Source organism: Allobosea sp. CS1GBMeth4 (assembly GCF_900185715.1).
Lineage (GTDB): Bacteria > Pseudomonadota > Alphaproteobacteria > Rhizobiales > Beijerinckiaceae > Allobosea.
The window spans coordinates 110,627-165,669 of record NZ_FYAS01000007.1 but is presented as its reverse complement, the minus strand read 5'-3'; the positions used below and the strand labels follow the sequence as shown (position 1 = coordinate 165,669).

Below are 55,043 nucleotides of genomic sequence, written 5' to 3'. Positions count from 1 at the left end.
GACGATCTCCTCGCCCAGCAGCGCGATCAGGAAGACGCCGCTGTCGCGGCCGAGCTGGGCCGCGAGCGCATCGAGCGAGTGCCAGGCATTGGTGATCTGCGCGACCCGCTGCCAGCCATAGATGCCGTCATAGGTGTCGTGCCAGGTCTCGACCAGGAGCGAGCGGACGGCCGGCAGATCGGCGGCGACGGCATCGCGGATGATCAGACCGCCGGGTGTCATCGCACGGCTCGGTCACAGGGCGATCGGCGCCCCAGCCTCCACGTCATCCCGGACAAGCGGCGAAGCCGCGCCGCTCCGGGATCCATCGTAGAGCTCCGTTCCCTACGATGGATCCCGGCGCTCCGCTGCGCTGCGGCCGGGATGACGGAGTGGTTCAGCGTTAAATCCCCAGTTTGGCTTTCAGGATCTCGTTCAGCGCCTGCGGATTGGCCTTGCCGCCCGAGGCCTTCATCGCCTGGCCGACGAACCATCCCAGCATGGTCGGCTTGGCCTTGACCTGCTCGACCTTGTCCGGGTTGGCGGCGATGATCTCGTCGACGGCCTTCTCGATCGCGCCGGTGTCGGTGACCTGCTTCATGCCGCGGGCCTCGACGATCGCGCGCGGATCGCCACCTTCGGTCCAGAGTATCTCGAACAGGTCCTTGGCGATCTTGCCGGAGATCACGCCCTCGCCGATCAGGTCGACCAGGCCGCCGAGCTGGGCCGCCGAGACCGGCGAGCTGGAGACCTCCCTGCCTTCCTTGTTGAGACGGCCGAACAATTCGTTGATCACCCAGTTGGCCGCGGCCTTGCCGTCGCGGCCCTTCGCCACGGCCTCGAAATAGTCGGCCTGGTCGCGTTCGGCGACGAGCACCGAGGCGTCATAGGGCGAAAGCCCGTACTCGGCGATGAAGCGCGCCTTCTTGGCGTCCGGCAGCTCGGGCAGGTGCATCTTGAGATCGGCGACGAAGGCATCGTCGAATTCGAGCGGAAGCAGGTCCGGATCGGGGAAATAGCGGTAGTCGTGCGCCTCCTCCTTCGAGCGCAGGGAGCGCGTCTCGCCCTTGGCGGGGTCGTAGAGCCGGGTCTCCTGGTCGATCACGCCGCCGTCCTCGAGGATGCCGATCTGGCGGCGGGCCTCGACCTCGATCGCCTGGCCGATGAAGCGGATCGAGTTGACGTTCTTGATCTCGCAGCGCGTGCCGAAGGGCTCGCCCGGCTTGCGGACGGAGACGTTGACGTCGGCGCGCAGATTGCCCTTCTCCATGTCGCCATCGCAGGAGCCGATATAGCGCAGGATGGTGCGCAGCTTGGAGACATAGGCCTTGGCCTCTTCGGCCGAGCGCAGGTCGGGCTTGGAGACGATCTCCATCAGCGCCACGCCCGAGCGGTTGAGGTCGACGAAGCTCATGGTCGGATGCTGATCGTGCATCGACTTGCCGGCATCCTGCTCGAGATGCAGCCGCTCGATGCCGACGCTGATCTGCTCGGTCGGCGACAGGTCGACCGCGATCTCGCCCTCGCCGACGACGGGATGCTTGTACTGGCTGATCTGGTAGCCCTGGGGCAGGTCGGGGTAGAAATAATTCTTGCGGTCGAAGACCGAGCGCTTGTTGATCTTCGCGTTGAGGCCGAGCCCGGTGCGGACCGCCTGGCGCACGCACTCCTCGTTGATCACCGGCAGCATGCCCGGCATCGCCGCGTCGACCAGGCTGACATGGGCATTCGGCTCGCCGCCGAACGCCGTCGAGGACCCCGAGAACAGCTTGGCGTTGGAGGTGACCTGGGCGTGGATCTCGAGGCCGATCACGACCTCCCAGTCGCCGGTCGCGCCCTTGATCAGTTTCTTCGGATCGGCGGGGCGGACATGCGCATTCATCGGGTGGCTTCCATCAGGTGTTGCTGCTGACGCGGTCGCGCGCGTCCCTCAGGTAGAACTTCGGCCCGCCGCCAGCAAGCATCTGTTGCCCCGGTTCGGAGCCGCCGCGCGGCTGTTGCGGCCGATCGCCGATGAAAATTGCCGCAAAATGTCGAGTGAAGAAACTTGACAATCGTCAGCGGGATGGGGTTGTTGCGCATTCGGCCGGAAACCGTGAAGGTTGCGCCGCGCCCGCATTTTCGGAGTTTCACATGATCCGCCGCTCCAGCCGGGCCTTCATCGCTCTGGCGGCCCTGCTCCCGGTCCTGTCCGCCGAGGCGCTCGCGCAGGGCGCACCGCCGGCCCCGCCCGTCACCGTCGCGACGCCGCTGGCGAAGCGCGTCACCAATTGGGACGAATTCACCGGCCGCTTCGAGGCGAGCGAGCAGGTCGACGTGCGCGCCCGCGTCTCGGGCTTCGTCGAATCTGTGCATTTCCGCGACGGCGACCTCGTCAAATCCGGTGACCTGCTGTTCACCGTCGACCAGCGCCCCTACAAGCTCGCTGTCGACGCGGCGCGGGCCGAGGTGGCGCGCGCCAAGGCGCAGGTCGAGCTCGCCCAGAACGAGGTCGAGCGCGCCGAGGGGCTGACGCAGAACCGCACCATCACCGCCCGCGACATCGACCAGCGCCGCGCCAACCTCAACAGCGCGATCGCCAGCCAGCAGGCGGCCGAGGCCAATCTCAAGACGGCCGAACTCAACCTGGAATGGACTCAGGTGCGCGCGCCGCTCGCCGGCCGGGTCTCGAACCGGCGCGTCGATCCCGGCAACCTGATCTCCGGCGGCCAGTCGGGCGCGACTCTGCTGACGACGATCGTCGCGGTCGATCCGATCAGGTTCGTCTTCGACGCCTCGGAGGCCGACTATCTGCGCTATACGCAGTCGCAGGATCTGCGGAAGCCAGGGACCCCGGTGCGCGTGCGGCTTTCGAGCGAAACCAAATGGGACCGCGAAGGCAAGATCGACTTCGTCGACAATGCGCTGAACGCCCGGACCGCGACGATCCGCACCCGCGCCGTCTTCCCCAATCCCGACGGGCTGCTCACTCCGGGAACCTTCGGGCGGCTGCGACTCTTCGCCGGCGAGGCCGACGCCCTGCTGGTGCCGGATTCGGTCATCGTCTCCGATCAGGCCAACAAGATCGTGCTGACGGTCGGGCCGGAGAACAAGGTGGTGCCGAAGCCGGTGCAGCTCGGCCAGATCACCGACGGCCTGCGCGTGATCACCAAGGGGCTCACGCCGAGCGACAAGGTGATCGTGACCGGCATCGCCAATCCGATGGTGCGGCCCGGCGTGGCGGTGACGCCGCAGCCGACCGAGATCAAGGCGGCCGCCGCCAAGTGACCGCCTGACGGCGGCGTCGAGGGCGGACGGTCTCTCCGTCCGCCCTGCCCAAGCCTTCGTGTTCGCCGCGATTCCGGACGGAGACCCAAGTCTCCATCGTCGTGGAATTGCCTACGGCCAGGACCATCGCATGTTCCGCTTCGCCCATTTCTTCATCGACCGGCCGATCTTCGCGACCGTCCTCTCGGTGCTGCTGACGATCGCCGGCGCCATCACGCTGCGCACCCTGCCGATCGCCGAATATCCCGAGATCGCGCCGCCGACCGTCACGATCTCGGCGAGCTATCCCGGCGCCTCGGCCGAGGTCGTCGCCTCGACAGTGGCGGCGCCGATCGAGCAGGAGGTCAACGGCGTCGACGACATGCTCTACATCTCGTCGCAGTCGACCGGCGACGGGCGCGTCACGATCAACGTCGTCTTCAAGGCCGGCACCGATGTCGACCAGGCCCAGGTGCTCGTACAGAACCGGGTCTCGGCGGCCGAGCCGCGCCTGCCGCAGGAGGTGCGCGCGCTCGGCCTGCAGGTGCGCAAGGCCTCGCCGGACTTCCTGATGGTCATCCACATGCTCTCGCCGGACGGCTCGCGCGACCAGCAATACGTCTCGAACTACACGACTCTCAACGTCAAGGACGTGCTGACCCGCGTCGAGGGCGTCGGCAACGTCCAGGTCTTCGGCGCACGCGACTATTCGATGCGTGTCTGGCTCGACCCGGCCAAGGTGGCGGCGCGCAACCTGACCGCCGGCGACGTCGTCGCCGCGATCCGGGCCGCCAACATCCAGGTCGCGGCGGGCGCGATCAACCAGCCGCCGGCAGCCTCGGACGGCGCCTTCCAGCTTTCGGTCAACACGCTCGGGCGTCTGACCAGCGTCGACGAGTTCTACAACATCGTCGTCCGCTCGGACGCCGATGGCGGCACGATCCGCGTGCGCGACATCGCGCGCGTCGAGCTCGGCGCGCAGGATTATCTGTCGAACTCCTATCTCGACAACAAGGAAGCCGTCGCCATCGGCGTCTTCCAGCGTCCCGGCACCAATGCGCTCGCCGCCTCGGACGCGCTCATCAAGACGATGCAGGAGCTGTCGAAGAGCTTCCCGGCCGGCGTCGAGCACACCATCGTCTACAACCCGACGGAGTTCATCAGGGAATCCGTCTCGGCCGTGGTCACGACGCTGCTCGAGGCGATCGCGCTCGTGGTGATCGTGGTGATCCTGTTCCTTCAGACCTGGCGCGCCGCGATCATCCCGATCATCGCGATTCCGGTCTCGCTGGTCGGCACCTTCCTGATCATGAGCGCGGTCGGGATCTCCTTCAACACGATCTCGCTGCTGGCGCTCGTGCTGGCGATCGGCATCGTCGTCGACGACGCGATCGTCGTGGTCGAGAACGTCGAGCGCTATCTGGCGCAGGGCATGAGCGCCGTGGACGCCGCGCACAAGACCATGGACGAGGTCGGCGGCGCGCTGCTGGCGATCGCCCTCGTGCTCTGCGCCGTGTTCATCCCGACCGCCTTCATCACCGGCCTGCAGGGGACGTTCTACCAGCAGTTCGCGGTGACGATCGCAGCCTCGACGGCGATCTCGTGCTTCGTCTCGCTGACGCTGTCCCCGGCCCTGTCGGCGATCCTGCTGAAGCCGCACAGCCATGCCGAGCCGACCGGCTTCCTGGCGACGCTCACGGCGCCGCTGCGCTGGTTCTTCAAGTATTTCAACAAGGCTTTCGACTGGCTCTCGCGCGGCTATGGCGCGGTGACCTCGCGCCTGATCCGCATCGGCGTGGTGATGCTGCTGGTCTATGCCGGCCTGATCGCGGTCGCCGGCCAACGGCTCGCGGCAATTCCGACCGGTCTCGTGCCGCAGCTCGACCGCGGCTATTTCATCGCCGTCTTCCAGTTGCCGCCCGGCTCCTCCCTGCCACGGACGGACGCGGTCCTCCGCAAGGCGACCGAGGTCCTGCTGTCGCGCCCGGGCGTGGCGCACGCCGTCGCCTTCGCCGGCCTCGACGGCGCGACTTTCACGCTCGCGCCGAATGCCGGCGTCGCTTTCGTCACGCTCACCGACTTCAAGGAGCGGGCCAAGCAGGGTCTGACCACCCAGGGCATCCTCAACGACCTGCGCACCCAGCTGTTCGGGATCGGCGAGGCCTTCGCGCTGATCATCGAACCTCCGGCGGTTCCCGGCATCGGCACCGGCGGCGGCCTCAAGGGCTACGTCCAGGATCGCGGCGGCAAGGGCCTGCAGGCGCTCGAAGGCGCGACCTGGGCGGTGGCCGGAACGGCGGGCCAGTCCCCCGGCATCCAGCAGCCCTTCACCCTGTTCTCGACCAGGACGCCGCAGATCTACGCCGACATCGACCGCACCAAGGCCGAGATGCTCGGCGTCCCCGTGACGCGCGTGTTCGAGACGCTGTCGATCTACATGGGTTCCGCCTATGTCAACGACTTCAACATTCTCGGCCGCACCTTCCGGGTCACGGCACAGGCCGACAATCCGAACCGGCTCGACATCCGCGACGTCGCCGATCTGAAGACGCGCAACGCCGACGGCGAGATGGTGCCGATCGGCTCGGTCGCGACCTTCTCCGACACCACGGGCGCCTATCGCGTGCCGCGCTATAACCTCTACCCGGCCGCCGAGGTGCAGCTGTCGATGGCGCGCGGCTATTCGACCGGCCAGGGCATCGCGGCAGTGGAGCAGATCGCGCAGAAGGTTCTGCCGGCCGGCTTCGGCTTCGAATGGACCGAGATCGCGCTGCAGGAGAAGCTCGCGGGCAACACCGCGATCATCGCCTTCGGCCTCGCCGTCGTCTTCGTCTTCCTGCTGCTGGCCGCTCTCTACGAGAGCTGGACGCTGCCGCTCGCAGTCATCCTGATCGTGCCGATGTGCATCCTCGCTGCGATGGTCGGCGTCGGCTACAAGGATTTCGACCGCAACGTGCTGGTCGATATCGGCCTCGTCGTGCTCGTCGGCCTCGCGGCGAAGAACGCGATCCTGATCGTGGAGTTCGCCAAGCAGGCGGAGGACGAGGGCATGAGCCGGCGCGACGCCGCGATCGCCGCCGCGCGGACCCGGCTGCGGCCGATCCTGATGACCTCGCTCGCGTTCATCCTCGGCGTGCTGCCGCTGACCACCTCGATCGGCGCCGGCGCGGAGATGCGTCAGGTGCTCGGCGTCGCGGTGTTCTCCGGCATGATCGGCGTCACTGCCTTCGGCCTGCTGTTCACCCCGGTGTTCTATGTTGTGGTGCGCTGGCTCGCCGGGCTCGGCAGCCAGAAGAAGCCGGCGGAACCGAAACACGCAGCGCCCCAGGCGCACTGACGGCGCCACAGCCCCGCCACTGCCGTGGCGGGGCTTCTTTCAGGCGCGGCCTGCCGGCGCGGCTCAGTTCTGCCGGATCTTCGCGCCCTTGATCACGACATCCGAACTCGCGGTCGCGCTGATCTTGCCGCTCGCCCGGATCGTCACGTCCTTGCCCTTGAGATCGACGGAGCCGTCCTTCTTCAGGGCGAGCTCCGCCGAGCCGGCGTCGAGGAGGACGCCGTCGGCGGCCTTCGCCACCAGCGCCTTGCCGGCGGCGATGGCGAAATCCCTGCTGCTGTCGAGATCGATGCTGACCGACGCCGCGACCTCGAAGGCGCGGGTCGCCAGGGAGATCTCGCGATTGGCGTTCAATCCGAGCGCCGTGCCGGCGCTGAGGCCGATGCTGGTGCCGGCGCTCGCCCGCATGCCGGCGCCGACATTGACGACATAGGCCGATCCGACCGCCGTGCGGAAATTGCTGCCGACCGTCAGCACCAGTTCGGCCCCGACATTGATCGTGCAGCTGCCGCCGGCGGTGATCGACAGCCCGGCCGGCGCGGTGATGGCGAGGGCGCCGCCGCGCCCGACATTGACCGCCTGCAGCAAGGCGGCGAGCTGCGCCTCGAGCACGGCGATCCGCCGGCTCAGCGCGTCGACCTCCGGCGTCGCCATGACTGTGCCCCTTCTTTTGTGGCTGGCCGACACAATCTAACACCGACCGTGACGCGTCACGGTGCCGCTATCCCTTTGCGTCGCGACACCGAGTCCGCTGCGTCACATCCAGAGAGCATCGCATCGACAAGGCTTCCCGAGTGACCGCACGCCCTGCCCTGCTCTGGTTTCGCGACGATCTGCGCCTTGCCGACAATCCGGCCCTGCAAGCGGCGCTCGACCACGGCCCGCTCATCTGCCTCTACATCCTCGACAGCTCGGCCGAGCGCAGGCCGATCGGCGCCGCCGCGCGCTGGTGGCTGTCGCGCTCGCTGACGGCGCTGTCCGAGGCGATCGCGGCGAAGGGCGGCGAGTTGCTGATCCTGCGCGGCGGTCCGGCCGAACTGTTGCCGGCTCTCGTCGAACTCGCCGGCTGCCGTCATGTCCTATGGAACAGGCGCTATGACGGCGCGGCGATCGCCCTCGACAAGTCGCTCAAGGCGACGCTCGCTGCGGCGGGCGCCAGCGTCGAAAGCTTCAACGCCGGCCTGCTCAACGAGCCCTGGCAGGTGACCACGAAGGCCGGCGGGCCCTTCAGGATGTTCACGCCCTATTGGCGGGCCGCACGCGATTGCGGCGAGCCGGCGGCTCCGCTCCCCGCGCCTGCAGCACTGACCAGGGCGGCGCTGCCGCCTGCGCTGCGCGAGCAGGCCCTCACTGTCGCGGATCTCGCGCTCGAACCGACCGCGCCGGACTGGGCCGGCGGCTTGCGCGCAACCTGGTCGCCGGGCGAGGACGGCGCGCGCAAGCGTCTCGCCGGCTTCCTCGACGGCGCGCTCGACGGCTATCGCGACGGACGCGACCGGCCCGACCGGCCCTCGACGTCGCGGCTGTCGCCGCATCTGCGCTTCGGGGAGATCGGCCCGCGCCAGATCTGGCATGCGCTCCAGGCGGCGCTGGCGGCGGGGCGGACGCCGGGCTCGGCCGGCGACGTCGAGAAGTTCCTCGCCGAGCTCGGCTGGCGCGAATTCTCTTATCACCTGCTGTTCCACAACCCCGACCTCGCCGAGGACAATCTCGACCGGCGCTTCGACGCGATGCCGTGGCTGAACGACGCGGCCGCGCTGGCCGCCTGGCGGGCGGGGCGGACCGGCTATCCGATCGTCGATGCCGGCATGCGCGAGCTCTGGCAGACCGGCTGGATGCACAATCGGGTCCGGATGATCACGGCCTCCTTTCTGATCAAGCATCTGCTGAGCGACTGGCGCGCCGGAGAAGCCTGGTTCTGGGATACGCTGGTCGATGCGGACCCGGCGAGCAATCCGGCGAGCTGGCAATGGATCGCCGGCTGCGGCGCCGATGCGGCACCCTATTTCCGGGTCTTCAACCCGGTGATCCAGGGCGAGAAATTCGATCCCGACGGCGCCTATGTCCGGCGCTTCGTGCCGGAACTGACGGGGCTCGACGCCAGAGTCGTCCATCGTCCCTGGGAGGCGCCGGCCGACGCCCTGGCGCGAGCGGGAATCGTCCTCGGCCGGGATTATCCGAGGCCGATCGTCGCGCTCGATGCCGGGCGTCGGCGCGCGCTCGACGCCTTCTCGACACTCAGGCCGGAATGACGACGCCCTCCATGACCTCCGCCTCAGCCCCTCGCGCGCCATTCGTCAGCCGCGCGGCGCTCGCCGCCGACCTCGCCAGCCTCGGCATCGATCCGGGCGACGCGGTGATGGTCCACGCCGCGGTCAGCAAGGTCGGCCGCCTCCTCGACGGCCCCGACACGGTCGTCGCGGCGCTCCGCGATGCCGTCGGCTCGAACGGTACCGTCCTCGCCTATGCGGATTGGGAGGCGCGCTACGAAGAGCTGATGGACGCGGACGGACGCGTGCCGCCGCTATGGCGCGACCATGTCCCGCCCTTCGATCCACAGCGTTCGCGGGCGATCCGCGACAATGGCGTGCTGCCGGAATCCCTGCGGACGACGCCCGGGGCGCGGCGCAGCGGCAATCCCGGCGCCTCGGTGGTCGCGCTCGGCGCGAAGGCCGACTGGTTCACCGCCGATCATCCGCTCGACTACGGCTATGGCGAAGGCTCGCCCTTCGCGAAGCTGGTCGAGACCGGCGGCAAGGTGCTGCTGCTCGGCGCGCCGCTCGACACGCTGACCCTGCTGCACCATGCCGAGCATCTGGCCCGCATTCCCGGCAAGCGCATCAGGCGGATCGAGGTGCCGCTGGCGACGCCGGCGGGAGCGCTCTGGTGCCCGATCGAAGAGTTCGACACCGGCGATCCGATCGTCGCGGGACTCGCCGAGGATTATTTCGCGACGGTCGTGAGCGACTTCCTCGCGGCTGGCCAAGGCCGTCAGGGCCTGGTCGGCGCCGCCCGCTCCGTGCTGGTCGAGGCCGCGGCGATCACGGACTTCGGCGTAAGCTGGCTCGAGCGCCGCTTCGGCGCGCCCGGCGCGTGATCCGCACGCGGCCGTCGCGGGCGCCGGGTCGCTACGCCGCCTCCTCGCGGCGCCCGCCGCGATGGCCTCCGGCCATCCGGCGAACCGCCCAGAAATAGACCGGGTAAGGCAGGAGCCGCATCGCCTTCACCAGCCAGGCGAGGCGGCGCGGAAAGGTGATCTCGAAGCGGTCTCTGGCGAATCCGTCGACGATGCGCGAGGCGGCCTCGTCCAGCGGCAGCAGGAACGGCATCGGGAAGCGGTTGGCCTGCGTCATCGGCGTGTCGACGAAGCCGGGATTGACCAGCTGCAGGCGGATGCCGAGCCGGTCGCAATCGAATTTCAGCGCTTCGCAGAGATGGATCGCGGCCGCCTTCGACGCGCCATAGGCCGCGGCCCCGGGCAGGCCGCGAGAGCCGGCCAGCGAGGCGTTGACCGCGATCCGCCCCTCGCCGCGCGCCGCCATACGCTCGGCGACGGCGGCAGCGCCGCAGACGATACCCATCAGGTTGACCGCGAAGGCCTGCTCGAAAGCCGCGACATCGATCAGGCCCGGCCCGCTCCGGGGCGCGAGGCCGGCATTGAGGAAGGCGAGCGCGATCGGCCCGTGCACGCTCTCGATGACGTCGACGATGGCGGCCATCGCCGCGGCATCGGAGACGTCCCCGGCATGCGCGACGATCCGCCCCGGCAGCCCGGCAGCTCCCAGCGCCAGCGCCTCCAGCCGATCGAGCCGACGAGCGGTGGCGGCGACCGTCCAGCCCCGGCGCGCCAGCTCCAGCGCCACGGCCGCGCCGATGCCGGAGCTCGCGCCGGTCACCCAGGCGACGCCTTCTGGCCGTTTGCGCGGCATGGTCATGTCTCGGGCGATCCTCCGGCCGGCGCCTCGGCAGTCTGCACCGGACCCTAGACAGGCCGGCGCCGCGGCGGAAGCCCCGCCGGCCGCGTCCCTGCCGCGCCCTCCACCGGCTTTTCCGGCCCGCGCCGGCCTGCGATAAGCACAGGGGCCTGACCCGATCGGCTTGCATCGCAGGCGGATCGGAACGGCCTTGTCTGAAAGTGAGAGACGGATCCACCCGGTCGGATTGCGCAATCCGATCGAATCCGGCTCTGGCGAAGGAGATCGCGATGCCGACCGAATTGCTGTTCCGGGCCGACGCCTACCTGACCGAGACGCCCGCGACCGTCGTCGCCGTCAACGAGCGCGGCGGCATCGCGCTGGACAGGACCGTATTCTATGCCACCGGCGGCGGCCAGCCGGGCGATGCCGGCGTGCTGGTCCGGGCCGACGGCACGCAGGTCGCGATCGGCACGGCGATCTACGACCCGGAGGACAAGAGCCGCGTCCTGCACGTCCCGCTCGAAGGGCAGGCTCCGCTCTCCGCCGGCGAAAGCGTCACGGCGAAGCTCGACTGGGAGCGCCGGCTGAAGCGCATGCGCATCCACACGGCCCTGCACCTGCTCAGCGTCGTGCTGCCCTACCCCGTCACCGGCGGCGCGATCGGCGACGGCGACGGTCGCCTCGATTTCGACATTCCGGAAGGCGGGCTCGACAAGGCCGAGCTGACCGAGAAGCTCAACGCGCTGGTGGCAAAGAACGCGGCGATCACCGAGCGCTGGATCACCGACGCGGAGCTCGACGCCAATCCCGGGCTGGTCAAGACCATGTCGGTCAAGCCGCCGCGGGGCTCGGGCCGGGTCCGGCTGGTCTCGATCGAGGGCATCGACCTGCAGCCCTGCGGCGGCACGCATGTGCGCAACACCGCCGAGATCGGCGCGGTCGTGGTCACCGATGTCGAGAAGAAGGGCAAGCAGAACCGGCGCGTGCGCATCGCGCTCTCCTGAGTTTCCTGCCAGAACATCCCGTAACGACTTGACTTCCGAGGAACCGCGCATGACCCGCCCCGACATCTTCGTCTCAACCCAGTGGCTGGCCGAGCGGCTCGACGCGCCGGACATCGTCGTCCTCGACGGCTCGTTCTACCTGCCGGCGCAGGGGCGCGACGCCAACGCCGAATACGCGCAGCAGCGCATTCCCGGCGCGGTGCGCTTCGACATCGACGTGATCAAGGACGAGGGCTCCAATCTGCCGCACATGCTGCCGCGGCCGGATGCCTTCGCCGCCGCGGTCGGCGCCATGGGCATCGGCGACGGCATGCGCATCGTCGTCTATGACGGGCTCGGCCTGTTCTCGGCGCCGCGGGTGCGCTGGACCTTCCAGACCTTCGGCGCGAAGGACGTGGTGATCCTGGAAGGCGGCATGCCGCAATGGCTGGCGGAAGGCCGGCCGGTCGAGGACGGAGCGCCGAAGCCGCGCAAGCCGCGCAGCTTCACCGCGAGGCTCGACCATTCCGCCGTCGCAGACATCGACGACGTGGCGCGGGCGCTGGAGAGCGGCGCGATCCAGGTGGTCGACGCCCGCCCGGCCGACCGCTTCCGCGGCGAGGCGGCAGAGCCCCGCGCCGGCCTGCGCTCCGGCCACATGCCGGGCGCGCTCAACCTGCCCTCCTCCGCATTGGTGGCGGACGGCAAGCTCAAGGCGCCGGAGGCGATCGTCGCCGCCTTCCGCGACGCCGGTGTCGATCTCGACCGCCCGGTGCTGACCACCTGCGGCTCCGGCGTGTCGGCGGTCATCCTGTCGACGGCGCTCGAGTCGATCGGCAAGCCGGCACGCGCGATCTATGACGGCTCCTGGGCCGAATGGGGCGCGAGCGAGCGCCCGGTCGCGACCGGACCGGCGGGGCCCTGATCGCTGACCGACCCGGCCGGTTCGGCGATCGCCCTATCGAGCGCACGGGTCGCGGCGATCCGGCGCCGCCGAACCTCTGCGCCTCGACCGGAACTCCGGCCGCCGGCTTGTTGCAGCGCGGGATGCCGGCGCGAGGCGTGCTGTCGCAAATGGGCTGGCGCCCGGGTCGGCAGAGAATCCCGCATCGGGCAGCAAGCCACCCGCATGCGAAGAATCGGATTCGGCAAACGTTCTCCCCGCGGCGTTTCGCCTCACGCGCCTTTTGGTTCGCGCGATTCCGCGAGATCGGCGCGAAAAACCGCACTTTGCCCAAATTAAGGTCAGCCCTGCTGTCCCTTCCCCCTTGCGGCTCGATCGGGGGCATCCTATGTCCTGTGCACCGCAGCAGCGATGCTGTGGCGCCCTCCTTGGGCGTTTCCTCCCTAGACTTGGGCCTGCGCTCCGGCGTGGGCCTTTTTCTTTGCGGGCCCAGGCGGTGGCAGCCGGCGGTGGGCAATGGGAGTGCGCCGGGGCTGCCCATCGCATGCAACCCAGCCGCGCCCGCAACCGTCGCAGCGATGTTCCGTTGCACCGGATGCGGGCGGCATTTGATCGGCCACGCCCATTGGGCAACCTTACCCAGCCGGCGGCGATCGGACTCGACCTTTGGTCGCCCGCCGCTATATTCATTCGCACATAGCGAAATGCCGCAGCGAGGGCCTCATGCGATCGAACCGCCGCCACCTCCTGGGTTTCACTGCGGTGCTGCTGATCGGCAGCGCCACCTTGGCCGGCCCGGCCCTCGGCCAGGGCAAGGATCTGGTGATCTTCGCCGCGGCGAGCCTGAAGAACGCGCTCGACGAGGCGGCGGGCAATTGGGCGAAGGACAGCGGCAGGCCGGCGCCGAAGATCTCCTATGCGGCGAGCAATGTGCTGGCGAAGCAGCTCGAACAGGGCGCGCCGGCCGATCTTTTCCTCTCGGCCGACCTGGACTGGATGGACTACGCGCAGAGGAAGAACCTGATCAGACCCGACAGCCGGGTCAGCCTGCTCGCCAACCGGATCGTGCTGATCGCGCCCGCCGACGCCAGGACCGCGGTGGCGCTCACCCCCGGCGTCGACCTCGCCGCCGTGCTAGGCTCCGGCCGGCTCGCCATGGCCAATGTCGAGTCGGTGCCGGCCGGCAAATACGGCAAGGCGGCGCTGGAGAAGCTCGGCGGCTGGGACAAGGTCAAGGACAAGCTGGCCCAGGCCGACAATGTCCGCGCCGCGCTGCTGCTGGTCTCGCGCGGCGAAGCGCCGCTCGGCATCGTCTACGCCACCGACGCGGCCGCCGACCCGAAGGTCAAGGTGGTCGCGACCTTCCCGGAGGAGAGCCATCCGCCGATCGTCTATCCCGTCGCCATCACCCGGGAGTCGGGCAATCCGGACGCGCAGGGCTTCCTCTCCTATCTGCGTGGCAGCGGCGCCAAGGGCAGCTTCGAGAAGCAGGGCTTCACGGTGCTGAACAAGCCGGCCTCGTCCTCGTGAGAGATCGCTCGTGAGCGACTGGCTGTCGCCGCAGGAATGGACGGCTGTCCGCCTCAGCCTGGTCGTCGCCACCACCGCCATGCTGGCGAGCCTGCTGCCCGGGCTCGCGGTCGCCTGGCTGCTGGCGCGCGGACGCTTCTGGGGCAAGTCGCTGCTCGACGCGCTCATCCATCTGCCGCTGATCATGCCGCCGGTCGTCACCGGCTACCTCCTGCTGATCGGCTTCGGCCGGCGCGGGCCGATCGGCCAGGTCCTCGACGACTGGTTCGGCATCGTCCTGTCGTTCCGCTGGACGGGCGCCGCGCTCGCCTGCGCGGTGATGGGCTTTCCGCTGCTGGTCCGGGCGATCAGGCTCTCGATCGAGGCGATCGACCGCAAGCTCGAGGATGCGGCGGGAACGCTCGGCGCCGGCCCGTTCTGGGTGTTCCTGACGGTAACGCTGCCGCTCGCCTTGCCCGGCATCCTCGCAGGGATGATCCTCTGCTTCGCCAAGGCGATGGGCGAATTCGGCGCGACCATCACCTTCGTCTCCAACATCCCTGGCGAGACGCAGACCCTGCCTTCGGCGATCTACACCCTCACCCAGGTCCCCGACGGCGATGCCGGCGCGATGCGCCTCACCCTGATCTCGATCGCGATCTCGGTCGCGGCGCTGCTGGCGTCGGAACTGCTGGCGCGGCTGGTCGGGCGCCGGCTACCCGTCGCATGAGCGCCGTCGTCGAGGTCTCCGCGAGGCATCGGCTGGGTGCCTTCGCGCTCGACGCCGCCTTCGCCTCGAACGGGCGCCTGACGGCGCTGTTCGGGCGCTCGGGCTCGGGCAAGACCACGCTCATCAACGTGATATCGGGCCTGATCCGGCCGCAGGCCGGCCGCGTCGTCGTCGACGGGCGGGTGATGGTCGACAGCGCGGCCGGCATCTTCGTGCCGAAACATCGGCGTCGCATCGGCTATGTTTTCCAGGAGGCGCGGCTGTTCCCGCATCTGACGGTGCGGCAGAACCTGCTCTATGGTCGCTGGTTCGCTCCCAGGACGGAGGATCGCGGCAGTAGGCTCGACGACGTGCTCGACCTGCTCGGCATCGGCCATCTGCTGCACAGAGCCCCCGGCACGCTCTCCGGCGGCGAGAAGCAGCGCGTCGCGATCGGCCGTGCCTTGCTGGCGAAGCCGGGCCTGCTCCTGATGGACGAGCCGCTCGCTTCGCTCGACGAGCAGCGCAAGGCCGAGATCCTGCCCCATATCGAGCGCCTGCGCGACGGCTTCGGCATTCCGATCGTCTATGTCTCGCACTCGATCGCCGAGGTGGCACGGCTCGCGACGCATCTCGTCATCCTCGACCAGGGCCGGGTGACGATGAGCGGGCCGACTGCCGAGCTCATGTCCCGCCCCGACATACCGATCCTCTCGAGCGCCCCGGAAGCCGGCGCGATCATCGAGGCCCGCGTCCTGCGTCATGAGCCCGAACACGGGTTGACGATCCTGCAGACGCCGATGGGGCCGCTGCAGATCGCGCGGCGCAGCGTGCCGGAAGGAGCGCAGCTGCGCGTGCGCATCCTCGCCAGGGACGTGATGCTCAGCCTCAGGCCGCTCGACGAGATCAGCGCCCTGAACGTCCTGCCGGGAACCGTCTCCGCGATCGGCGGCCGGCATGGCGACGGCGCCGCGCTCGAGGTGAGGCTCGATTGCAACGGCGCCGGCCTGCTCGCCCGCCTGACGGCGAAATCGGCGGAGCAATTGCGGCTCGCCCCCGGCAGCGCGGTCTATGCCGTGATCAAGAGCGTCTCGATCGATACGCCGTGAGCGCTCAGGCCTTCCTGCCGGGCTCGCGCTCGGGCGCGGTCGGCGAAATCGCGGCGCGCAGTTCCGCGATCTCGGCGGCACCGGCCGCCAGCGCCTTCGCCTCGATCGCGCGGTAATGGGCGACGACCTCGCGGCCGAGCGCGGTGAGATGCGCGCCGCCGCCTTTGGCCCCGCCGGGCTGGGCCTCGACCAGCGGTACCCGGAAAATGCGGTTGAGATCGTCGACCAGCAGCCAGGCGCGACGATAGGACATCTTCATCGCGCGGCCGGCGGCCGAGATCGAGCCGGTCTCGCAGATCGATTCCAGCAGTTGCACCTTGCCGGGGCCGAGACGCCCGCCCGGCGAGAAGTCGAGCCGGAAACTGAAGCGCGTGGCCGGCAGGGGCCGATCGGCCTTTGACAAGGGCAGTCCTCCGTCGCCCCGCAACGCTCAGTAGAGCCGCGTGCGGTAGCCCTCTTCGACATTGGCGTCGGCTTCGGTAGGGTCGATCGCCCTGGTCTGCTCGGCAACGACGCGGCCGAGGCTGGGGAAGCTCCCGCGCTCGACCTGCGACTCCGGCGCCCACAGCTTCGAGCGGATCAGCGCCTTGCCGCAATGGAAATAGGCTTCCTCGACTGAGACGATCAGGCCGAGCTTCGGCGCCTTCTCCTGCATGGCCAGGGGCGCCAGCAGCGTGGCGTCGGTGGTCAGCCGCGCCCGGCCGTTGACGCGCAGCGTCTCGTTGATGCCCGGCACGAAGAAGATCAGGCCGACGCCGGGCGCGCCCAGGACATTGCCGTAGGAATCGACCCGGTTGTTGCCGCGCCGGTCGGGAATCAGCAGCGTCCGGTCGTCGAGCACCTGCACGAAGCCGGGGCCGTCGCCGCGCGGGCTGGCATCTGCCCGGCCCTCGCTGTCGGCGCTCGCCAGGACGAGGAAGGGCGAGAGCGCGATGAAATCGCGGCAGAACCGGTCGAGCCGGTCGAGCACCTTCTTCTCCGCGAGCGGGTGCACCTCGCCGAGAAACGAACGCAGCTGCGCCGCGTCGTCGACCGTCGCGTGCGGCTTTTCGGCAAGCGTCATCACAATCTCCATTCCCGGGCAGCAGCCGGCGCCCCTTGATAGCCGGTGTCATCGCTCCGAGTCATCCGGGCCGAAGCGCAGCGACGAGCCGGATCCATGCCTGAGCACGCCCGGGTTTCAGACAGAACCACACCGTCATTCCGGGTCAGGCGGCAGATCTGAGCCCGGAACCCACGAACACAACGATCGCCTCCAGGAGCGCGGCATTCGACACCCCTCCTGCCCCAGCGACAATGGTCATGGGTTCCGGGCTCGCCGCTTCGCGGCGCCCCGGAATGACGGTGTGGGTTCCTCCAGTTGCCCGGGACGGCCCAGTGCATTTCACGTGATGCGCCGCACGCTGTCGGCGATCTCCTGCGGCTCGAACAGGCGCTTCCAGTCGGGCTTCAGGATCGTCTCCTTGCCGAAGACGATCGCCTTGTTGCAGGCGTCGGAGAAGACGCCCTGGACCTCGCCGAACGTGACGGCCGCCAGGATGTTCATGTGGCCGAGCAGGAAGTCATGCGCGGCCTGGCGCGGCACGCCGCGGGCGATCGCCTCCTCCATCGCCTCGCGCATCGCGTCGAGCAGCGTGGCGCAGACAGTCTCGGAGAGACCGGGCTCGAGGATCGCCATCTGCGCGACGGTGACGCGATGCGAGCGCATCACCGGCGCCCAGATCGCCCGCGCCACCTCCTCGCCGAGGGCGTAATGCGCCTCCGGCCCCTGCATCAGCGCGTTGACGATGTGCTGCTTCGCCGCGATCCCGCCGAAATGATCGGCCCGTGCCGCCGGGTCGGTCTCGTCGTTGAAGATCGGCGGGTGGCAGGGATGGGTGACGAAATAGGTGATGTCGGCGCGCTCGGGCAGATGCCCGGCATGAGGCGCCGCGGCGTCGAGGATGGCGACGATCGTCCCCGCGGCGAGCTTCGGCACGAGTTCGCGCGCGACCGCGCCGACAGCGGTATCCGGCACCGCCAGGATCACGACCGCGGCGCCGGCGATCGCCGCTTCCGGCTCGACGCAGGCCACGCCCAAGGCCTCGCGGACCCGGTCGCGGCCGGCCGGGCTCACCTCGACATGGCGTGTTTCGAAGCGCGAGCGGGCGAGGTTGCGGCCGAGCCGCATGCCCATCTTGCCGCCGGCGCCGAACAGGGCGACCACCGTCATCGTCTTCCTCCCGGGTTCGCGCGCCGGTCAGCGCCGCAGTCCCCGACAAGCTCGCAAGCCCTGCTGCCAGACGTCAACGCCGGATCCCCTCGCCCGCGTCTGCCCGCCCTCCGGCGGACGCATGCCCCGCCCGTCGACCTTGCATGCAAGACCAGGCTGATGATTGACGCTTCCGGACGTTGACGGGATAGTCGGCGCCCCGAACACGCCTGCCGGAACGCCATGCCTCGCCCGACCCCCTCCACCGCTCTCGAAACCCTGCGCGTGCTCGATCTGACGCGCGTGCGGGCCGGGCCGACCTGCGCCCGCATCTTCGCCGATTTCGGCGCCGACGTGATCAAGATCGAAAGCCCGCCGGGGCTCGATCCGAACGAGAACATGAGCGGGCCGCGGCATGGCTACGACATGCAGAATCTGCACCGGAACAAGCGCTCCCTGACGCTCAACCTGAAGAAGGAGCCGGCCAGGGCGATCCTGCGCCGGCTCATCGCCGGCGCCGACCTGCTGGTCGAGAATTTCCGGCCCGATGTGAAGGAGCGGCTCGGCCTCGATTTCGAGACGCTGCACGCCCTCAACCCGCGCCTGATCCTGGTCTCGATCTCGGGCTTCGGCCAGAGCGGGCCCTATCGCCTGCGCGCCGGCTTCGACCAGATCGCCCAGGGCATGGGCGGGATGATGTCGGTCACCGGCCTGCCCGGCCAGGGGCCGGTGCGCGCCGGCATCGCCGTCGCCGATTCCGCCGCCGGGCTCTATGGCGCGATCGGCGCGCTGGTCGCGCTGCAGGAGCGTGCCGTCTCGGGGAAGGGGCAATGGGTGCAGACCTCGCTGCTCGAGGCCCAGATCGGCATGATGGATTTCCAGGTGGCGCGCTATCTGGTCGAGGGCAAGGTGCCGCCGCAGGCGGGCAACGACCACCCCTATGCGACGCCGATGGGCGTCTACGCGACGCGCGACGGCCATATCAATCTCGGCGTCGGCGCCGAGGGGCACTGGCGCTCCTTCTGCGGCGCGATCGGCCGTCCGGAGCTCGCCGGCGATCCGCGCTTCGACAGCATGGAGAAGCGCTTCGCGGCGCGGCCGCAGCTGCGCGTGCTGCTCGAGGAGATCCTGACGACGCAGGACAGCGCCCATTGGCTCGCGGCGTTCGAGGCGGCGTCGGTGCCGGCCGGGCCGATCTACTCGGTCGACGCGGTGTTCGAGGATCCGCAGGTGCAGCACCTCGGCATCGCGCAGCCGGTCCGACATCCCAAGCTCGGCGACATCCGTGTCGTCGGCGAGCCGGTCAGCCTGTCGCGCACGCCTGCCGGCATCGCGACGCCGACGCCCGACGCCGGCGATCACAACGACGAAATCCTCGCCGAACTCGGCTATGACGAGACGGCCATTGCCGGCCTCCGGGCCGAAGGCGCGATCTGAAAGGTTTTGGGATGACGGACGAGATCCTCTACGACGTCGCCGACGGGGTCGGCACGGTGACGCTCAACCGGCCGCAGGCGCGCAACGCCCTGACCTTCGCCATGTACGAGGGATTGGCCGAGATCCTCGGCAATCCCGAGAAACACGGCGCGCCGAAGGTGATCGTCGTCACCGGCGCCGGCGACAAGGCCTTCGCCGCCGGCACCGACATCGCCCAGTTCCGCGCCTTCAGGAGCGCCGAGGACGCCCTCGCCTACGAGAACCGGATCGAGCGGGTGATCACCGCGATCGAGAGCTGCACGGTCCCGACCATCGCGGCGATCGCCGGAGCGGTCACCGGCGGCGGCGCGGCGATCGCCTGCGCCTGCGACCTTCGCATCGCCACCCGATCGGCCCGCTTCGGCTTCCCGGTGGCGCGCACGCTCGGCAATTGCCTGTCGATGGCGAACTACGCCCGGCTCGCCAGCCTGCTCGGCCCGGCCCGCGTCAAGGACATCATCTTCACCGCGAGGCTGGTCGAGGCCGAGGAAGGCCACCGCGTCGGCCTCTACAACGAGCTCGTCGCCGACCATCCCGCGCTGATGACACGGGTGAAGGAGCTGGCGGAAACGATCCGCGGCCACGCCCCGCTGACCATGCGCGCCACCAAGGAGGCGCTGCGCCGGCTGACCCAGGCGGCGAGCGCCGATGTCGACGGCGACGACCTCGTCGCCCTCTGCTACACCAGCGCCGATTTCCGCGAGGGCATGGAGGCCTTCCTCGGCAAGCGCACGCCGAACTGGCAGGGCAAATGAGCGAGACCATCGGCTTCATCGGACTCGGGCTGATGGGCGCTGGCTTCTGCAAGCGCCTGATCGCGACCGGCCGCAGCGTCGTCGGCTACGATCTCGACCCGGCCCGGCGGGCCGAGGCCGAAGCGCTCGGCGTCGCCCTCGCCGCCTCCCCGGCCGAGGTCGCCGAGCGGGCCAATCCCGTCTGCATCGCCGTAACCACCACCAAGGCGGTGCAGGCGGTGATAACAGGCGAAGCTGGCATCCTCTCCGCGAAGCCACGGCCCGGCGCCATCGTCATCGACTTCTCGACGACCGAGATTGGCGTGACCAAGGCGCTCGCCGCGGCGCTGGCGGAAGCCGGCATCGGCTTCATCGATGCGCCTGTCTCCGGCGGCCCGCCCGCGGCTGAGGCCGGCAAGCTCGCGATCATGGCCGGCGGCGCGCCGGAGACGATCGCGCAGGTGCGGCCGCTGGCCGAAAGCCTCGGCCTGTTCACGCATATGGGCGTGGTCGGCGCCGGCCAGGCGACCAAGCTGGTCAACCAGGCGCTGTGCCTGACCAACTACGTCGTCGTGGCGGAATCGCTGCGGCTGGCCGAGGCCTATGGCGTCGATGCCGACAAGATCCCGGCTGCGCTGGCGCCCGGCCTCGGCAATTCGGCGGTGCTGCAGGCGATGATGCCGCGCATGGTCGCGCGCGACTTCGCCCCGAAGGGCTATGCGAGGCAAGTGCTGAAGGACTTGGAGATGCTGATGGAGGCCGGGCGCGAGCACCACCTCGCCATGCCGATGGTGGCGCAGGCGACGACGCTCTACCGGATGCTGGTGGCGCAGGGCCACAGCGAGCTCGATGCGATCGCGGTGCTCGAGGTGCTGCCGGAGGTAGAGAGCGGAGCGCATTGAGAATTCAAAGCTTTCCATCCAAGTCGCGCGTCATTCCGGACAAGCCGCGCAGCGACGCAGCTCCGGAATCCATCGAAGGGCGTCGCGCTCTGCGATGGATTGCGGCGCTCCGCTTGCTACGGCCGGAATGACGAAGATGGTGTAGGTGCTTCGGTACGTGCCGCAGCCTCTCCCCGCTCCTTCAGCGCCGCGACGAGCCCTGACAGACCATTGCGGACATGCTCGCGCAGGCGCTGGCTCGCCAGCGCGGCATCGCCGGCGGCCAGGGCCGCCAGGATCTGCTCGTGCTCCTGGATCGCCATCTTCCAGCGCTTGGGCCAGAGATTGGACGAATAGCGCGCACGGTCGACCCTGAGGGCCAGCAGCTCCCAGACCCAGAGCAGGACCGGATTGCCGGCAAGCTCGACGATGCGGCGGTGGAAGGCCTTGTTGGCCTCGAAATAACCCGGCAGCTCGTCGCGGGTGTGGTGCAGCATCATCTTGTAGTGCAGCATGCCGATCTCGGCGACGGCCTCGTCGCTGGCGCGCGCCGCGGCGAGCTCGCCGGCCAGGCCCTCGATCGTCGAGACGACGTCGATCAACGCCTCGATCTCTCCGACATCGAGCTCCGACACCACCGATGAATGGTTCGGCATCGCCCGCAGCAGGCCGTCCTGCGTCAGCGTCTTGATCGCCTCCCGCACCGGCGTGCGCGAGACGCCGAGCTGCAGGCAGAGCTCGCGCTCGTTCAGCTTGGCACCAGGCGCCAGCGCCCCGGTGACGATCAGGTTGCGCAATCGCGCCACCGTGCTGCCGTGCAAGGCACCCTTGCGCCGGCCCGGCTCGGGTTGCGGCAGCTGGGCGAGAAGCGCTGCGAGTGGTGTGGTGTCGGCCGGGCTGTCCATGACGCCATGTATACCGCGCGGCCGGCTCGCTGTCGAAAAATTCTTGCATACAAGAATATGGACACCTAGAACGGAACGGCCGGGTCGCCGGCACCTTCCTCCGCAATCCGGACTGCGCCATGCACATCGTCGACCTTTCCATGCCGATCGCGCCGCATTTCCGCTGGCCGGTCGAGCTTTCGATCAAGGGCGACATCGCGGCGGGCGACCAGTTCCGCGTCTCGAAGATCGCCGGGCCGTGCCATGGCTTCTCGCATGTCGACGCCGCCGCGCATTTCGTCGCCGGCGCGCCGACGATCGAGGCGACGCCGCTCGACCGGGTCGTCGGCCCCTGCCGCGTGCTCGACCTGAGCGGGCGGCCGGCGAACGAGCCGATCGGCCCGGAGCATCTCGCCGCCGCCGATCCAGGCGGGGCCGAGGGCGAAATCCTGCTGCTGGCCGCGCAGTGGAGCGACAGGCGCGACTACAACGACAAGACCTTCTGGACCGAGGCCCCCTGGCTGACGCTGGAAGCGGCTCGGTGGCTGGCGGACCGCAAGCCGAGCGCCGTCGCCTTCGACTTCCCGCAGGACTATCCGATCCGGCTCCTGCTCGAAGGCAAGGAGGTGCCCAAGCCCGAGCATGTGACGCATCACGTCCTGCTCAGCCATGGCGTCACGCTGATCGAATACGTCGTGAACACGAGCAGGCTCACGGCGCCGCGCAACCTGTTCTCGGCGGCGCCGCTGCTAATCCCGAACGCCGACGGCGCTCCCGCCCGCATCTATGCCATCGAGGGCCTGGCCGTCTGAGCCCGGCAGACCGAAGCGGATGTCGACCGGAATGAACTCATTACGAGCGCAGCGAAGCAGCCCAGGAGCCGTAGGCCTCTCCCCTCACTGGAGGCTCCGTCGGCCGGAGCCTCCCCCAATGACGCAGACCGTCGTGACGAAAAGCCTCAAGCGAAAGACCTGCCTGCCGTGAACATCGAGAACCTGTTCGCCCTGAAATCGGGCCCCTCCGATCGCGTGATCTCCGCCGCCCTGGTCGGCGCCGGCGAATTCGGCGCGAGCTTCATCGGCCAGGCCCGGCGCGCCCCGCATATCGAGCCGCGGGTCGTCTGCGACCTCGACATCGGCCGCGCCCGCAAGGCGGCGCTCGCCGGCGGGCTGGCCGAGGGCGAGATCATGGCCTGCCGCAGCGCTGCCGAGGCGAAGGCCGCGCTCGCGCGCGGGCTCGTCGCGCTGGTCGGCGATGCCGCCCATCTCGACGGGCTTGCCGTCGATGTCGTGGTCGAGGCGACCGGCGACCCGGAAGGCGCGGCGACGACCGCGCTCGCCGCGATCGAGGCCGGCCGCCATCTCGTGATGGTGACCAAGGAGGCCGAATGCATCATCGGCCCGGTCCTGGCGCATCGCGCCCGGCAGAACGGCGTCGTGCATACCCCGGTCGACGGCGACCAGCCGAGCCTGCTGATCGGGCTGATCGGCTGGGCCCGCATGCTCGGCCTGCCGATCGTCGCCGCCGGCAAGTCGAGCGAATCCGATTTCGTCTGGGATCCCGAAGCCGGCACGGTCACGGCCTGGGAGAAGGCCGCGCCCGCCGCCGATTTCGCCGCGGCCTTCGGCAGGCTCGGGAGCGATCCGCTCGCGCTCCTCGACGCGCGGGCCAGACTGCCCTTCCCGCGCGCCACCGTGCCCGATCTCTGCGAGATGGGCATCGTCGCCAACCATACCGGGCTGATGCCGGATATCGCGGCGATGCATGCACCGATCGCCCGCACGACGGAGTTGCCGAGCCTGTTCCGGCCGGCCGCGGAGGGCGGCCTGCTCTCCGGCACGGGGCGGGTCGACATGTTCAACTGCCTGCGGCGCCCGGACGAGCTCTCCTTCGCCGGCGGCGTGTTCGTCATCGCCGAGACGCCCGACCTCACGACCGGCAAGCTCCTGGCCGGCAAGGGCATCCCCTGTTCGCCGGACGGCCGCTACGTCCTGCTGCACAATCCCGTCCACCTGCTCGGTGCGGAGGCGCCGATGTCGGCGCTGTCGGCCGCCCTGCTCGGCCAGTCGACCGGTGGCGCCGAGGTCCTGCCGCGCGTCGATCTGACGGCACGGGCGAGCCGCGACCTCGCGCCGGGCGAGACGCTGACCATGGGCTATCGCCATGTCATCGCGGGGCTGGAGCCGCAACTGACCCCTGCCCGACCGCTCGGGTCGAACGAGCCCGTCCCCTACTATCTCACCGCCGGCCGGCCGGTGGTGCGCAAGGTGGCGCGCGGCGCCGTCATCAGCTGCGCCGACATCGCGCTCGACGAGGAGACGACGCTGGTTCGCCTGCGCCGGGAGCAGGACGTGCTGTTCAACCCCGGCGCGCTTTGACTTTGCGGCAACATTCTGTATGCAGCATACAATAATGGGATAACCAAGGCGGACGTCCGCCGGGGAACGATCGGGAGGCAGGGATGGCGGGCGCGAGCACCGGACCGGCCGGGCACGGCCACAGGCAGACCCGCCTTCCGCCGCGGCGGAGCTAGGCCATGGCCGCCAGGCACGACCAGCGCGCCCGCTTCCTCGCCTCCGGGGCCGACGACGACCTGCCGATCATCGACGCCCACCACCATTTCTTCGACCTCGCACGCAATTATCACCCCTGGCTGAGCGACCGGCCGGTCGCTTTCCGCTATGGCGACTACAGCGCGATCAGGCGCGACTTCATGCCGGCCGATTACCGCCGGGCCAGCGCAGGGCATCTCGTCGTCGGCAGCGTGCTGATGGAAGGCGAATGGGATCCGCGCGACCCGATCGGAGAGATGCGCTGGGCCAGCGCCGTCGCGCGAGAGCACGGGCTGCCCAATGCGGCGATCGGCCAGATCTGGCTCGATCGCGCCGATGTCGGCGAGGTCGTCGCGGCTTATCGCGAACTGCCCCTGGTGCGCAGCGTCCGGCACAAGCCCAAAGCCGTTGCGCGCGAGGACCACCATGCGAATTTCGCCGCGCCCGGCTCGATGCGTGACCGCACCTGGCGCGAGGGCTACGCCCGGCTCGCCCCGGCCGGCCTCAGCTTCGATCTGCAGACGCCGTGGTGGCATCTCGACGAGGCGGCCGAGCTCGCCCGCGATTTCCCGGCGACCACGATCATCCTCAACCATGCCGGCCTGCCGGCCGACCGCAGCACCGAGGGGCTCGCCGCCTGGCGCGCGGCACTCGACCGGCTGGCGCGCGAGCCCAACGTCGTCGCCAAGATCTCCGGCATCGGCGTACCGGGCCGGGCCTGGACACTGGAGCTGCAGGCGCCCGTGATCGAGGGCGTGATCTCGGCCTTCGGCGTCGAGCGCTGCGCCTTCGCCAGCAATTTCCCGGTCGACAGCCTGTGCGCCACGTTCGCCACGATCTTCGACGTCTTCAAGGCCGCGACGCGCCGGCGGCCGGCGCACGAGCGGCTCGCCCTGTTCCATGACAACGCCGCGCGCTGGTACGGGCTCGCGCCCGCCCCGGCCGGGAACGGAGCAGCCCGATGAAGCTGCGCGCCCTGCTCCTGCGTCTGGCCGAGGACCTGCTGATCGCCGGCTTCGTCACCATGATCGCGATGGTCTTCGGCAATGTCGTGCTGCGCTACGGCTTCAATTCGGGCATCACCTCCTCGGAGGAATTGTCGCGGCTGATCTTTGTCTGGCTGACCTTCGGCGGGGCCTTCCTGGTGGCCAAGGACGGCCAGCATCTCGGCATGACCACGATCGTCACCATGCTCGGCCGCAACGGCCGCTGGTGGTGCCGGCTCGCGGTCGAGGCGCTGTCGCTGCTCTGCATGGCAATGCTGGTCACCGGCTGCTGGCAGCAGGCCGCGATCAATCTCGATAACCACCAGCCGGTCACCGGCGTACCGGTCGCTGTGACCTATTTCGCCGGCCTCGCCGGCGGCGTCGGCATCGGCGCACTCAATCTGGCCGCGCTCGCACGGCTGCTGACCGGCCGCATGGCCGAAAGCGAACTCGTCGTCGGGGCGGAATCGGAGGAGCTCGCCGCCTTCGAGAACCAGCAGGCGGCGGAGAAGCGGCGATGACCGTCTTCGTCTTCGTGGGGGCGCTGATCGGCGCCATGGCGCTCGGCATGCCGATCGCGACGGCGCTGCTCGTCTGCGGCATCGCGCTGATGCTGCAGCTCGACATGTTCGACTCGCAGATCCTGGCGCAGAACCTGATCGGCGGCGCCGATTCCTTCCCGCTGATGGCGGTTCCCTTCTTCATGCTCGCCGGCGAGCTGATGAATGCCGGCGGCCTGTCGCGGCGGATCATCGCGCTGGCGGTGACGCTGGTCGGCCATGTCCGCGGCGGACTCGGCTATGTCGCGGTGCTGGCGGCGCTGGTGATGGCGAGCATCTCCGGCTCGGCGGTCGCCGATACCGCGGCCCTCGCCGCCATCCTGCTGCCGATGATGCGCCAGGCCGGCTACGACGTGCCGCGCGCCGCCGGACTGATCTCGGCCGGCGGCATCATCGCGCCGGTGATCCCGCCCTCGATCGGCTTCGTCGTCTTCGGCGTCGCCGCCGGCGTCTCGATCACGCGGCTCTTCCTCGCCGGCGTGGTGCCCGGCATCCTGATGGGCCTCGCGCTGCTGCTCACCTGGTCCGTCGTCGCCCGGGACGAGCCGGCGGCGCGCGTCGAGCGCGCAACCCTGCGCGAGATCGGCCACGCGATCCTCGACGGGCTCTGGGCGCTCGGTCTGCCGGTGCTGATCATCGGCGGCATGAAAGCCGGCGTGTTCACGCCGACGGAAGCGGCTGTGGTCGCCGCGGTCTATGCCGGTGTCGTCGGCTTCTTCATCTATCGCGAATTGAAGCTCGAGCATCTGCGCCCCGCCTTGCTCGCGGCGCTGAAGACCTCGTCGGCGGTGATGTTCCTGGTCGCGGCGGCGATGGTCTCGGCCTGGCTGATCACCATCGCCGACATTCCCGGCCAGGTCTCGGCCCTGCTCGGCCCGCTGATCGAATCCAGGACGCTGCTGATGCTGGCGATGATGCTGCTCGTCGTCGTCGTCGGCACCGCGCTCGACTTCATCCCGACGGTGCTGATCCTGACGCCGGTGCTGATGCCGATCGTGAAACAGGCCGGCATCGACCCGGTCTATTTCGGCGTGATGTTCATCATCAACAACGCGATCGGCCTGCTGACGCCCCCGGTCGGCACCGTGCTCAACGTCGTCTGCGCCGTCGGACGCATCCCGATGGATCGCGTCGTCAGGGGCGTGATGCCCTTCCTGCTGGCGCAGCTCGCCATCCTGCTCCTGCTGATCTTCGTGCCCGAGATCGTCACCGTGCCGGCGCGCTGGCTCTACGGGCGCTGACGGCACCTCGAACAACAACACCACAGGGAGGACAAGCTCATGACCATCACCCGCAGGACCGCCCTCGCCGGCGCGAGCGCCGGCATCGCCTTCTTCGCCATCGGCCGCCCGGCGCTGGCGCAGGCGACCAAGCTGCGCTTCGCCCATCCGCATCCGGAGGCGGACAGCTGGCACAAGGCGGCGCTGCTCTTCGCCGAGCAGGTCAAGGCCAGGAGCCAGGGCCGCTACGAGGTCCAGGTCTTCCCGAACGGCGCGCTCGGATCGGATGCCCAGACGATCAGCGCGGTGCGCGGCGGCTCGCTCGACATCTGCCTGACCGGCAACCCGTTCTTCACCGGGCTCGCCCCCAAGCTCAACGTGCTCGACCTGCCCTTCCTGATCCAGAGCCGCAAGCATGCCGCCGCCGTGATGGACGGCCCGATCGGCGACGGGCTGCGCAAGGAGCTGGAAGGATCGAACCTCAAGGCGCTCGCCACCTGGGAGATCGGCTGGCGCAACCTGACCAATAATCGCCGCCCGGTCGCCAACGCTGCCGACATCAAGGGCCTCAAGATCCGGACCACGCCGAACCCGGCCCATATCAAGGCCTTCCAGCTGCTGGGCGCCGTGCCGACGCCGATGGCCTTCACCGAGCTCTTCACCGCGCTGGAGACCGGCACGGTCGACGGCCAGGAGAATCCGGTCACGCTGATCCTCAACGCCAAGTTCAACGAGGTTCAGAAGCATCTCTCGCTGACCCGCCATGCCTTCACCACCGGCCCGGTCGTGATGAACAAGGGCAAGTTCGATGCGATGCCGGCCGAGATCCAGCAGATGCTGCAGGGCATCGCGATCGAATGCGCCGGCATCCAGCGCAAGATGAACGAGGACACCGAAGGCTCGAGCCTCGATGCCCTGAAGAAGGCCGGCATGCAGGCGGTCGAGAACCCCGATCGGGAGTCCTTCGCCAGGATCGTCACCGCCGAGGTCGAGAAGGACTTCGTCGGAAAATACGGCAGCGAGGTGCTGGACGCGATCAAGAAGGCCGCGGTCTGAGGCGGCCGGAGTGCGGCACAGGGCGTCCGCGTCGGGCTGCGACTACGGCGCCAGATCAAACGCCTCCCCTTCCCCCTCGTGGGGAAGGGTATGGGGACGGGGGGCGAACGACTGGGTGCTTGGCTGCTTGTTGGGAGCGGATTTGCCTGGTCGCCGGAGGCCGAGTTTCGACTTTGCGCCCCCACCCCGGCCCCTCCCGGGGGTTTCCCACGCCCATTCGGGGACGATCCTTCCGGCCGTCATCAGATCTTTGAAACGCCGTTTCATTGACCCGGCAGCGGCGATTGCGAAAGCTTCTGAAGATCGAACTGCAGCGATGCGGACCGGCCGCTCGATTTGCCGGAGCAGTTTGCACCGGGTCAACGAAGACGGCGGCACACGATGCTATCGTGGGCGCCAATCGGAGGCGCATGATGATCTACATGCTCTATTTCGCCAGGCGGCAATTGCTGCGGCTCTCCGCCTTCCTGCACTGGACGCGCAGCTGCCCTCCGCCATCCGGCCGGTCCTAGCCTCGCAAAATCCGCTCCGGCAGCGCATATCCAGCCCGCGACAGGACCGGAGGCGACGATGTTCCAGGCGGCGACGATCTCGGCCGGCGACAAGCCGGGCTTCTACAGGGAGCTCGTCCAGCAGCTCGAAGGCCTGCTGCATGGCGAGCGCGATGCGATCGCCAACGCCGCCAACCTGTCCGCGCTCCTGTACGAGGCGATGCCCGCCCTCAACTGGACGGGGTTCTATCTGATGCGCGGCGGCGAGCTGGTGCTCGGCCCCTTCCAGGGCAAGCCGGCCTGCGTACGCATCCCCGTCGGGCGCGGCGTCTGCGGCACGGCCGCCGCCCGGCGCGAAACGGTGCTGGTCGAGGATGTCCATGCCTTTCCCGGCCATATCGCCTGCGACGCCGCCTCCCGTTCGGAGCTGGTCGTCCCGCTGATCCGCGACGGCGAGGTCATCGGCGTGATCGACCTCGACAGCCCGGAACCCGGCCGCTTCGACAGCGAGGACCGCGTCGGCATCGAGGCGGTGGCCAGGCTCTACCTCGAAGCCAGCGACCGCTTCTGACCGGCTTCAGCCGGCGACGACGAGTTCGCAGCGTGCGTCGCGGATCATCTGCTCGGTCACAGCCGGCGGCTGGCGGTCGGTCACCAAAGTCGAGATCTCGCTGAGATGGGCGAGGCGCGCCATGGCGACGCGGCTGAACTTGGTGTGGTCGGCGAGCAGAACCGAGCGGCGGGCATTGCGCAGCATGGTGCGCCCAACGACCGCCTCGTCGTCGCGGTATTCGAGCAGGTTCCCGGCCGCATCGATGCCGCCGATGCTGGTCATGTGCAGGTCGCAGCGATAATTCTCGATGAAGGCGGCGGCGTGCATGCCGCCGCAGGCCCGGTTCGGCCCGAGCCAGTGCCCTCCCGTGATCAGGATCGAGATCTCCGGGCACTTGTCGAGGATCGCCGCCGCGGCGGTGCTGTTGGTGACGACGCGCAGCCCGCGCGGACGACGCTCGGCGATCGCCGTGGCAAGCGCCTCCATGGTCGTGCCCGGCGTGATGAACAGCGAGGTGCCGGGGGTCACGAGCTCGGCGGCGGCGCTGGCGATCTTTGCCTTCTCGGCGGTGTGCTCGACGATGCGCAGGCCGTAATCGGTGTTCGCGGTCGAGAGATTGGCGCTGGCGCCGCCGTGATGGCGCCGCAGCAGGCCGCGATCGGCGAGGTCCTGCAGATCGCGCCGCACGGTCTGCGGCGTGACGTTGAAAGCGGCCACCATCTCCTCGATCGCGACATAGCCGCGCTTGCCCAGGATATCGAGGATGTCGGCGTGACGTTTGCTCAGCGGTTCCATATGGCGCAGCCCTACAACCGAGACCACGCTATACGCAATGCGCGATTGCGAAAATAGTCTTGCGAAAGGGAAAACGCACGGCATCATCGTCGCGCCGCGCAACCGGATCCTGCCGGCAGGACGGAAACGCGATCCGGCGGGACGAAACATGCTCAGGACGCGGCCAGGGGGCCGGCGGATACGCCGCCATGCCCGCCTCACCCGGACCATCCACCGTCGCGGCCCAGGGAGCCGGAGATGAGGGGCCGCCGGATTCTCTGCGTCGGCAACCTCGTCCAGGACGAGGTCTTCGAGGTCGAGGCGCTGCCTTCGGCCGGCATCAAGACCGGGGTGCTCTCCTATGCCGAGCGATTCGGCGGGCCGGCGGCGACGGCGGCGGTGGCGATCTGCCGCCTCGGCGGCGCGGCGGCCTATTGGGGCCGGGTCGGCGCCGACGCCGCCGGAGAGACCGGCCTGCGGCTGCTGCGCGGGCATGGCGTCGACTGCGACGGCGTCGCCACCCTGCCGGAAGGGCGCACGCTGCGGGCGATCGTCCTCGTCGACCGGCGGGGCGAGCGCAGCATCGTCTCGAACCGGCGCAGCCTGTCGCCCGATGCGGGCGTGCTGCCGCCGGCCGGGCTTGCCGGGGCCGGCGTGGTGCTGGCGGACACGCGCTGGCCGGCCGGAGCCGGGGCTGTGCTCGAGCGCGCCAGCGCCGCCGGCATCGCGAGCGTGCTCGACGTCGACGGCGGGACGCCCGAGGATAACCGCCGTTTGATCGCCAAGGCCGACCACGTCGTGTTCTCGGCAGAGGGCCTGCGCGACTTTGCCGGCGACGGCCCGGCCGAGACCCTGCTGCGGCGCTGTGCCGACGCCCCGGACAAGATCTTCGCCGTGACGCGCGGCACCGCCGGCAGCCTGTGGCTGATCGGCGGCGAACTCGTCGGCATCCCTGCCTTCAAGGTCGCCGTGAAGGACACGACGGGCTGCGGCGACGTCTTCCACGGCGCCTATGCGCTCGCGCTCTGCGAAGGCCGGAGCCCTGTGGAGGCGGCGCGCTTCGCGGCCGCAGCGGCGGCGCTCAAGGCCGAACGGGGAGACGGCTGGGACGGCATGCCCGACCGGGCCGCCGTTCAGGCCCTGCTGACAAGCGGCGCGATGCATCCGAGCTGCGCCTGACTCGATTGCGCGATGCAACATGGATTATGCTGCGATGCGCGAAAACGATAATATTGCTTGCGAAAACGAAAACGGCATGCATTGATTGCGAATGTGACGAGGCGGGCCTGCGCCCGCCTTCCCGGAAGCCCGAAAGACCCTGCGGCGCTCCGGTCTCGAAGCCGTTTTCGAAGGTTATGAGCCATGGCATGCGCCTCCCTCGCCGAGCTGATCGACGACCTCAGGACGATCGGCGTCGATCTCGCCGGCCCGTCGCCGGACTTCACCGGGAGCAGGCGCCCTTCCGACGAGATGATCGACCGCTGGGCCGAGACGGCGGCGCTCGCCGAGCCGGAGGCGCGCGCGGTGGCGATCTGGGCGATCAGGGAGGCCGCCCATGCGGCCGGCATCGTGCCGGCCTCGATCCAGGAGCTCTACCTCGCCTGCGCCGCCGGCAAATGGTCGGGCAAGACCGTACCGGCGATGAACCTGCGCGGCTGGACCTACCATACCTGCCGCTGCGTCTTCCGCGCCGGCAAGGAGCTCGATTCCAAGCTCTTCATCTTCGAGCAGGCAGTGGGCGAGGCGCTCTATGCCCAGCAGCCGCCGCTCGAATATGCCGCCGGAGTGCTCGCCGCGGCGCTGCGGGAGGGCCATGTCGGCCCGGTCTTCCTGCAGGCGGACCACGACCAGATCAACGCCAAGGCCTATCTCGCCGATCCGAAGGCTGAGATCCGCAAGCTCGAGGCGATCATGCGCGAGCAGGTCGCGGCCGGGCTCTACAGCATCGACATCGACGCCTCGACGGTGGTCGACCTGTCGCTGCCGACGGTGCAGGACCAGCAGCGGCTCAACGCCGAGCTCACCGCGCATTTCACGCAGTTCGTGCGCGGCATCGAGCCCGAAGGGGTCTCGATCTCGCTCGGCGCCGAGATCGGCGAAGTCGGCCACGAGAACACCACGCCCGAAGAGCTGCGCGCCTTCATGACGGTCTATCTGGCCGAGATGGCCAGGCGCGGCCCGGAGCTGCCGATCGTCAGCAAGATCTCGATCAACTCCGGCACCTATCACGGCGGCAAGGTGCTGCCGGACGGCACGCTGGCGCCGGTCAATGTCGACTACGATCTCCTGAAGACGATCTCGACCATCTGCCGCAGGGAGTACAACATGGCCGGCGCGGTCCAGCACGGCGCCTCGACCCTGCCCGGAACGCAGCTCGCCAGGCTGCCGCAGGCGGAGGCGGTCGAAGTTCACCTCGCGCTCGGCTTCAACAACCTGATCTTCGACCACCCGGCACTGCCGCAGGCGCTGAAGGACCAGATCCGGGAATACACCTTCGCCAATCACCTCTCCGAGAAGGGAGCCGGCGAGACCGACGCGCAGTTCTTCTACAATACCCGCAAGAAGTCCTGGAAGGTGATGAAGAAGCCGTTTTGGGAGATGCCGAAGGAGGCCGAGAGCGCGATCATGGCCTCGCTGCAGGAGATGTTCCGCAACATGTTCACCTGGATGAATGTCAGCGGGACGAGCCGGCTGGTCGACGAGAACACCACGCCGGTGAAGGTCGCGCCAGCGCTGCCGGAGGCGCTGCGCAAGGCCCGCGCAGCCTGACGCTGACTGTTCCGGCGCCCGCAACGACGGATGCGCCGCCGACCAAGAAGACGATCAAAAGACGATCAACCCGGGAGGAAACGCATATGGATCAGCATCGCAGGTCTTCCTTGCTGACACTCGCGGCGATGGCGCTCGCCTCGGCGATCAGCCTGCCGACCCTCGCGCTCGCCCAGCAGAAGGAAGTGCGCTGGGGCCAGTGGAAGGGCACCGAGGTCGGCGAGAAGTTCATGGCCGAGCTCAAGGCCGCCTTCGAGAAGGACCATCCCGACATCAAGCTGACGCCGGTCGATTCGCCGTTCACCGGCTTCCACGACCGCGCCATCGTTCTGCACCAGGCCAGGAAGCTGCCGGACGTGCTGCTGGTCCAGGTCGACTGGGTGGCGGAGTTCGCCGATCTCGGCATGATCGAGCCGCTCGACGCGCGCATCGCCAAGGAGCCGAAGGAGTTCTTCGCGAACATCCCCGAGACCTTCCACGCCAAATGGAAGGGCAAGCAGTACTATCTGCCGATCGAGAGCGGCGCGGTCGCGCTGTTCTGGAACACCGACCTGTTCAAGGCCGCCGGCCTCTCCGGCCCGCCGAAGACCTGGGACGAATTCGCCGAGTACTCGCGCAAGCTGACCAATCCGGACAAGCGCCAGTTCGCGGTCACCGGCACGCTCCAGGCCGAGCCGCCGACCAACATGACCTACGACATCTACCCGCTGCTGCTGCAGAACGGCGCGACGATCATGGATCCGGCCACCAACAAGGCGGTCTTCAACAGCCCGGAGGGCGTCGCCGCGATCGAGTGGTACATCGAGCGGATGAACAAGGACAAGATCTCGGTGCCCGGCGTGCTGAGCAATGGCGAGAAGGAGAAGCGCGCCAATTTCGCCTCCGGCAATGTCGCGATGATGTTCGAGGGGCCCTGGGGCGTCGCGATCCAGAAGCAGCTCAACCCGAACCTCAACTACGACATCGCACCGCTGCCCAAGGGCAAGAGCACCGGCACGATGGTGCGCGGCTCGCTCAACACCATCACCAGCCAGGCGCAGGACAAGGACGCGGCCTGGACCTTCATGCGCTGGCTGTCGGGGCCGAAAGGCATCGAGATGTGGGCGAAGGGCACCGGCGGCTTCCCGGCCCGCACCGACGTCTCGAGCCAGGACTGGTTCAAGGAGCGCAAGCTCTTCCAGGCCTTCGTCACCCAGATGGCGCAGCCGAACGCGCAGTCGCCGTTCCTGTCGATGCCCAATGCCGTGCAGATGAACAAGGTGATGACCACCGAGATCCAGAACGCCGTGCAGGGCAAGAAGACCGCCAAGCAGGCGCTGGATGACGCCGCGGCCGAATGGAACAAGGTCCTCGCCGCGGCGAAGTGATCCCTCCCCCTTTCGGGGTTGAACACGCAAGTCGTCCCGGGGCGCCCGAAGGGAGACCCGGGACCCATGCCCGAGCCTTCATCGACGAGGCTCCGGAATGGATCCCGGATCGGCGCGGCTACCGCCGCTCGTCCGGGATGACTCGGATCATTCTGAGAGGCGGTCATGTGCCGCCGCCCCGCAACGATCGGCGAGTCATGCTGCTGACGCTCAAACGCAAATACCGCGAGGAGTTCCTGGCCGCGTCCTTCCTGTGGCCGTCGCTGACGATCCTCGTCGCGCTGCTGATCTACCCGCTGATCGACGTGGTCCGCCTGAGCTTCCACGACAGCAACCTTCAGCGCGAGGTCTGGGTCGGGCTCGGCAACTACATCGCGCTGGCGAACGACCCGCTGTTCTGGCGCGCCTTCTGGCAGACCGTGATCTTCACCTTCTTCAGCGTGGTGCTGCATCTGGTGATCGGGCTCGGCCTGGCGCTGCTGCTCAACATGCATCTCGATCCGGCCTTCCGGACGATCGCCCGCGGCCTCCTGATCGTGCCCTGGCTGCTGGCGCCGACCGTCGCCGGCATGATCTGGGTGCTGATGCTGCAGCCCTTCGGCGTGCTCAACGGCCTGCTCGTCTCGCTCGGCCTGATCGACTCCAACGTCACCATCTCCTGGCTCGGCGATCCCGCGACGGCGCTCGGCTCGGTGACGGCGATGAACGTCTGGCGCGCCTTCCCCTTCTTCATGGTGATGCTGCTCGCCGGCCTGCAGGCGATCCCCAAGCAGCTCTACGAGGCGGCCGAGATCGACGGCGCCTCGCTGTTCCGGCAGTTCTGGCACATCACCCTGCCGCAGTTGCGCGGCGTCATCACCACCATCGTGCTGCTCGACTCGATCTGGACCTTCCGCGCCTTCGACCCGGTCTATGTCATGACCGGCGGCGGGCCGGCGCACGCCTCGGAAGTGCTGGCAACGGCGATCTATTTCGACGGCTTCCAGAAGCTGAAATTCGGCTACGCCTCGGCCGAGGCCGTGGTGATGTTCATCGTGCTGTTCATCGTCAGCGCCATCTATGTCCGCCGAACCATGAGCAACCAGCAATGACCGTTGCCCAGCCCGTCGCAGTGGCGCACCCACGGCCCTATCTCGGCAAGATCGGCATTCGCGGACGCGAGCGCCTGATCAATATCGCGTCCTATCTGCTGCTGCTGATCGCGATCGCGATCGTGTTCTTCCCGCTCGCCTGGATGCTGACGGTCTCGGTCAGGCCGAACATCGAGGTGATGCGGATGCCGCCGGAATGGCTGCCGCAGGTGTTCACGCTGGAGGGCTATCGCAAGATCTTCGCCAGCCCGCGCTATCTCGTCGTCTTCGCCAACACGATGCTGATCTCGCTGCTGGTGACGGCGCTCTCGCTCGTCCTCGGAGCGATGGCCGCCTATGCGCTGGCGCGCTTCAAGTTCGCCGGCCAGCGGGCGGTGCTGATGTTCCTGATCACCACGCAGATGTTCCCGCTGGTGCTGCTCTGCATCCCCTATTTCCGGATCTTCATCACGCTCGGGCTCTACGACACGCGCACCTCGCTGGTGATCGTCTACCTGACCTTCACCCTGCCCTTCTGCATCCTGATGCTGCGCAGCTACTTCATCAACATCCCGCGCGACATCGAGGAGGCGGCTATGGTGGACGGCTGCTCGCGGCTCGGCGCGATCTTCAGGACGCTGGTGCCGATGTCCTATCCCGCCTTCATCGGCGCCGGGCTCTACACCTTCCTGCTCGCCTGGAACGAGTTCCTGTTCGCGGTGGTGCTGATCGAATCCTGGGAAAACCGGGTGCTGACCATGGCGATCTACAGCCTGATGGCCGAGTTCGTCACCGACTGGAACACGATGATGGCGTTCTCGGTGCTGGCGAGCCTGCCGCTGGTGATGGCCTTCATCTTCCTGCAGAAGTTCATGGTCCAGGGCATGACGGCCGGCGCGCTGACGTCCTGACGTTCGCCGCAGCAACCACCGCCGTCATTCCGGGGCGGGCCGAAGGCCTGAGCCCGGAATCCAGAACCGATGGCGGCTCTTGTGAAGTCTCGGCAGCTGGCTGGCTTCTTCGGAAGCGGCATCGGTTCTGGATTCCGGGCTCGGCGCTGACGCGCCGCCCCGGAATGACGGCGAGCGCTAATCGACAGGCACGCTGAGCCCCGCCTTGACCCGGTCCATCGCGACGAAAGTCCTGAACTTGCGGATATTGGCGTCGGCGAAGAAGAGGCGGCGGGTCAGCGCCTCATAGGCCGTCATGCTCGGCACCAGCACGACCAGCATGAAGTCGACCTCGCCGGTGACGTAGTAGCATTGCTGCACCTCGGGCGCGGCGAGGAAGGCGCGCTTGGCCGCGTCGATGTCCTTCGCCGTCTCGCTGACGAGCTCGACCTCGACGAAGAGCGTGATCGGATGGCCGAGCGCCGCCGGATCGACGATCGCGACATTGGCGGCGATGACGCCGTCCCTCTCCATCCGGCGGATGCGGCGCTGCACGGCCGGGGCCGACAGGTTGACCCTCTCGCCGATCACGCGCTGCGGGGTGGTGTTGTCCTGCTGCAGGATGGCGAGGATGGCCCGGTCGAAAGCATCGAGGGTGGGGACGGACGACTCGCTCAAGGCGGGGCTCCAACAGTGATCGTGAAACAAACTTGCAGCACTGGGGGGCGATTGCAGCGCCTTTTTCGCGGCTCTTGCAATATCCCTTCGCTCCGACACCAAAGAGGCAAGCCATGCTCCTGCTCAACCAGCTCCCGGATTTTCGCCAGCCGCTCCATCCGGTCGATGCGGAGACGCTCGGCCCGGCCGGGGCCGACGCGATCGAGCGGCATCTCGACGGACGGCCCGAGCATGTGGCGACGCCGGTGCAGGCCCTGCCCGCCCTCGCCGCGGAGCTCGGCCTCGGCGCGCTGCATCTCAAGGACGAGGGCCAGCGGCTCGGCCTCGGCAGCTTCAAGGCACTTGGCGGCGCCTATGCCGTGGCGCGGCTGGTGCTTGAGGCCGCGAGCGAACGCCTCGGGCGTGCGCTCGACGAAGCCGAGCTGACCTCGCCCGAGGTGCGCGCGATCGCCGCCGGGATGACCTTCGCCTGCGCCACCGACGGCAATCACGGCCGCTCGGTCGCGCAGGGCGCCAGTCTCGTCGGCGCAAGGTCGGTGATCTTCGTGCATGCCGGCGTCAGCGAGCCGCGCGCCGCGGCGATCGCCCGCTTCGGCGCCGAGATCGTCCGCTTCGACGGCACCTATGACGAATCCGTCGTCGAGGCCGCCCGCGTCTCGGCGGAACGTGGCTGGACGGTCGTCTCCGACACCTCCTGGGACGGCTATGAGCGCATTCCGGGGCTCGTGATGCAGGGCTATACCGCGATCATCCGCGAAGCCCTGCGCCAGCTGCCCGCGCCGCCGACCCATGTCTTCGTCCAGGCCGGCGTCGGCGGCATCGCCGCGGCGAGCGCGGCCCATCTGGCGCTGGCGCTCGGCGAGGCCAGGCCGATCTTCACCGTGGTCGATCCGGCCCGCGCCGCCTGTCTGTTCGAGAGCGCCCGTGCCGGACGGCCGACCAAGGCCGCGCATGGCGAGCCGACGGTGATGGCGATGCTCGACTGCTACGACCCCTCGCCGCTCGCCTGGCGCGTGCTGTCGCGCGTCGCCGACGCCTTCATGACGGTCGAGGACGATATCGCGGTCGAGGCGATGAACAGGCTGGCGCGCCCGGTCGGCGGCGATCCGGCGATCGTCGCCGGCGAGAGCGGCGCCGCCGGCTTCGCCGGGCTGCTCGCGGCGCTGCGCGATCCGCAGGCGCGGGCGGCGCTGAAGCTCGACGCCGGCTCGCGCGTCTTCGCCATCGTGACCGAGGGCGCCACCGATTCGGAGCGCTATGCCGAGCTCGTCGGGCTGACGCCGGCCGAGGTCGCGGGCAAGGCCGCGTGATGACGGACAGGCTGACGCTGCTCTACCAGAGCCACTCGCCCTATGCCCGCAAGGTCCTGGTCTGCGCGCATGAGCTCGGCCTGGCCGGGCGCCTCGATGTCGTCCACCACGAGACCAGCCCGACCAACCGAAACGACGCGGTCTTCGCCCAGAACCCGCTCGGCAAGGTGCCGGTGCTGCTGACGCCGGATGCCGGCGCGCTCTTCGATTCGGTGGTGATCTGCGACTATCTCGACCGGCTCGCCGGCGCAGGCGCGCTGATCCCGCGCGAGGGGCCGGCGCGCTATTCGGCGTTGCGCCTGCAGGCGCTGGCCCAGGGCCTGTGCGATGCCGGCATCGCACTGCGCTGGGAGAGCGAGCGCCGGCCCGAAGCCCTGCGCTATCCGCCGCTCGCCGCAGGCCAGACGACAAAGCTGCTCGAGGCCTATGATCATCTCGAGAGTCAGGCCGATCTCGACGGGCCGGTCACGGTCGGCCAGATCGGGCTGGCGACGGCTTTGGCGTGGCTCAGCTTCCGTCGCCTGCCGGATTTTCGCGCGCGGGCGCCGAGGCTCGCCGGCTGGTATGACCGCTTCAGCCAACGCCCGTCCATGCGCGCCACGCCCTATGAGGGCGAGACGCAGGATTGAGCGTCCGTTTGACGCTACGACACGCCGTCATTCCGGGACTTCGCGCAGCGAAGGGCCCGGAACCCATGAACTCAACCTTTCCAAGGTCGTCCGCGTCATTGCGAGCGTAGCGAAGCAATCCTGGTGGGCTCGCTCTACGCCTGCCTGGATTGCTTCGTCGCTGACGCTCCTCGCAATGACGGGTAACGTCGTGTTGATGGGTTCCGGGCTCAGGCCTTCGGCCTGCCCCGGAAAGACGGCGCCTCAGCCCTCGGTCGGCACCATCGCTGCGACGATCCGGTCGCTCAAGCGCTCGCTTGCGGCCAATCCCCCGGCGACGCCGATCCGGTCGGCCAGCGGGCGGTTCTGGCTCATCTTGCGCTTACCTTCGAACCGGGAGATCGGGATGCGCAGGCCGATGATGCCGCGCAGCTGCGCCTGCACGAAGGCGGGAGGCGCGTCGCCGACCGCCCAGGGCTCCGCCCGCGCGCCCTCGTGCAGATCGGTGAGGCGGGTTACCGCGTCGAGCAGGCGCTCCGGATCCTCGAAGAACTCGGCCGGGCCGTAGGCGTGCACCGCCTGATAGTTCCAGGTCGGCACGACCTTGCCGGTCTCGCGCTTGGTCTCGTACCAGGACGGCGTGACATAGGCGTCGGGGCCGTTGAACAGCACCATGGCCTCGCCGATCGCCTCCCTCTGCCATTGCGGGTTGGCGCGGGCGAGATGGCCGTAGAGCACGCCGCATTCGCCCTCCTCCGCCGCGAGGATCAGCGGCAGCGGCGTGGCGAGCAGGCCGTCGGCCGTGGCGGTGACGAGGGTGGCGAGCCGGCAGGCGCGCATCATCGCGTGGATCTCGGCGCGGTCGTCGATGCGGAAGGCCGGAGGCGTGTACATCGTCTGGGTCTCCTTGCGGTCGCCGCCGTCATGCCCTTAATCTGGCCTGCATGAAACGGCCAGTTTCGACCATTTCAACTGGTCCAGTCCAGCATGATCCTGGCGACCAACGACGGGTCGTCGCCGCGATCAGGGGCGAGATCGCGACCGGGCTCCACGCACCTGGCAGCCTCCTGCCGTCGACCCGCGCGCTCGCGGCGGAGTGGGGCCTGTCGCGCAGCACCGTCACCGCCGCCTTCGAGCAATTGGCGGCCGAAGGCTATATCGAGACCCGGCCCGGCGCACGGGCCCGGGTCGCCGGCGGGCTGGCGCGGCCGGAGCCGACACCGGACAACATGCCCTCGCCGCAGCCGGCGGGGCTCTCCGCCTATGGCCGCCGGCTGGCGGCCGCGTCGCCGGTGCCGTGGGCCCCGCAGCCCTGCACGCTCGATTTCCGCTATGGCGAGCTCGCGGGCGGCGACTTCCCGACGCTCGCCTGGCGGCGGGCCTTGACCCATGCGGCGACGCGCCGGCCGGCGCGCCTGCGCTATGGCGATCCGCGCGGCCTGCCGGCGCTGCGCACGGCGCTGCAAGGCTATCTCTGGCGCGCCCGCGGCCTGCGCTGCGAGGCTGAGGACATCCTCGTCGTCAACGGCTCGCAGCAGGGCTTCGACCTCTGCACCCGGCTGCTGATCGACCCGGGCGACCGCGTCGTGATCGAGGACCCGGGCTATGTCCTCGCCCGCCAGGCCTTCCTCACGGCGGGCGCCGAGCTCGCGCCGCAGCCGGTCGACCGCGAGGGCATGCGGACCAGCGCGCTGCCGCCGGCACGGCTCGCCTTCGTCACGCCCTCGCATCAGCTTCCGCTCGGCAGCATCCTGTCGGCGCCGCGCCGGCTCGAATTGCTCGCCTGGGCCGCCCGCCACGGCGCCTTCGTCATCGAGGATGACTACGACGCCGAATACCGCCATGGCGTCGGCCCGGTGCCGCCGCTGCGCTCGCTCGACCAGGCCGGCAGCGTGATCTATCTCGGCACCGTCTCGAAGACGCTCTCGCCGACCCTGCGGCTCGGCTATCTCGTCCTGCCGCCGGCGCTGCGCGAGGTCTTCGCCAGGGCCAAGCGCATGATCGACCGGCACACGCCGGAGCTGGAACAGGCCGCCCTGGCCGAGCTGATCGAAAGCGGGACCTATGAGCGGCATGTGCGCCGCGCCCGGCGCCGCAATGGCGAGCGGCGCGCCGCGCTGCTGAAGGCCTTGCGCGAGCGGCTGGGCGAGCGCCTCACCATCGCCGGGACCGATGCCGGACTGCATGTCCTCGCCTGGATCAACGGGCTGCCGCAATCGCGCGAGGCCGAGCTGACGGAGCGCGCGGCGGCGGTCTCGCTCGGCCTCTACGGCGTCAGCGGACTCTATGACCGGCCGGACGATTCGGAACGCCGCGCCGGCCTCGTCCTCGGCTATGCGGCGCTCGACGAGGCGGAGATCGAAGCGGGCATCGCGCGGCTGGATGGGCTGCTGCGGCAACTCGGTGCGTAAGACTGCGCTTCCATCCGCTCCGCCGTCATTCCGGGGCGCCGCGATGCGGCGAACCCGGAACCCATGAACGCTTCGCCCTTCAGAAGGGCGAAGCGGCTGCGCTTCTACTGAATTGCCGTGGTCGTGGATTATTCCGGGCCCTCCGCTGCGCGCAGTCCCGGAAAGACGGCGAGAGCTTCGACCGCGGCCGCCTCAATCGCGATAGACCGGCTCCTCGGCGTCGAGCTGGCGGCGGATCGAAGCCAGGTGCAGGCGCGCCGATTCCGGGTCGCCCTCGCGCATCTGGCGATAGGCCGCCTCGGCGATCTCCGGCTTCACCGGCAGCACCTCGCGGCCGGTCGAGAGCGCGAGCGTCTGCACCTCGCAGGCACGCTCGAGGTAGTAGAGATCGTCCCAGGCCTCGGCGATGGTCGGGCCGAGCACCATGACGCCGTGATGCTTCATGAAGACGATGTCGGCCTCGCCGATCGCGCCGGCGATGCGGTCGCCCTCGCGCTCGTCGAGGGCAAGGCCGTTATAATCGCGGTCGACGGCGGTGCGGCCGTAGAATTTCAGCGCCGTCTGCCCGGCGAAGATCAGGGGCTCGCCCTCGGTCATCGAGAGCGCTGTGCCGTAGGGCATGTGGGTGTGGAAGGCGACGCGGGCGCGCGGCAGGTTCTTGTGGACACGGGCGTGGATGTAGAAGGCGGTCGCCTCGGGCTGCCCCTCGCCGGCGACGACATTGCCGTGGAAATCGCAGATCAGCAGCTTCGAGGCGGTGAGCTCGCGGAAAGCCCAGCCATAGGGATTGACGATGAAGAGATCGTCGTAACCCGGCACCAGCGCCGAGAAATGGTTGCAGATGCCCTCCTCGAAGCCATAGCGCGCCGCCATGCGGAAGCAGGCGGCGAGGTCGCGCCGCGCCTCCCAGACTGCGTCGGAATCGAGATCGGGCTGGTTCAGGCCGGACGAGACGGCCGCCGGCGTCGCGCCGGATCTGAGAGCATGTGCCATGGACGCAGTCTAGAGCCGCTCCGAGGCGAGGCAAGCCGGGCCGCCCTGCGCCACGCGAAGAGGCCGGCAGTGAGGCCCGCATACCGGCCGAGGCCCCGGCGCACCGGCGGAGCGGGGCCGGCCGCTGCCTTGACCTCGTTTTCGCTCTTCCCGTTAAATCGGCGCGGGGGGCCTCCAGAGGCCGATCATGCTGCGTACCGTCCTCCTCCTCGTCAGCGCCCTCGCCTTCGCGGCGCCCGCACGGGCCTACGATAATCCGCTCAGCCGCGGGCTCGCGGATTTCCTCAACATCTTCAGCGAACAGCCGATTGCGCGGCAGATCGTGCCCTGGACAGGCACACATGCTCCCGGAACGATCGTGATCTCGACCAGCCAGCGACGGCTCTATTACGTCCTCGGCGGCGGCCGGGCCCTGCGCTACGGCGTCGGTGTCGGACGGCGCGGCTTCAGCTGGTCGGGCACCAAGACGGTGACGAGGAAGCGGGAATGGCCGGACTGGCGCCCGCCCGCCGCGATGCTGAGGCGCCGGCCCGATCTGCCACGTTACATGCCCGGCGGGATGGACAACCCGCTCGGCGCACGGGCGATCTATCTCGGCTCCAGCCTCTACCGCATCCACGGCTCCAACGAGCCCGACACGATCGGAGCTGCGGTATCGTCCGGCTGCATCCGCATGACCAATCGCGACGTCATTGACCTCTACGACCGCGTCCGGCTCGGCGCCAAGGTCGTCGTGCTGCGCTGACCCGGCGGCGCGGACAGAGGCTTGAACCGGCGGCGATCCTCCCCAAATCGCTGGCCGAAGGGTGCCTCGCCTCATCGCGCTACGGAGCCTCGCCATGGACCCCGACAAGCTCAAGCAATTTCGCCGGCAGACGATCGAGAAGGCGTCGCGCGCCGGGCTGCCCGCCTACTTCATCGACGAGTGCTCGGGCGACGGCGTGATCCGCGTCAAGCCGGACGGCGCGATGGAGCGGATCGTCATCCAGCAGGGCCGGCCGGAGATCAGGCCGTTCGCGTGCCGCGCCTGCTGACGGGTCGGCGTCGCCGGCGGCCAGCCGCATTGTCGTGACCGGCGATCGCCCCGGCGGGAACCAGGCAGTCTCCCCGCGCTTGTTTTGGGGCAGGAGCGAGCCAGGGCATCACGATGGCCGAACGGCGAAGGGCGGGCGGGCCGCAGGCGATGATCCGCATCGGATTGTCGGGCTGGACCTATGCGCCCTGGCGCCGCCACTTCTATCCCGAAGGCCTGCCCCAGAAGAACGAGCTGGCCTTCGCCACCCGGCAGTTCCCCGCTTTGGAGGTCAACGGCACCTTCTATGGCCTGCAGAAGCCGGAAGCCTTCGCGCGCTGGGCGCAGGTCGCGCCCGAGGGGTTCGTCTTCGCGGTGAAGGGCTCGCGCTACATCACGCATATGCGCCGGCTCCGGGACATCGAGACGCCGCTCGCCAATTTCCTCGCGTCGGGCGTTCTGCGGCTCGGCCACACGCTGGGGCCGCTGCTCTGGCAATTTCCGCCGAGCTTCCGCTTCGATCCGGGCCTGATGACGGATTTCCTCGCGCTCCTCCCGAAGGATACGCAGGCCGCCGCCGCCCTGGCGCGGCGGCACGACGAGCGGCTGGAGGGGCGGGCCTGGACTCGGACCGATGCGAACCGGCCTCTGCGCCATGCGATCGAGATCCGCCATGACAGCTTCCGCGACCCGGCCTTCATCGCCCTGCTGCGCCGGCACGAGGTCGCCCTCGTCTGCGCCGACACGGTCGACTGGCCGAGGCTGATGGATCTGACGGCCGACTTCGTCTACTGCCGCCTGCACGGCTCGGCCGAACTCTACCGCTCGCGCTACGAGGAGGCCGAGCTTCGGCGCTGGGCGGCGCGGATCCAGGCCTGGACGCGCGGAGAGCCGATGCGCGACGGCGAATTCGCCGATGAGGCCGGCGCCGCCGCGGCGCGGCCGCGCGACGTGTTCCTGTTCTTCGACAACACCGACAAACGCCACGCGCCCGAGGATGCCGCGCGGCTGATGCGCATGCTGAAGCAGGTCTGGAGTCCCGAAGCCGAACCCCGGGCCGCGTGACCGGTCGACGCATGCCGCGGCCGGCGGGAACAACCGCCCCGGCGAGGGGGTTCGTCAGAACATGCCCCGGCGAAGGAGAGATCCATGGCACGCACGATCGTCCGCTCCTATGCCAGCTACGACCGCGCGGCGGCCGTCGTCGGCAAGCTCGAGGATGCGGGGTTGCCGACGGAGGACATCAGTCTCGTCGCCCGGCCGCTCGAGGCGGTCGAGGAGAATGCCGAGGAGGGCGCGCGAGCCGGAACCGTCATCGGCAGCGGCGCCGGCCTGCTCGGCGCCCTGATGAGCCTGCCCATTCCCGGCGTCGGAGCCGCGGTCGCAGCGGGCTGGCTGATCGGCGGGACCGCGGTCGGCGCGGTGGCGGGAGCCGCCGCCGGCAGCCTGATCGGAGCCCTGACCGGTGCCGGCGTGGACGAGGGCGACGCCGACGTCCTCGCCGAGACGATCAGGCGCGGCGGCGCCGTCGTGGCGGTTCGCGCGGCCGACCACCAGGCTGCGCAGGCGAGCGCGATCATGGCGGGCGGAGGCCCGGTCGACGTCGCAGCCCTGCGCAGCCGCTACCAGGCCGAGGGCTGGACCGGCTTCGACGAGAGGGCCGAGGCCCGCCGCGACGACCTCTCCGGCGTCGTCTCCTGAGGTTCGAACCATTCGAGGAGTATCGTCATGACCAGCAAGACCCTGCCGGTTCCGCCGGCCAACCGCAGCGACAAGGGGCCGGGCGAGGACAAGACCCGCCCTGTCGAGCAATCGAGCGAGAAACCGGCCGAGCGCTCCGGCGCGACGGGGCGGCACGCCAACATCCGCCAGAACACCACCAATCAGGGCTATCAGCAGGATCGATGAGGAGCCGTCATGCCGACTTCGACCAAGACCCCGGCCAGCATCCGCCAAGGCGGGCCCGGCGCGGCCCATGAAAATGCCAAGGCGCCGCTGGAGATCGACAAGCCGCCTGCGGAATCGGACCGGCGGCGACAGAGCACCGTCTCGGGCGGCGGCGGCGAGCGCGACAGCCATCACTCGCGCTCGCCGCGCATGAAGGGCGGCAAATCCACGTCGTGAGCCGCCTGCGCGACGGGCTCGCCCCCTGCCCGGCCGGCTATCGCTTCAGCGGCCGGCGGGTTGTCTCGACGCAATGAAGGATGAGCCATGCCGGGAGAGGTTCGGGCCGCTGATCCAGCCATGCGGGAGGTTGCGAGCCTCGCAGCCCTGAATGCCGCCATCGCGGCCTCGCCCCCGCTGGTGTCCGGAGCCGGGCGCGCCGTGCTCGGAGAGGGGCCGGAAGACGCGGCCATCGCCTTCGTCGGCGAGCAGCCCGGCGACCAGGAGGACCAGCAGGGCCGGCCCTTCGTCGGACCGGCCGGCCGGTTGCTCGACCGCGCCCTGGCCGAAGCCGGCATCGACCGGGCCGAGACCTATCTCACCAATGCCGTGAAGCACTTCAAATTCGTCGAACGCGGCAAGCGGCGCATCCACCAGCGGCCCACGGCCGGCGAGGTCCGGCATTATCGCTGGTGGCTGGACAAGGAGCTCGCCTTCGTCGACCCGCATATCGTGGTCGCGCTCGGGGCCACCGCCACGCTGGCGCTGGCGGGCAAGGCCCTGCCGATTTCGCGACATCGCGGGGAAACGCACTTCGGCGAGCGCCGCGGCTTCATCACCGTGCATCCCTCCTCCGTGCTGCGCCAGCCGGAAGCCGAGGCCAGAGCAAGGGCCTTCCAGGCCTTCGTCGCGGATCTGAGCCGGATTCGACGCTTGTCGCTGGAGCCGGCGGCGGGAACTTCCCGCGGGAGAGCCGGTTGATGCGCAAATGCCAAGCTTCCAGCGAGGCCGTCGATGTACCGCAGCATCTGGTCCCGATACGGGTTCGCCTGGGTGACCGCAGCCTTCTTCCTGATCAGCCTGACCGGCCATTGGCTGTTCGGCTGGTTCGCCTATGTCCAGGAGCAGCAGAGCCATCAGCAGCCTGTCGTGTTCTCGGAGTATCTGATCGTGATGATGCGCGACACGCTCGAGAACTGGCAGTCGGAATTCCTGCAGCTGCTATGGCAGGTCGGCGGCCTCGCCCTCCTGCTTTATGTCGGCTCGCCGCAATCCAAGGAGGGAGACGACAGGATCGAGGCCAAGCTCGATGCGATCCTGCGCGCCGTCGACCGTGAGGACGCGGACAAGCTGATCTCCGAGATCGATCGCGACTATGCCGGCCGCCACACCGACCACCGCTATGTGCGGGAGCATCAGAACAATTAGCGGACCATGGCCGCGGCGGCATTCGCCTGACCCGAACCGGAAGGCAGAGACCGGTGTCCAGCCTCGACGTCTATCGCGCCAAGCGCGACTTCACCCGAACCCGCGAACCCCAGGGCGGCAAGGCCCGGCGGAAGGCGGGCGAGCGCGGCGGCGTCTTCGTGGTGCACAAGCATGCGGCCCGGCGCCTGCACTACGATCTTCGCCTCGAGCATAACGGCGTCCTGTGGTCATGGGCCGTGACCCGCGGCCCGAGCCTCGACCCCGAGGAGAAGCGCCTCGCCGTCCATGTCGAGGACCACCCGCTCGACTACGGCTCCTTCGAAGGCACGATTCCGGCCGGCCAGTACGGCGCCGGTTCGGTGATCGTCTGGGACGAGGGCAGATGGCTGCCGGAAGGCGATCCCGCGGCGGGGATAAAGAAGGGGCACCTGGTCTTCGCTCTGGAAGGGCACAAGCTGGCGGGGCGCTGGCACCTCGTCAGGCTGAGGCCGCGGCGCGGCGAGAAGCGCGACAACTGGCTGCTGATCAAGTCGGACGATGCAGCAGCCCGCAGCGACGAGGACATCCTCGAGACCGCGCCGAACTCGGTGAAGTCCGGGCTGAGCATCGAGGAGGTCGGCCGAGGCGAGGCGCGCGGCTCCGCCAAGGCGCGGCGCAAGCCGGCAGCCGGGGCGATGCCGGCAGGGGCGTCGAAGCCCGCCGGCGCCGCGGAAGCCATGCCCGCCTTCGTCGAACCCTGCCTCGCGACCCTGCAGGCCCGCCCGCCGGAGGGCGAAGCCTGGCTGCACGAGGTGAAGTTCGACGGCTACCGCCTCCAGGCGCGCGTGCTCGACGGGACCGTGAATCTGCTGACGCGCTCCGGACTCGACTGGACCGACCGGTTCGGCCGGAATCTGATCGACGCCCTGGCGGCGCTGCCCTGCGAGGCGGCCCTGATCGACGGCGAGGTCGTCGCCCTGTCGGAGACGGGCTCGTCCTTCTCGGCCCTGCAGGCCGCCCTGTCCGACGGCAAGGTCGACGAGCTCGTCTTCTACGCCTTCGATCTCATTCATCTCGACGGGGAGGATTTGCGCGACGATCCCCTCATCGCCCGAAAGGAGCGGCTGGAGGCGCTGTTGCAGCGGGTGCCGGAGGACGGACCACTCCGCTTCAGCGAGCATTTCGTCGAGCCGGGCGAGGCGATGCTGCGCCATGCCTGCCGCATCGGCCTGGAAGGCGTCGTCTCCAAGCGCCGGGACGCCCCCTATCGCAGCGGGCGCGGCCGCGACTGGATCAAATCGAAATGCACCCAGCGGCAGGAGTTCGTCATCGCCGGCTACGTGCCCTCGACCGCGTCCGGACGCAGCCTGCGTTCGCTGGTCATGGGCTATTACGAGGACGGCAGGCTGAAGCCCGCGGGCGGCGTCGGGACCGGCTTCACCCAGAAATCCGCCAAGATCCTGAAGGCGCAGCTCGACCGGCTCGCGACGGAGACATCGCCCTTCTCGGGCGCGGCCGCACGCCAGCGCGGCGTCGTCTGGGTGAAGCCGGAGCTGGTCGCCGAGATCGAGTTCCGGGCCTGGACAGCGTCGCGAACGTTGCGGCACGCTTCGTTCCTGGGCTTGCGCGAGGACAAGCCGGCGAAGCAGGTTCGCGGCGAGTGGCCGGTGGACGGCAAGGAGAGCGGGTCAGCCGGCAAACGCAGCGCCGACAGAAAGGGTGCCAGTCCGCCGATGGCGAAGACGACCGTGAAACTCAGCAATCCGGGCAAGGCGCTCTGGCCGGAGACCGGGCTGACCAAGCAGGGCCTGCTCGACTACTACGCCCATGTCTGGCCGGTGATGAAGCGCTTCGTGCTCGAACGGCCGCTCAGCCTGGTGCGGGCGCCCGACGGCATCCAGGACCAGACGTTCTTCCAGAAGCACGCCTCGCCCGGCATGCATCAGGCGATCGCGAGCCAACGCGACAGCGACGGCGAGGAGTTGCTGTTCATCCGCGACTTCGACGGGCTCGCCGCGCTGGTCCAGCTCGGCACCGTCGAGATCCATGCCTGGGGAGCGCCCCTGGCCGCGATCGAGACCCCGGACCAGATCATCTTCGACATGGACCCGGACAAGGGCATCGCCCTCCAGGAGCTGCGCAGCGCGACGCTCGCCGTGCGCGAGCGCCTCGACCAGCTCGGCTTCACCAGCTTCCTCAAGACTTCCGGCGGCAAGGGCTTCCACGTCGTGGTTCCGCTACAGCCCAAGGCCGATTGGGCGCAGGTCAAGGCGTTCTCGCGGGATTTCGCCAAAGCCATGGAGCAGGCGGAACCGAAGCGCTTTACCGCGACCCTGTCGAAGAAGGCCCGCAAGGGGCGGATCTTCATCGACTATCTGCGCAATGGCCGCGGCGCCACGGCCATCGTTCCCTATTCGACCCGGGCGCGTCCGGGAGCGGCGGTCGCGATGCCGATCCCGTGGGATGCGATCACCGAGGTGGAGCCCGACGGCTTCAGGGCCATGGACCTCGTCGGCGGCGCGGTCGACGAGGTCTGGACCGATTTCAGCCGGCAGGCGCGCCCCTTGCGCATGGGATGACGGAGCTCCGTCAGCGGCCGGGACGCGGCACCTGCCCCTTGTGACCGGTCTGCCCGGGACGGTTGTGCTTGCTCGGTCCCGGCTCTCCTGGTTCATGCCGGCCCGGCTCACCGGAAATTCACTGGCGCGAGCCGAACGCTGCGGCTGGCGATGGGGTCCCGATTCGGCTGCGCCGTCGTGAAGGGCCGCTTCGGTCTCGCGGCGGTCCGGAAGGTCGGACTTGCGTTCGAGCGTCCGGATCTGCTGCTCATGCGTCTTCCTGCCGGTCATGGTGTCCTCCGGTTGGTTCAGGCGGCCGCGGCCCGCCCGGGCACGACGACTCCGGACAGCGCGATGCCGACGACCTCGGGACTGTCCTTCAGCGCTCCGTCGGCGAGCGAAACCACGCCGACGAGGCGCTTGTCGCGATCGACCACCGGCAGGCGCCGAAGCTGGACGTTGCCCATGTTCTGCACGACATGAGCCATGTCCTCGTCATCGAAGCAGTACTTGACGTCCGGCGTCATGATCTCGCGCACGGGCGTGTCCGGGCCGCGGCCCTGCGCCACCGCCCTGACGGCGATGTCACGGTCGGTGATCGCGCCGACCAGCCGGTCGTGGTCGCCGACGGGCATGAAGCCGATGTCTTCGGCCGCCATGCGGCGTGCGATCTCCCTCACGGTCTCGTCGGGCCGGGCGATGCTGGCGCCTCGGGTCATCGCATCGGATACCTTCATTGTCTGGTCCTCCTGTGTTCGGGAACATCGCCGGCGCTGTGCGCCGGCCAGGGAGCCCTGATCTCGTCCGGGAGCGCGTGGCGCATCTGCGCGGCCTTGCGCGGACCGGAGTCGCAGTACCGCGAAGGCGGCCCGGCCGATTCCAGCCGGGCTGCGGCCCGGAGCCGGATCCGATCGGATTGAATCCATACGATCGGAACGGGCTCTAAGCGCTTTCCTCGGACCAGCGCTGCTTGGCGTCGTCCGCCGTGACGAGAAGCTTGACGGCCCCGTCGTCGACGTCGGCGATCAGGCCGATGTCGAGGAAATGGTGGGTACCGCCGGCGGCCGGGTCGGTCCGGTCGAGCTTGAGCAATTGCCCGACGAGGGCATCGACGGTGCCGACATGGCGGCCGTCGGAGCCGATCACCTCCAGGCCTTCGCGGATATCCTGCACATGCATCATCGCGGCCTCCGGGTTCTGGGGTCCTCCCTTGGCAACGAATGGCCGGGAACGCTGTTCCCCGGCCGGCTTCGCCCGGCGGCATCGGTACGCGGCCGCTCCCTGGCGAGCACAGAGCCACCGACCCGGTGCCTCCTCGGGGACACCGGGCCGGTGGTGGAAACAGTCTGGCAACGGACGAATCCTCAACCAGCCGCCCGATGAAAGGTTCCGGCGGCCGGCCGATCAGGCGGAACAGCCGCGCCGATCAGCGAACTCGCTGCGGCCGACCGGCAGCGGCGCCGAGAGCGCGCCATCCGGCACGGCGCCGCTCAGGACAGGACTGGATGATCTGGCCGGCGAGCCGCCAGCTCGCACACGAAGCGTTGCCGCGCTTCAAGGCTGTCCAGGCCGACATGCAAGGCGAGCCAGGCCCGATAGTCGGCGGGCCGGACCGTGACGATCTCGAGCGCCCGCCCCGCCCGCAGCAGCCGCTCGATCGCCTGCATCGCCTGGCCGCGCCAGCGATCGTAGTCGCGGTCCCCGACATCGTTCGCCGGCGCTCCGCGGATTTCGGCAAAGTCGGCGGGTTCGTACCAGGGCACGATGGTGAGGCGCCCGTCCTGCGCCTGCCTTTCCGTGGCATGTCGACCGTCAAGCTGCATCGGCGCGCCTTCCCCAAGCGGCTGCGGCGTCGCAACGCCCCATCGCGACAAGCCTGTCGCGGTCGAGGATCTGCAACCGCCCGCGGCGGGAACGGATCATGCGCTCGCCTTCGAGCAGGTGCAGCGCCACCGTCACGCCCGAGCGGCGCACCCCCAGCAGATCCGCTAGCTCCCGATGGGTGATCGCGAGATCGTCGCGCTGCACGGCGTCGCGATAGTGGGCGATCCAGCGCGCCACCCTCTGTTCGATCATGAGCGCCGCGCTCGCCGCCGCTTCCGCCAGGAAGCCGGCCGTGGAACGGAAGGCATAGCTCAGCAACCGCTCGTTCAGCGAGCGATCTGCCCTGACCGCACGGGAAATCGCCTCGGCCGGAACGCGGATCGCCACTCCCCCGCTCAGGACGCGGGCGGCGATCGGGGGGAAGCTGGGCAGGAGCAGCCGATGGATACCGACCACGTCGCTGTTACGCGCAAAACCGATCTGGAACCGGGCCTGGTCGCGCGTCATGCTGAGCGCGACCACGGCATCGACGGGAAAAAAGATGTCGTCGGGGTTCAGCGTCGCGCCGGGCGCGAGATTCACCCGGGTGCCGCCGGTATGGAGACGGCCTTCCGGCGAAGGATGCTGCTCCAATGGGTGATGGTGATGCAAATTGTGACGAGCGGTCTCTCCCCCCAACGTGACGGCATCCATGCAAGCCTCCAGGTTGGAGAGTCATCAAAGCGCGCCGCTGCCGCGCCGTCACTAACCTAGGTTAACGCCGGGCGGCTTTGCTCGGCACGCGAGGCCGTCGAGATGGTCAGCCGCCGCTCAGCCCGCCCCACAGAGCGCCTCGAGCCTGTCGAGCAGAGGGCGCTGCCCGGGAAGGAGCTTCGCGCGCGCCTCGGACAGCGAAAACCAGGCAGCCCGGTCGATCTCCGGAAACGTCTCGCGACGCCCGCTGCGCGGGGGCCATTCGAGCTCGAACCGGCTGGCGCAGCGATGCGTCGCGACATCGAAATCGCCCTCGAGGGCGAAGGCCTCGACCGTCTTGCCGCCGCGCTGGCGAACGCTCCCGAGCGGAAGGAGCGGCCCCGACGGGACGCTGCCGAGCTCCTCTTCGAATTCACGCCTGGCGGCGGCCTCGCTCGCCTCTCCCGGGCCGCGCTCGCCCTTCGGAAGCGACCACGCGCCGAGATCGCGGCGGCGCCAGAACGGGCCGCCGGGGTGCACGAGAAGCACATGGAGCTCCCGCCCCCTCAGCTGGTACATCAGAATGCCGGCGCTGATCGAAGCCATGGCCGCCTCCGCCGCCTGGTCGGCGAGCGCGTGTCGCCGCGAACGGAACGTCATGGTACCAGGACGGCCGCTCCCTGAAAGCGGCCGGCACGCAGATCCGCCAAGGCCCGATCGGCCTCCTCGAGCCGATAGACATGCGTCGTCGTCCTCACGCCGGCGCGTGGCGCAATCGCAAGAAACTCGACGGCATCGGCGCGGGTGAGGTTCGCCACCGACACGACGCGGCGCTCGCCCCAGAGCAGCCCGTACCGGAACCGCGGGATATCGCTCATATGGATGCCGCCGCAGACCACGCATCCGCCCTTGCGGACGGCAGCGAGCGCCTTGGGAACCAGAGCCCCGACCGGCGCGAAGATGATGGCGGCGTCGAGCGCAACCGGAGGCGCGACGTCGGACCCGCCCGCCCAGCACGCGCCGAGAGACAGGGCATGGGCCTGCGCCGCCACGTCGCCGGGCGTGGTGAAGGCGTAGACCTCGCGTCCCTGCCAGCGGCAGATCTGCGCCAGGATATGCGCGGCGGCGCCGAAGCCGTAGAGGCCGATGCGCCGCCCCTCGCCCGCCATCCGCAGGGCCCGCCAGCCGATCAGGCCGGCGCACATCAGAGGCGCCGCCTCGACCGGATTCTCGACCTGCGGGAGAGGATAGGCATAGGCGGCATCGACGAGCACATGCGTCGCGAAGCCGCCGTCGCGGGTGTAGCCGGTGAACTCGGGTGCGTCGCAGAGGTTCTCGGCGCCACCGGCACAGTAGGGACATCTGCCACAAGCCCGTCCGAGCCAGGCGGCGCCGACGCGGGTCCCGAGCGCGGGCGTCGTCACCCCTGCCCCGAGCCGGTCGACGATGCCGACGATCTCGTGCCCCGGCACGAGCGGGCGCCCGGGATCGCCCAGATCGCCGTCGACGACGTGGAGGTCGGTCCGGCAGACGGCGCAGGCTTCGACGCGCAGCCGCACCTCGCCCGGCGCAGGCAGCGGATCAGGCCGCTCCTCCGCGACGAGCGGCCGGCCGACAGCGTGCAGGACCATCGCTCTCATGCCTCGCTCCCTCGCCGGCGCGGGGCACCCGCAGCCGGGCGCCACCCCGGCCCATCAGGCCTCAGTGCGAGAGCAGAAGCGGCAGGCTGCATTCCTTCAGCAGCGACTGCGTCACCCCGCCGAGCAGAAATTCGCGCAGACGAGAATGCCGATAGGCGCCGGCGACGATCAGCCCCGCCCCGATGCCTGCCGCATGCGACCTGATCACCTCGGCGACATTGCGGGCGCCGACGCCCTCGAGATTGACCGTGACCTTGATGCCGTGCCGCGCCAGATGCGGTGCGAGATCGGCGCCCGGCACCGTGCTGGCGAGATCCTTTTCGCCGGAGACCGAGAGGATCTCGACCGTCTCCGCGGCTCTCAGGATGGGAAGAGCATCCGCGACGGCCCGGGCGGCGCAGGCACCGCCGTCCCAGGCGATCAGCACGTGACGGGCGTCGAAGCTGGCGCGGTTCGGCGGCACGAGGATCACCGGCCGGCCGCTGTCGAACAGGACGGCCTCGATCAGGCCGCGATCGATCTCGGCGGCGGAAGGCTCGGAATCCAGCACCGTGATGTCGGCGACGCGGGCGCGGCTGACCAGCCGGTCGCGCATTTCGCCGAAATGGGCCTGCTCCGACTCGACCGTGGCGACCACGCCGGCGAAGTCGGCCTCCGATCGGGCCGCGCTCGCGACGGCCTCCGCCAGCTCGGCGATCCGCCGGTTCTCCGACGAGATCAGCGCCTGGCCGAAATCGTCGATCAGCGAATACGGGATCGCATAACGCGCCGCGGCGGCCTCCAGGGTCAGATGCGCATTCGCCGCCTTGGCGAGGGAGAGCGCATAGCCGAGCGCCGCGTTGGGCTCATGCCGTCCCTCCTCGGTGATCGCGACGAAAACGCTCTTGATGCCGGTCAGCATGTCTTCCTCCTGTCAATGCGTCGACATGGTGCGCCAAAGCCGGCGCCGGTCATTGCGCGAGATCAAGCGGAGGCCGCGTCAGCCATGCACATAGCGGCCTGGCGCCGCGCCGAGCCCACGATCCGCGACGTCCCGCGCCGGGACGGTTCCGCTCGACTGGCCGGCGAGCCAGCCGAACCAGGCCGGCCACCACGAACCTTTGCGGAGCGTGGCCCCAGCCAGCCATTGCTCCGCCGTGACGTGCCGGTCATGCGCCAGCATGGTGCCGATGTTGAAATGGCGATCGGCCTGGGACGGCGGCGCGACGATACCACGATTATGACCCGCGTCCGCCAGCACGAACGTCACGTCGGCATCGGCCAGCCGGTGGAGTTTGTAGACCGAGCGCCAGGGCGCGACATGGTCGTGCTCGGTCCCCACCGCGAAGATGGGGATATGGATGTCGCGCAGCGACACGGGCTCGCCCTCGACCCGAAAGCGCCCCTCGGCCAGGTCGTTGTTCAGATAGAAGGCGCGCAGATATTCTGAATGCATGCGCGCCGGCATGCGGGTCGCATCGGCGGACCAGGCCGCGATGTCGGTCATCTCCTCGCGCTTCCCGAGCAGATAGGTACGGACCATCCGCGACCAGATCAGATCGTTCGAGCGCAGCAGGTGGAAGGTCCCGGCCATGCGCGCCGCCTCGAGCACGCCGTCCTCCGCCATGATGTCGTCGAGGATGGCGAGCTGGCTCTCGTCGATGAAGAGGCGGAGCTCGCCGGCCTCGCGGAAATCGACCTGGGCGGCGAGGAAGGTCAGGCTCGCCAGGCGGCCGTCGAGATCGCGCGCCATCGCCGCGGCCGTGAGCGCGAGCAAGGTGCCGCCGATGCAATAGCCGACGGCGTGCAGCCGGCTGGCGCCGGTCGCCGCCAGCGCCGCCGCGATCGCCGGCAGGACGCCGGCACGGCGATAATCGTCGAGCGCGAGATCGCGATCCTCGATGCCGGGATTCTTCCACG

The 55,043-nt window shown here is 69.2% G+C and carries 55 protein-coding genes and 1 pseudogene (2 of these 56 running past the window's edge); 36 read left to right on the top strand and 20 right to left on the bottom strand.

What is annotated here, in order from left to right; all coding sequences use genetic code 11:
* Together CS1GBM4_RS04150 and gatB are read right to left on the bottom strand one after the other, a co-directional pair.
* Window positions 1–222 carry the 5' end (the start) of a GNAT family N-acetyltransferase gene (locus CS1GBM4_RS04150; RefSeq protein ID WP_186417421.1) on the bottom strand. 285 nt of this gene lie to the left of the window's left edge, so the window shows 222 of its 507 coding nt (coding positions 1–222); its start codon is at window positions 220–222; its stop codon lies off the left edge, out of view.
* Between the two features lie 160 nt (window positions 223–382).
* Window positions 383–1,861, bottom strand: a complete 1,479-nt coding sequence (gene gatB, locus CS1GBM4_RS04145) for an Asp-tRNA(Asn)/Glu-tRNA(Gln) amidotransferase subunit GatB (protein WP_186417420.1) — start codon at window positions 1,859–1,861, stop codon at window positions 383–385.
* Window positions 1,862–2,112: 251 nt separating this feature from the next.
* Here gatB and CS1GBM4_RS04140 point away from each other — a divergent pair, with 251 nt between their 5' ends.
* Both CS1GBM4_RS04140 and CS1GBM4_RS04135 read left to right on the top strand, forming a co-directional pair.
* Entirely contained in the window at window positions 2,113–3,246 is a 1,134-nt protein-coding gene (locus tag CS1GBM4_RS04140) for an efflux RND transporter periplasmic adaptor subunit (RefSeq protein WP_186417419.1), read from the top strand.
* A gap of 130 nt (window positions 3,247–3,376) precedes the next feature.
* On the top strand, window positions 3,377–6,562 hold the full coding sequence (locus CS1GBM4_RS04135) for a multidrug efflux RND transporter permease subunit (protein ID WP_186417418.1): 3,186 nt from the start codon (window positions 3,377–3,379) through the stop codon (window positions 6,560–6,562).
* Between the two features lie 63 nt (window positions 6,563–6,625).
* On the opposite strand, the gene CS1GBM4_RS04130 is transcribed toward CS1GBM4_RS04135, so the two are convergent.
* Window positions 6,626–7,216 (bottom strand): DUF2345 domain-containing protein, encoded by a 591-nt coding sequence (locus CS1GBM4_RS04130; protein ID WP_186417417.1) that lies wholly within the window; start codon window positions 7,214–7,216, stop codon window positions 6,626–6,628.
* 140 nt (window positions 7,217–7,356) lie between these two features.
* On the opposite strand from CS1GBM4_RS04130, the gene CS1GBM4_RS04125 reads away from it, so the two are divergent.
* Both CS1GBM4_RS04125 and aac(3) read left to right on the top strand, forming a co-directional pair.
* On the top strand, window positions 7,357–8,814 hold the full coding sequence (locus CS1GBM4_RS04125) for a deoxyribodipyrimidine photo-lyase (RefSeq protein ID WP_210201524.1): 1,458 nt from the start codon (window positions 7,357–7,359) through the stop codon (window positions 8,812–8,814).
* A gap of 11 nt (window positions 8,815–8,825) precedes the next feature.
* Complete coding sequence (gene aac(3) / locus CS1GBM4_RS04120; protein ID WP_186417416.1) at window positions 8,826–9,659, top strand: aminoglycoside 3-N-acetyltransferase; 834 nt, start codon at window positions 8,826–8,828, stop codon at window positions 9,657–9,659.
* Window positions 9,660–9,690: 31 nt separating this feature from the next.
* Here the strand turns inward: aac(3) and CS1GBM4_RS04115 are convergent, their stop codons facing one another.
* Window positions 9,691–10,497, bottom strand: coding sequence for an SDR family NAD(P)-dependent oxidoreductase (locus CS1GBM4_RS04115; RefSeq protein WP_186417415.1), 807 nt, complete (start codon window positions 10,495–10,497; stop codon window positions 9,691–9,693).
* 269 nt (window positions 10,498–10,766) lie between these two features.
* Between CS1GBM4_RS04115 and CS1GBM4_RS04110 the strand changes: the two genes are divergently transcribed.
* From CS1GBM4_RS04110 to modC, 5 genes are all read left to right on the top strand, one after another.
* Window positions 10,767–11,483: an alanyl-tRNA editing protein gene (locus tag CS1GBM4_RS04110; RefSeq protein ID WP_186417414.1), complete on the top strand. Its 717-nt coding sequence runs from the start codon at window positions 10,767–10,769 to the stop codon at window positions 11,481–11,483.
* Between the two features lie 49 nt (window positions 11,484–11,532).
* Window positions 11,533–12,387 (top strand): 3-mercaptopyruvate sulfurtransferase, encoded by an 855-nt coding sequence (gene sseA, locus CS1GBM4_RS04105; protein WP_186417413.1) that lies wholly within the window; start codon window positions 11,533–11,535, stop codon window positions 12,385–12,387.
* Window positions 12,388–13,089: 702 nt separating this feature from the next.
* Entirely contained in the window at window positions 13,090–13,896 is an 807-nt protein-coding gene (gene modA / locus CS1GBM4_RS04100) for a molybdate ABC transporter substrate-binding protein (RefSeq protein WP_186417412.1), read from the top strand.
* 10 nt (window positions 13,897–13,906) lie between these two features.
* Window positions 13,907–14,605, top strand: a complete 699-nt coding sequence (modB, locus tag CS1GBM4_RS04095) for a molybdate ABC transporter permease subunit (protein ID WP_186417411.1) — start codon at window positions 13,907–13,909, stop codon at window positions 14,603–14,605.
* The gene (modC, locus tag CS1GBM4_RS04090; RefSeq protein WP_186417410.1) at window positions 14,602–15,693 is read left to right on the top strand and encodes a molybdenum ABC transporter ATP-binding protein; all 1,092 of its coding nucleotides are present in this window, start codon (window positions 14,602–14,604) and stop codon (window positions 15,691–15,693) included. Before modB ends, modC begins: the two co-directional genes overlap by 4 nt.
* Window positions 15,694–15,697: 4 nt before the next feature.
* On the opposite strand, the gene CS1GBM4_RS04085 is transcribed toward modC, so the two are convergent.
* From CS1GBM4_RS04085 to CS1GBM4_RS04075, 3 genes are all read right to left on the bottom strand, one after another.
* The gene (locus CS1GBM4_RS04085) at window positions 15,698–16,096 is read right to left on the bottom strand and encodes a winged helix-turn-helix domain-containing protein (protein ID WP_244607040.1); all 399 of its coding nucleotides are present in this window, start codon (window positions 16,094–16,096) and stop codon (window positions 15,698–15,700) included.
* A 27-nt stretch (window positions 16,097–16,123) separates the two neighbouring features.
* Window positions 16,124–16,756 (bottom strand): pyridoxamine 5'-phosphate oxidase family protein, encoded by a 633-nt coding sequence (locus CS1GBM4_RS04080; RefSeq protein WP_186417409.1) that lies wholly within the window; start codon window positions 16,754–16,756, stop codon window positions 16,124–16,126.
* 321 nt (window positions 16,757–17,077) lie between these two features.
* Window positions 17,078–17,905 carry a phosphogluconate dehydrogenase C-terminal domain-containing protein gene (locus CS1GBM4_RS04075; protein WP_186417408.1) on the bottom strand — a complete coding sequence of 276 codons (828 nt, stop codon included), beginning with the start codon at window positions 17,903–17,905 and terminating at the stop codon, window positions 17,078–17,080.
* A 222-nt stretch (window positions 17,906–18,127) separates the two neighbouring features.
* Between CS1GBM4_RS04075 and CS1GBM4_RS04070 the strand changes: the two genes are divergently transcribed.
* From CS1GBM4_RS04070 to CS1GBM4_RS04060, 3 genes are read left to right on the top strand one after another with little or no spacing between them, the layout of a single operon-like run.
* Window positions 18,128–19,321, top strand: coding sequence for a CaiB/BaiF CoA-transferase family protein (locus tag CS1GBM4_RS04070; RefSeq protein ID WP_186417407.1), 1,194 nt, complete (start codon window positions 18,128–18,130; stop codon window positions 19,319–19,321).
* A gap of 11 nt (window positions 19,322–19,332) precedes the next feature.
* The gene (locus CS1GBM4_RS04065; protein ID WP_186417406.1) at window positions 19,333–20,115 is read left to right on the top strand and encodes an enoyl-CoA hydratase/isomerase family protein; all 783 of its coding nucleotides are present in this window, start codon (window positions 19,333–19,335) and stop codon (window positions 20,113–20,115) included.
* Window positions 20,112–20,996, top strand: coding sequence for an NAD(P)-dependent oxidoreductase (locus tag CS1GBM4_RS04060; protein ID WP_186417405.1), 885 nt, complete (start codon window positions 20,112–20,114; stop codon window positions 20,994–20,996). The genes CS1GBM4_RS04065 and CS1GBM4_RS04060 overlap by 4 nt, the downstream gene beginning before the upstream one ends.
* 116 nt (window positions 20,997–21,112) lie before the next feature.
* Here the strand turns inward: CS1GBM4_RS04060 and CS1GBM4_RS04055 are convergent, their stop codons facing one another.
* Window positions 21,113–21,880 (bottom strand): GntR family transcriptional regulator, encoded by a 768-nt coding sequence (locus CS1GBM4_RS04055; protein WP_186417404.1) that lies wholly within the window; start codon window positions 21,878–21,880, stop codon window positions 21,113–21,115.
* 119 nt (window positions 21,881–21,999) lie between these two features.
* Between CS1GBM4_RS04055 and CS1GBM4_RS04050 the strand changes: the two genes are divergently transcribed.
* The 7 genes from CS1GBM4_RS04050 to CS1GBM4_RS04020 all read left to right on the top strand — a co-directional run bounded on the left by CS1GBM4_RS04050 (window position 22,000) and on the right by CS1GBM4_RS04020 (window position 29,295).
* A complete protein-coding gene (locus tag CS1GBM4_RS04050) occupies window positions 22,000–22,671 on the top strand; it encodes a cyclase family protein (RefSeq protein WP_186417403.1) in 672 nt (223 codons plus the stop codon).
* 168 nt (window positions 22,672–22,839) lie between these two features.
* A complete protein-coding gene (locus CS1GBM4_RS04045; protein WP_186417402.1) occupies window positions 22,840–24,237 on the top strand; it encodes a flagellar biosynthesis protein FlgA in 1,398 nt (465 codons plus the stop codon).
* A 158-nt stretch (window positions 24,238–24,395) separates the two neighbouring features.
* Window positions 24,396–25,376 carry an amidohydrolase family protein gene (locus CS1GBM4_RS04040; RefSeq protein WP_186417401.1) on the top strand — a complete coding sequence of 327 codons (981 nt, stop codon included), beginning with the start codon at window positions 24,396–24,398 and terminating at the stop codon, window positions 25,374–25,376.
* A complete protein-coding gene (locus CS1GBM4_RS04035) occupies window positions 25,373–25,918 on the top strand; it encodes a TRAP transporter small permease (protein WP_244607039.1) in 546 nt (181 codons plus the stop codon). Before CS1GBM4_RS04040 ends, CS1GBM4_RS04035 begins: the two co-directional genes overlap by 4 nt.
* The gene (locus CS1GBM4_RS04030; RefSeq protein ID WP_186417400.1) at window positions 25,915–27,198 is read left to right on the top strand and encodes a TRAP transporter large permease subunit; all 1,284 of its coding nucleotides are present in this window, start codon (window positions 25,915–25,917) and stop codon (window positions 27,196–27,198) included. The genes CS1GBM4_RS04035 and CS1GBM4_RS04030 overlap by 4 nt, the downstream gene beginning before the upstream one ends.
* 39 nt (window positions 27,199–27,237) lie before the next feature.
* Window positions 27,238–28,233, top strand: coding sequence for a TRAP transporter substrate-binding protein (locus CS1GBM4_RS04025; protein WP_186417399.1), 996 nt, complete (start codon window positions 27,238–27,240; stop codon window positions 28,231–28,233).
* 570 nt (window positions 28,234–28,803) lie between these two features.
* Window positions 28,804–29,295, top strand: coding sequence for a GAF domain-containing protein (locus CS1GBM4_RS04020; RefSeq protein WP_186417398.1), 492 nt, complete (start codon window positions 28,804–28,806; stop codon window positions 29,293–29,295).
* A gap of 6 nt (window positions 29,296–29,301) precedes the next feature.
* Here CS1GBM4_RS04020 and CS1GBM4_RS04015 read toward each other — a convergent pair whose 3' ends face one another.
* Window positions 29,302–30,072 (bottom strand): DeoR/GlpR family DNA-binding transcription regulator, encoded by a 771-nt coding sequence (locus CS1GBM4_RS04015; RefSeq protein WP_186417397.1) that lies wholly within the window; start codon window positions 30,070–30,072, stop codon window positions 29,302–29,304.
* Window positions 30,073–30,309: 237 nt separating this feature from the next.
* On the opposite strand from CS1GBM4_RS04015, the gene CS1GBM4_RS04010 reads away from it, so the two are divergent.
* The 5 genes from CS1GBM4_RS04010 (at window position 30,310) to CS1GBM4_RS03990 (ending at window position 36,168) form a co-directional block, all read left to right on the top strand.
* Window positions 30,310–31,230 carry a PfkB family carbohydrate kinase gene (locus tag CS1GBM4_RS04010; protein WP_186417396.1) on the top strand — a complete coding sequence of 307 codons (921 nt, stop codon included), beginning with the start codon at window positions 30,310–30,312 and terminating at the stop codon, window positions 31,228–31,230.
* A 183-nt stretch (window positions 31,231–31,413) separates the two neighbouring features.
* Window positions 31,414–32,820, top strand: coding sequence for an aldolase (locus CS1GBM4_RS04005; RefSeq protein ID WP_186417395.1), 1,407 nt, complete (start codon window positions 31,414–31,416; stop codon window positions 32,818–32,820).
* Between the two features lie 110 nt (window positions 32,821–32,930).
* Entirely contained in the window at window positions 32,931–34,187 is a 1,257-nt protein-coding gene (locus CS1GBM4_RS04000) for an ABC transporter substrate-binding protein (protein ID WP_186417394.1), read from the top strand.
* 197 nt (window positions 34,188–34,384) lie between these two features.
* Window positions 34,385–35,278, top strand: coding sequence for a sugar ABC transporter permease (locus CS1GBM4_RS03995; RefSeq protein WP_186417393.1), 894 nt, complete (start codon window positions 34,385–34,387; stop codon window positions 35,276–35,278).
* On the top strand, window positions 35,275–36,168 hold the full coding sequence (locus CS1GBM4_RS03990) for a carbohydrate ABC transporter permease (protein ID WP_186417392.1): 894 nt from the start codon (window positions 35,275–35,277) through the stop codon (window positions 36,166–36,168). Before CS1GBM4_RS03995 ends, CS1GBM4_RS03990 begins: the two co-directional genes overlap by 4 nt.
* Before the next feature lie 177 nt (window positions 36,169–36,345).
* Here CS1GBM4_RS03990 and CS1GBM4_RS03985 read toward each other — a convergent pair whose 3' ends face one another.
* Window positions 36,346–36,825, bottom strand: a complete 480-nt coding sequence (locus CS1GBM4_RS03985) for an Lrp/AsnC family transcriptional regulator (protein WP_186417391.1) — start codon at window positions 36,823–36,825, stop codon at window positions 36,346–36,348.
* 113 nt (window positions 36,826–36,938) lie between these two features.
* Here CS1GBM4_RS03985 and CS1GBM4_RS03980 point away from each other — a divergent pair, with 113 nt between their 5' ends.
* Window positions 36,939–38,135 (top strand): diaminopropionate ammonia-lyase, encoded by a 1,197-nt coding sequence (locus CS1GBM4_RS03980; protein ID WP_186417390.1) that lies wholly within the window; start codon window positions 36,939–36,941, stop codon window positions 38,133–38,135.
* An 11-nt stretch (window positions 38,136–38,146) separates the two neighbouring features.
* On the top strand, window positions 38,147–38,764 hold the full coding sequence (locus CS1GBM4_RS03975) for a glutathione S-transferase (protein ID WP_186417569.1): 618 nt from the start codon (window positions 38,147–38,149) through the stop codon (window positions 38,762–38,764).
* A 243-nt stretch (window positions 38,765–39,007) separates the two neighbouring features.
* Here CS1GBM4_RS03975 and CS1GBM4_RS03970 read toward each other — a convergent pair whose 3' ends face one another.
* Entirely contained in the window at window positions 39,008–39,637 is a 630-nt protein-coding gene (locus CS1GBM4_RS03970) for an FMN-binding negative transcriptional regulator (RefSeq protein WP_186417389.1), read from the bottom strand.
* Between the two features lie 50 nt (window positions 39,638–39,687).
* Between CS1GBM4_RS03970 and CS1GBM4_RS03965 the strand changes: the two genes are divergently transcribed.
* A complete protein-coding gene (locus CS1GBM4_RS03965; protein WP_186417388.1) occupies window positions 39,688–41,154 on the top strand; it encodes a PLP-dependent aminotransferase family protein in 1,467 nt (488 codons plus the stop codon).
* Between the two features lie 192 nt (window positions 41,155–41,346).
* On the opposite strand, the gene CS1GBM4_RS03960 is transcribed toward CS1GBM4_RS03965, so the two are convergent.
* Window positions 41,347–42,147, bottom strand: coding sequence for an aldolase (locus CS1GBM4_RS03960; protein ID WP_186417387.1), 801 nt, complete (start codon window positions 42,145–42,147; stop codon window positions 41,347–41,349).
* A 187-nt stretch (window positions 42,148–42,334) separates the two neighbouring features.
* Between CS1GBM4_RS03960 and CS1GBM4_RS03955 the strand changes: the two genes are divergently transcribed.
* From CS1GBM4_RS03955 to ligD, 9 genes and pseudogenes are all read left to right on the top strand, one after another.
* Entirely contained in the window at window positions 42,335–42,892 is a 558-nt protein-coding gene (locus CS1GBM4_RS03955) for a L,D-transpeptidase (RefSeq protein WP_186417386.1), read from the top strand.
* A 94-nt stretch (window positions 42,893–42,986) separates the two neighbouring features.
* Window positions 42,987–43,181 (top strand): hypothetical protein, encoded by a 195-nt coding sequence (locus tag CS1GBM4_RS03950; RefSeq protein WP_186417385.1) that lies wholly within the window; start codon window positions 42,987–42,989, stop codon window positions 43,179–43,181.
* Between the two features lie 113 nt (window positions 43,182–43,294).
* Window positions 43,295–44,224: a DUF72 domain-containing protein gene (locus CS1GBM4_RS03945; protein WP_244607038.1), complete on the top strand. Its 930-nt coding sequence runs from the start codon at window positions 43,295–43,297 to the stop codon at window positions 44,222–44,224.
* 84 nt (window positions 44,225–44,308) lie between these two features.
* Window positions 44,309–44,860: a hypothetical protein gene (locus CS1GBM4_RS03940; RefSeq protein WP_186417384.1), complete on the top strand. Its 552-nt coding sequence runs from the start codon at window positions 44,309–44,311 to the stop codon at window positions 44,858–44,860.
* A 27-nt stretch (window positions 44,861–44,887) separates the two neighbouring features.
* The gene (locus tag CS1GBM4_RS03935) at window positions 44,888–45,067 is read left to right on the top strand and encodes a hypothetical protein (protein WP_186417383.1); all 180 of its coding nucleotides are present in this window, start codon (window positions 44,888–44,890) and stop codon (window positions 45,065–45,067) included.
* A gap of 9 nt (window positions 45,068–45,076) precedes the next feature.
* Window positions 45,077–45,283, top strand: coding sequence for a hypothetical protein (locus CS1GBM4_RS03930; protein WP_186417382.1), 207 nt, complete (start codon window positions 45,077–45,079; stop codon window positions 45,281–45,283).
* 135 nt (window positions 45,284–45,418) lie between these two features.
* Window positions 45,419–46,024: pseudogene (locus CS1GBM4_RS03925) on the top strand (UdgX family uracil-DNA binding protein); the annotation flags it as partial.
* Between the two features lie 33 nt (window positions 46,025–46,057).
* Window positions 46,058–46,471, top strand: coding sequence for a DUF6766 family protein (locus CS1GBM4_RS03920; protein ID WP_186417380.1), 414 nt, complete (start codon window positions 46,058–46,060; stop codon window positions 46,469–46,471).
* A gap of 53 nt (window positions 46,472–46,524) precedes the next feature.
* Window positions 46,525–49,029 carry a DNA ligase D gene (gene ligD, locus CS1GBM4_RS03915; RefSeq protein ID WP_186417379.1) on the top strand — a complete coding sequence of 835 codons (2,505 nt, stop codon included), beginning with the start codon at window positions 46,525–46,527 and terminating at the stop codon, window positions 49,027–49,029.
* 287 nt (window positions 49,030–49,316) lie between these two features.
* Here the strand turns inward: ligD and CS1GBM4_RS03910 are convergent, their stop codons facing one another.
* From CS1GBM4_RS03910 to CS1GBM4_RS03875, 8 genes are all read right to left on the bottom strand, one after another.
* A complete protein-coding gene (locus CS1GBM4_RS03910) occupies window positions 49,317–49,745 on the bottom strand; it encodes a CBS domain-containing protein (RefSeq protein WP_186417378.1) in 429 nt (142 codons plus the stop codon).
* 205 nt (window positions 49,746–49,950) lie between these two features.
* Window positions 49,951–50,190, bottom strand: a complete 240-nt coding sequence (locus CS1GBM4_RS03905; protein ID WP_186417377.1) for a DUF2171 domain-containing protein — start codon at window positions 50,188–50,190, stop codon at window positions 49,951–49,953.
* A 308-nt stretch (window positions 50,191–50,498) separates the two neighbouring features.
* A complete protein-coding gene (locus tag CS1GBM4_RS03900) occupies window positions 50,499–50,831 on the bottom strand; it encodes a hypothetical protein (RefSeq protein ID WP_186417376.1) in 333 nt (110 codons plus the stop codon).
* The gene (locus CS1GBM4_RS03895) at window positions 50,821–51,525 is read right to left on the bottom strand and encodes a Crp/Fnr family transcriptional regulator (RefSeq protein WP_186417375.1); all 705 of its coding nucleotides are present in this window, start codon (window positions 51,523–51,525) and stop codon (window positions 50,821–50,823) included. The genes CS1GBM4_RS03900 and CS1GBM4_RS03895 overlap by 11 nt, the downstream gene beginning before the upstream one ends.
* A 117-nt stretch (window positions 51,526–51,642) precedes the next feature.
* Window positions 51,643–52,110, bottom strand: coding sequence for an NUDIX domain-containing protein (locus tag CS1GBM4_RS03890; RefSeq protein WP_186417374.1), 468 nt, complete (start codon window positions 52,108–52,110; stop codon window positions 51,643–51,645).
* Between the two features lie 50 nt (window positions 52,111–52,160).
* Window positions 52,161–53,144, bottom strand: a complete 984-nt coding sequence (locus CS1GBM4_RS03885) for a zinc-dependent alcohol dehydrogenase family protein (RefSeq protein ID WP_186417373.1) — start codon at window positions 53,142–53,144, stop codon at window positions 52,161–52,163.
* 61 nt (window positions 53,145–53,205) lie between these two features.
* Window positions 53,206–54,045, bottom strand: coding sequence for a universal stress protein (locus CS1GBM4_RS03880; RefSeq protein WP_186417372.1), 840 nt, complete (start codon window positions 54,043–54,045; stop codon window positions 53,206–53,208).
* Window positions 54,046–54,123: 78 nt separating this feature from the next.
* Window positions 54,124–55,043, bottom strand: partial view of an alpha/beta fold hydrolase gene (locus tag CS1GBM4_RS03875; RefSeq protein WP_186417371.1) — the 3' portion only. 877 nt of this gene lie beyond the right edge of the window; 920 of the gene's 1,797 nt are visible here — the last part of the coding sequence; its start codon lies off the right edge, out of view — the gene reads right to left on this strand; it ends in the stop codon at window positions 54,124–54,126.

Bases quoted from the DNA above. Each gene is read 5' to 3' on its own strand.
- gatB (WP_186417420.1), bottom strand. From the start codon at position 1,861: ATGAATGCGCATGTCCGCCCCGCCGATCCGAAGAAACTGATCAAGGGC.
- CS1GBM4_RS04140 (WP_186417419.1), top strand. From the start codon at position 2,113: ATGATCCGCCGCTCCAGCCGGGCCTTCATCGCTCTGGCGGCCCTGCTC.
- CS1GBM4_RS04135 (WP_186417418.1), top strand. From the start codon at position 3,377: ATGTTCCGCTTCGCCCATTTCTTCATCGACCGGCCGATCTTCGCGACC.
- CS1GBM4_RS04130 (WP_186417417.1), bottom strand. From the start codon at position 7,216: ATGGCGACGCCGGAGGTCGACGCGCTGAGCCGGCGGATCGCCGTGCTC.
- CS1GBM4_RS04115 (WP_186417415.1), bottom strand. From the start codon at position 10,497: ATGACCATGCCGCGCAAACGGCCAGAAGGCGTCGCCTGGGTGACCGGC.
- CS1GBM4_RS04110 (WP_186417414.1), top strand. From the start codon at position 10,767: ATGCCGACCGAATTGCTGTTCCGGGCCGACGCCTACCTGACCGAGACG.
- sseA (WP_186417413.1), top strand. From the start codon at position 11,533: ATGACCCGCCCCGACATCTTCGTCTCAACCCAGTGGCTGGCCGAGCGG.
- modA (WP_186417412.1), top strand. From the start codon at position 13,090: ATGCGATCGAACCGCCGCCACCTCCTGGGTTTCACTGCGGTGCTGCTG.
- modC (WP_186417410.1), top strand. From the start codon at position 14,602: ATGAGCGCCGTCGTCGAGGTCTCCGCGAGGCATCGGCTGGGTGCCTTC.
- CS1GBM4_RS04080 (WP_186417409.1), bottom strand. From the start codon at position 16,756: ATGACGCTTGCCGAAAAGCCGCACGCGACGGTCGACGACGCGGCGCAG.
- CS1GBM4_RS04075 (WP_186417408.1), bottom strand. From the start codon at position 17,905: ATGACGGTGGTCGCCCTGTTCGGCGCCGGCGGCAAGATGGGCATGCGG.
- CS1GBM4_RS04070 (WP_186417407.1), top strand. From the start codon at position 18,128: ATGCCTCGCCCGACCCCCTCCACCGCTCTCGAAACCCTGCGCGTGCTC.
- CS1GBM4_RS04065 (WP_186417406.1), top strand. From the start codon at position 19,333: ATGACGGACGAGATCCTCTACGACGTCGCCGACGGGGTCGGCACGGTG.
- CS1GBM4_RS04060 (WP_186417405.1), top strand. From the start codon at position 20,112: ATGAGCGAGACCATCGGCTTCATCGGACTCGGGCTGATGGGCGCTGGC.
- CS1GBM4_RS04055 (WP_186417404.1), bottom strand. From the start codon at position 21,880: ATGGACAGCCCGGCCGACACCACACCACTCGCAGCGCTTCTCGCCCAG.
- CS1GBM4_RS04050 (WP_186417403.1), top strand. From the start codon at position 22,000: ATGCACATCGTCGACCTTTCCATGCCGATCGCGCCGCATTTCCGCTGG.
- CS1GBM4_RS04040 (WP_186417401.1), top strand. From the start codon at position 24,396: ATGGCCGCCAGGCACGACCAGCGCGCCCGCTTCCTCGCCTCCGGGGCC.
- CS1GBM4_RS04035 (WP_244607039.1), top strand. From the start codon at position 25,373: ATGAAGCTGCGCGCCCTGCTCCTGCGTCTGGCCGAGGACCTGCTGATC.
- CS1GBM4_RS04030 (WP_186417400.1), top strand. From the start codon at position 25,915: ATGACCGTCTTCGTCTTCGTGGGGGCGCTGATCGGCGCCATGGCGCTC.
- CS1GBM4_RS04025 (WP_186417399.1), top strand. From the start codon at position 27,238: ATGACCATCACCCGCAGGACCGCCCTCGCCGGCGCGAGCGCCGGCATC.
- CS1GBM4_RS04020 (WP_186417398.1), top strand. From the start codon at position 28,804: ATGTTCCAGGCGGCGACGATCTCGGCCGGCGACAAGCCGGGCTTCTAC.
- CS1GBM4_RS04015 (WP_186417397.1), bottom strand. From the start codon at position 30,072: ATGGAACCGCTGAGCAAACGTCACGCCGACATCCTCGATATCCTGGGC.
- CS1GBM4_RS04010 (WP_186417396.1), top strand. From the start codon at position 30,310: ATGAGGGGCCGCCGGATTCTCTGCGTCGGCAACCTCGTCCAGGACGAG.
- CS1GBM4_RS04005 (WP_186417395.1), top strand. From the start codon at position 31,414: ATGGCATGCGCCTCCCTCGCCGAGCTGATCGACGACCTCAGGACGATC.
- CS1GBM4_RS03995 (WP_186417393.1), top strand. From the start codon at position 34,385: ATGCTGCTGACGCTCAAACGCAAATACCGCGAGGAGTTCCTGGCCGCG.
- CS1GBM4_RS03990 (WP_186417392.1), top strand. From the start codon at position 35,275: ATGACCGTTGCCCAGCCCGTCGCAGTGGCGCACCCACGGCCCTATCTC.
- CS1GBM4_RS03980 (WP_186417390.1), top strand. From the start codon at position 36,939: ATGCTCCTGCTCAACCAGCTCCCGGATTTTCGCCAGCCGCTCCATCCG.
- CS1GBM4_RS03970 (WP_186417389.1), bottom strand. From the start codon at position 39,637: ATGTACACGCCTCCGGCCTTCCGCATCGACGACCGCGCCGAGATCCAC.
- CS1GBM4_RS03965 (WP_186417388.1), top strand. From the start codon at position 39,688: ATGAAACGGCCAGTTTCGACCATTTCAACTGGTCCAGTCCAGCATGAT.
- CS1GBM4_RS03960 (WP_186417387.1), bottom strand. From the start codon at position 42,147: ATGGCACATGCTCTCAGATCCGGCGCGACGCCGGCGGCCGTCTCGTCC.
- CS1GBM4_RS03955 (WP_186417386.1), top strand. From the start codon at position 42,335: ATGCTGCGTACCGTCCTCCTCCTCGTCAGCGCCCTCGCCTTCGCGGCG.
- CS1GBM4_RS03950 (WP_186417385.1), top strand. From the start codon at position 42,987: ATGGACCCCGACAAGCTCAAGCAATTTCGCCGGCAGACGATCGAGAAG.
- CS1GBM4_RS03945 (WP_244607038.1), top strand. From the start codon at position 43,295: ATGGCCGAACGGCGAAGGGCGGGCGGGCCGCAGGCGATGATCCGCATC.
- CS1GBM4_RS03940 (WP_186417384.1), top strand. From the start codon at position 44,309: ATGGCACGCACGATCGTCCGCTCCTATGCCAGCTACGACCGCGCGGCG.
- CS1GBM4_RS03935 (WP_186417383.1), top strand. From the start codon at position 44,888: ATGACCAGCAAGACCCTGCCGGTTCCGCCGGCCAACCGCAGCGACAAG.
- CS1GBM4_RS03930 (WP_186417382.1), top strand. From the start codon at position 45,077: ATGCCGACTTCGACCAAGACCCCGGCCAGCATCCGCCAAGGCGGGCCC.
- CS1GBM4_RS03920 (WP_186417380.1), top strand. From the start codon at position 46,058: ATGTACCGCAGCATCTGGTCCCGATACGGGTTCGCCTGGGTGACCGCA.
- CS1GBM4_RS03910 (WP_186417378.1), bottom strand. From the start codon at position 49,745: ATGAAGGTATCCGATGCGATGACCCGAGGCGCCAGCATCGCCCGGCCC.
- CS1GBM4_RS03905 (WP_186417377.1), bottom strand. From the start codon at position 50,190: ATGATGCATGTGCAGGATATCCGCGAAGGCCTGGAGGTGATCGGCTCC.
- CS1GBM4_RS03900 (WP_186417376.1), bottom strand. From the start codon at position 50,831: ATGCAGCTTGACGGTCGACATGCCACGGAAAGGCAGGCGCAGGACGGG.
- CS1GBM4_RS03895 (WP_186417375.1), bottom strand. From the start codon at position 51,525: ATGGATGCCGTCACGTTGGGGGGAGAGACCGCTCGTCACAATTTGCAT.
- CS1GBM4_RS03890 (WP_186417374.1), bottom strand. From the start codon at position 52,110: ATGGCTTCGATCAGCGCCGGCATTCTGATGTACCAGCTGAGGGGGCGG.
- CS1GBM4_RS03885 (WP_186417373.1), bottom strand. From the start codon at position 53,144: ATGAGAGCGATGGTCCTGCACGCTGTCGGCCGGCCGCTCGTCGCGGAG.
- CS1GBM4_RS03880 (WP_186417372.1), bottom strand. From the start codon at position 54,045: ATGCTGACCGGCATCAAGAGCGTTTTCGTCGCGATCACCGAGGAGGGA.